This is a genomic window from Streptomyces sp. 796.1, assembly GCF_047525675.1.
Classification (GTDB): Bacteria; Actinomycetota; Actinomycetes; order Streptomycetales; family Streptomycetaceae; genus Streptomyces.
In genome coordinates this window covers 1-57,671 of the sequence record NZ_JBLIWA010000009.1, presented here as the reverse complement: position 1 = coordinate 57,671, position 57,671 = coordinate 1, and the positions used below count along the sequence as shown (strand labels likewise).

Here is a 57,671-nt window from a genome sequence, read left to right as displayed (position 1 = left end):
GCGCGAACTCGTCCTCACCCGCATCCAGGCCATCCCCGAAGTCCTCAGCACCCGCACCCTGCTGGTCTTCGAGGAAACGGACCTCGACCTGGAGCCGTAGCGCCCGGCGATGAGCCCCCGGGGAACCGACCCCGGGGGGCGATGAGCCGGGGGCGGGCGGCTGGCGCCTGGTGACGGGATGGGGCGGCCAGTGACGAGGCGAGGCGGGGCTGAGTGGCCGGCGAACGGCCGGCGACGGGGTGAGGCGGCCGGCGCCGAGGCGGGGCTGCGTGGCGTCGGGCGGGGCGAGGGTGTGGAGAGCGGGGCGCGGCGGCCGGGCCGTACCCCCGCCCACCCCGCACCGCACCACCCGCCACCCTCACCTGGCCCACCCCGCCCGACCGCCTCATCCACGAAAGGCCAGGTCACCCACGGCCCTGTCGCGGGGCCAGGCCAGCCCGGCCCCGCGGGGGCCGCCCCGGACAGCGCTACGTACGCAAGCCCGCGAAGGCCGTCCGCACCACCGCTTCGGCCACCTCTTCGCTGGTCGCGGCCCCGCCACGGGCCGGCCGGTACCACTCCACGATCGAGTTGATCATCCCGAAGAGCAGCCGGGTGGCGAGCCGTACGTCCACATCGGGGCGCAGGTCGCCGTCGGCCGCCGCCTGCTTGAGCAGCTCGGCCACCTCGTGGTCGAACTCGCGCCGCCGCTCCATCGCCCACCGCTCGGTGTCGGTGTTGCCGCGCACCCGCAGCAGCAGCGTCACGTACGGCAACTCGGCCATCAGCACCTCGGCCGTGCGCCGGACCACGTACTGCAACCGGTCGATGGCCGGACCCTGCCGCGCCTCGGGCTCCTGGAGGATGCCGAACAGTCCGTCGAGCGCCCGGTTTATGGCACGCCGCAGCAGCTCTTCCTTGCCCTTGACGTGGTGGTAGATCGAGGACTTGGAAATGCCGGCAGCCTGGGACAGGTGCTCCATGGAGGTGCCGTCGTAGCCGCGCTCGTTGAACACCCCAACGGCGACCGCGAGCAGCGACTCGGGCGTGTAGGTGTCGCGCTTGGCCATGGTCATGATTACAGCAGGTTCCGGCGCGCCGCCGCACGGCGGACCAGCAGCGGAGCCGGTGCGTAGCGCCCGGAGGGGTAGGCGGCGTGCAGGTTCCCGAGGACGCTGAGCACCCAGTCGGCGCCCAGTTCGTCGCCCCACTCCAGCGGGCCGCGCGGGTAGTTCACCCCCTTCCACATCGCCGTGTCGATGTCGTGCGCGCCGGCGACTTCGCGCCCCAGCGCGTCGGCCGCGAAGTCGACGAGCATCGCCACCGTGCGGGCCACGACCAGGCCCGGTATGTCGTCGATGACGCTGACGTCCTTGCCCAGCGCCTGGAAGAGGCCGACCGCACGGTCGAGCGAGCCCGGCGCGGCGCGATCGGCCGCGGCCAGGGCGATGCGGGTCGCGGTGCGGTAGTCCAGCGCCAGGTCGAAGCGGAGGGCGTCGGCGAACGGGTCGGCCGATGCCGCCGAGCCGTCGGTGAGCGCAAGCCGGGCACCGCCCGGCAACTCGATGAAGCCCGCCCGGCCCTCCGGCCCCGCCTGCCGGGTGACTTCGATCCCGGCCTCGGCCATCAGCTCCGGCAGCGCCGCGGCCGGCCCGAGGTCGCCGTGCACGACCACCGACGCGGGCGGCAGTTGCGGCACGGCCGTCCGCGGCTCCGGTGCCGCACCGCCCTCGCCGCCCTCCCCGTAGTCGAACCAGCCGCGCCCCGTCTTGCGGCCGTGCAGCCCGGACTCGACCAGCCGCCGCTGGGCCAGCGACGGCGTGAACTTGGGGTCCTGGAAGAAGGACTGCCACACGGAGTGGGTGACGGCCTCGTTCACGTCCTGGCCGATCAGGTCCGTCAGCGCGAACGGCCCCATCCGGAAGCCGCCGGACTCCCGCAGCACCGCGTCGATGGTGGCGGGGTCGGCCGCCCCCTCCTCGTAGCAGCGCAGCGCCTCCGCGTAGAAGGGGCGGGCGATCCGGTTGACGATGAACCCCGGGGTGTCGGCGCAGCGCACCGGGGTCTTGCCCCAGCGGGCCACCGTGGCGTGGGCGAGGTCGACCGCGCCGGGGTCGGTGGCGAAGCCGCGCACCACCTCGACCAGCGGCAGCAGCGGCGCCGGGTTGAAGAAGTGCAGGCCGAGCACGCGACCGGGCCGGTCGAGCGCACCCCCCACGGCGGTCACCGACAGCGAGGAGGTGTTGGTGGCGAGCAGGCAGTCGGCGCCGACGATCCGTTCGAGCTCGGTGAACAGCTCCTGCTTGACGGCGAGCTGCTCGACGACGGCCTCGATGACCAGGGCGGCGTCGGCCAGTTCGGACAGGTCGGCGGCGGGCAGCAGCCTGGCACCTGCGTCGGCCCGCCGGTCGGCGGTGAGCTTGCCCTTGGCCACCAGCCGGTCGAGCCGGGCCCCGATGGCCTCGGCCGCCTGCGCCGCCCGGCCCGGCAGCGCGTCGTACAACCGCACCGGATGCCCGGCGACCAGCGCGACCTGCGCGATCCCCTGCCCCATGGTGCCGGTGCCGACGACGGCCACGGCCCGGTCCTGACCGATGCCCGGCGCGGCCCCGGACCCGGCGGCGGCGTCCGGTCCCAAGGCGGCTCGGGCCGTGCTCGTGGCGGCTCCGACTGCGGTGGTCATGTCGTTGATCCTCCCCGAAAATGGGTCCACGCGGTGGTTATCCACAGGCTCGATCCGGCCTCTCTCGATGTTTGTCCACAGGTTCGCGAAGCCCCCTTGTCCCGACCGATCGTTCGGTTAATCTAGCCCTGTTCCCCCGTCCCGCCCAGCTCGACGAGGAGTTGGTCCTTGATGACCACCGAGCTCACCGCAGCCCTGTTGATCGAGAAGCACCGCCCCACGCTCGACCAGGCGCTGGAGGCGATCGGCACCCGTGCGTACTGGTCACCGCACCCCGAGCACCCCAAGGCGTACGGCAGCACGGACGAGTCAGGGCGCAGCACCCTGAGCGCGGGCGAAGGACAGGCGGCCTTCGACGCGCTGCGCGGCACCCGGTTCGAGCTGGACCAGCCGGGGACCGACGACTGGGTCGGCGACGAGGTCTCTCCGTACGGCATCGAGCTCGGCGTGCTCTACCCCCACCCCGACGTCGACGTGCTGCTCCCCGCCATGCGGGCGGCGATGCCGGCCTGGCGTGCGGCCGGGCCGCAGACCCGGGCCGTGGTGTGCCTGGAGATCCTGGACCGGATCAACGCCCGCACGCACGAGTTCGCCCACGCCGTCATGCACACCTCGGGCCAGGCGTTCATGATGGCGCTCCAGGCCGGCGGCCCGCACGCCCAGGACCGCGGCCTGGAAGCGGTCGCGTACGCGTACCGGGAGCAGGTCAGGGTGCCGGAGGCGGCGAGCTGGTCCAAGCCGCAGGGCAAGCGGGACCCGCTGAACCTGAACAAGGAGTTCACGGCCGTCGGGCGCGGCATCGCCCTGGTGATCGGCTGCAACACCTTCCCCACCTGGAACGGCTATCCGGGCCTGTTCGCGTCGCTGGCCACCGGCAACCCGGTGCTGGTCAAGCCGCATCCGCGGGCCGTGCTGCCGCTCGCCCTGACGGTGCAGGTCGCCCGTGAGGTGCTGGCCGAAGCGGGCTTCGACCCCAACCTGGTCGCGCTCGCCGCCGAGCGCACCGACGAGGGGCTGGCCAAGACGCTCGCCGTACGCCCGGAGATCCGCGTGATCGACTACACCGGGTCGACGGCCTTCGGCGACTGGCTTGAGACCCACGCCCGCCAGGCGGTGGTCTTCACCGAGAAGGCCGGTGTCAACACCGTCGTCGTCGACTCGACCGACGACTACAAGGGCATGCTGAGCAACCTCGCGTTCTCGCTCTCCCTCTACAGCGGCCAGATGTGCACCACCCCGCAGAACCTCCTCATCCCCCGGGACGGCATCCAGACCGATGCGGGCCCCAAGTCGTACGACGAGGTGGTCAGCGATCTCGCGGCGGCCGTCGACGGGCTGCTCGGCGATGACGCGCGGGCCAATGCGCTGCTGGGTGCGATCGTCAATCCGCAGGTCAAGGCGCGTATCGAGGCAGCGGGCAGCCTCGGCGAGGTGGCGCTGGCCTCACGTGCGGTGAGCCACCCCGACTTCCCCGGGGCCACGGTGCGCACGCCGACGATCGTCAAGGCCGACGGCGCCCGCAAGACCTGGGACTCCCCGGAGGCCGACGCCGCGTTCCTGAGCGAGTGCTTCGGCCCTGTCTCCTTCGCGGTGGCGGTCGACTCCACGCCGGAGGCCGTGGAATTGCTCCGCCACACGATCCGCACCCAGGGCGCCATGACCGTCGGCGCGTACACCACATCGGCCGAGGTGGAGCAGTTGGCCGAGGAAGCGTGCCTGGAGGAGTGCGCCCAGCTCTCGCTGAACCTCACCGGCGGGGTGTACGTGAACCAGACCGCGGCCTTCTCCGACTTCCACGGCTCGGGCGGCAACCCCGCGGCCAACGCCGCCCTGTGCGACGGCGCCTTCGTGGCCAACCGCTTCCGCATGGTGGAGGTCCGCCGCCAGGCGTAGGGCTCCGCCACGGCGACAGCGACGGCGGGTGCGGGGCGGGTGGGGGTGCGGGTACGACGGCGGGTACGGAGCGCGTCCCCCGCCACTCAGTCCGCAGCGGCCCGGGGCGTCACGGGCTCCTCCGCCACGGCAGCCGTCCCGGCGTCGCGCTGCGCCAGGGCCGTGCGCAGGGCCCGGACGAACACGCCGAGTTCGGGGTCGTCCGCCGCGTCGGCGAGCGCGGCGGACAAGGTGGCCTCGTACGTGCCCCGGGCCTCGGCGTGCCGGGCCCGCCCGGCGTCGGTGATCACGGTGTAGACGCCGCGCTTGTCGTCGTCGCACAGGTCACGGAAGGCGAAACCGGCGCCGAACAGCCGCCCGGCGAGCCGGGTCGTGGAGCTCTGGTTGAGCCCCACCTTGGCGGCGAGTTCCTGCATGCGCAGCCCGCTCGCGGTGGCCAGCGTCAGATGCCCGAGGGCGCGGTACTCGGACAGACCGAGGCCGTGCTGCCGCTGGAGCACGGCCGAAAGCCGCTGTTCCACGCGCGCGTGCAGGGCGATGACGCCACCCCACAACAGCTCGTCGTCCATCGCACTCTCCCCGCCTAGCAGGCCACTTGACACGAGGCTACCGGCCCGGCGAGACTCGGCAAAGAAGTTGCACGTACATGCAACTTGACCCCTTGATCTTGCCGACCCGCCCCTGCCAGCCGGCGCGCCCAGCCGCCAAGCCCTCCCGGGAGCACAGCCGTGGCCTGGATCTACCTGCTCGTCGCCGCCGTCTTCGAAGTGGTCTTCGCCCTCAGCACCAACGCCACCGAGGGCTTCACCCGGCTCTGGCCCTCGCTGCTGACCGTGGCCGCGGCGACCGGCGGCGTGTTCTTCCTGAGCCTGGCGCTGAAGACGCTCGACGTGGGCGTCGGCTACACGATCTGGACCGGCCTCGGCTCACTCGGCACCGTCACCTTCAGCGCGATCCTCTACAAGGAACGCCTCACCACGCCCAAGGTGATCTCCTTCATCGCCATCATCGGCGGCGTGGTCGGCCTCAAGCTCTCGGCCGGGGTCTGACCCGTACGACCACCACCCGGCCAGCCAATCCGCCACCCCGGCTAACCGGCTAACCGGCTAACCGGCTAACCGGCTAACCGGCTAACCGGCTAACCGGCTAACCGGCAATGGTCGCGTGCACGCGCACCCAGGTGTGCATGGCGATCGCCGCCGCCGCACCCGCGTTGATCGACCGCGTCGAGCCGAACTGCGCGATCGAGCACACCATGGCCGCCCGGTCCCGCGCCTCCTGAGTCAGCCCCGGCCCCTCCTGCCCGAAGAGCAGCACACAACGGCGCGGCAACTCCACCCGCTCCAGCGGCACCGCACCCGGCAGGTTGTCGATGCCGATCACGGGCACCTGCTCGGCCGCCGCCCACGCCGTCAGGTCCGCGGTGTCCGGGTGGTGGCGTATGTGCTGGTAGCGGTCGGTGACCATCGCGCCACGGCGGTTCCACCGCCGGTTGCCGACGATGTGGATCTCCTTGGCGAGGAACGCATTGGCCGTACGGACCACGGAGCCGATGTTGAAGTCGTGGCTCCAGTTCTCCACCGCCACGTGGAAGTCGTGCCGCCGCCCATCGAGGTCGGCGACGATCGCCTCGTGCCGCCAGTAGCGGTACTCGTCCACCACGTTGCGCCGGTCGCCGTGGGCCAGCAGCTCGGGGTCGTACTGGTCGCCGGTGGGCCACGGCCGAGGGTGCGGCCCGACCCCGACCTGCTGCTGGAAACCCTCGTCGTACTGGATCGGCTCACCGCCGCCGGCGGGCGAAGCGGGCTGGTCCACGGCGTGCGGGGCGGTCTGGCTGGTCACCCCACGAGGGTACGTTCTGCCGGCGGCGCGACGGAGGCCCCGGCCGGTACGGACGGACGACGCGGCAGCCGCCCGCGGGCCCGCCGCAGCGTGACACCGAGCCAGAGCAGGAAGCCCGTCGGCAGGAACACCGCGTCCGCGGCGATCATCGCCAGCGACAGGAACGGCAGCCCGAGCACGACGGCTATGCCGATGTGCTCCAGCATCATCACCCCGAGCAGGACGTTCTTGGCCCGCCGGTTGAGGAGGGCGAAGGGGAAGGCCACCTGGACGAAGACAGTCCCGTAACTGAGCAGCATGACCACCGTGCCGCTGTTGGCCAGCACGCCGGTCAGCTCCGGCCACGGCGAGAAGTAGTCCAGGTGCAGCGGGTAGTGCACGGCCGTGCCGTCCTGCCAGCGGGTGCCCTGGATCTTGTACCAGCCGGCGGTGGCGTAGATCAGACAGACCTGCCCCATGATCACGACGAGCGCGGCGTTGTGCGCGAGGTTGGCGAGCGCACCCATGACCGCCCGCGCCTCCCCCGGCGCGTACCGGCACACGGCCCACCACGCGCCGTGTATCGCCCACAGGCCCCAGAAGACCAGCGCCCACCCGCTGCTCAACTCGCCCAGCGCGGTGACCACGGCCAGCGAGGTGCCGAGCAACGTCCACAGCACCACCCCCGTGCTGTCGCTGCCGAACAACCCCTCCTGCCCCTCAGCGCCCCCCGCGGCCGTCGCGACCTGGCCCGTCGCGGGCCGGGCCGCCTCGCCCCAGGCCGCCATCGCACCCGGCTGACCAGCGGATTCCTGCGGCGCTTGGCCCTTCCGCAGGGCAGCGGGCCAGCGGTCGAGGTCCACCCGGGCGCCCTGCGGCTGCGCCGACGGAGCGCCAGCCGGCGCAGCCGGATACGGAGCACCGGGCGCCGGCACCGTACCCGGCACGGCCCCTGGCGCCCGCGCGGCCCGCGCCGCCCGGCGGGCGTCCAGCGACCACACCTGGCCGCAGCGGGTCAACACCAGGTAGATCGCCATCAGATGGATGATGTTGTCGCCGCCGTCGCCGACGAACACATTGCGGTTCTGGAGCGAGAGCACACCCACCATGAACAGCACGGACATGGTGCGGGTGCGCCAGCCAAGCAGCAGCAACGCGCTGGAGACCACGGCCAGCAGGTAGACGATCTCGAACCACGCCCGCCCGTCCGACCACATCAGCACCGTGAACGCGCCGCTCTGGTCGATCATTTGGCGCGCCATCTCCGGCGCCCACGGGCTGTCCGGCCCGTACAGCACCCCCCGGTGCGGCCACTCCCGCAGCAGGAACAGCAGCCAGGTGAAGGAGAACCCGATCCGCACGATGGCGGTCTGGTACGGCCCGAGCGCCGTACCAGTGATCTTGGCCTGGCCGCGGGTCACGGCCCGCTCCAACCGGCCCATCAGGAGACGGAAGCTCACTGGTCGTCCCCCTTCACCCGGTCGTTCTCCGGCCGAACCGCAGCCCGGGCCCGATCGTCCGGGTCCGGCCCGTCGTGCCCGGGCAGATCGTCACTGGTGATGGTCCACCACGGCAACACCCGGTGGATCGGCTTCAGATCGATCTTCTCCTCGCTCCACGAGGGCGGCGCCACGGGCTCGGTGACGGCCCGCACCTGCACGCGCTCCACGACGCCCCCCGCATGCTCGGGCCCGAACCGGTGCGCCACCATGCGTCGTACGTACTGCTCGGAGAGCTGGCCGCGGAGGCCGACCGGCTGCTCCTTGGCATCGTGCGAACCGGCGTAGAACTCCCAGGCGCGGCGCAGTTGGTTCTGCTGCGCATGGCTGGGCAGCGGATTGTGGCGCACGGCCGCACCGTCCTGGGCCGTCAGATCGGTCCACCCGGTGACGGCCTTGCCGCCGTCGGGAGTGCGCACCTCAGCGCGCGCCTGCACGGCGATGTTCTGCTGAAGAGGGTTGGGAGCGAAGAGTTTCCAGTTCTGCTCGAACTCCGGGTAGATGTACTCGCCGATGGTCTCGGTGTGCTTCCTGTTGACCGTATTGGACGGCGCCACATGCAGAAATGACATGCCCAGATGGACGGCGACCGCCACCACGGCAACCGCTATCGCCACCCCGAGGACGACCTGCCCGGGCAGCGAGAGCGCACCCGGCGCCGCGCCGGGGGTGCCGCCGGTGGGAGTGCCGCTTGCGGGGCCGCTACCGGTGGGGGCGCTGCCGGTGGCGACACTGCCGGCGGAGTGCCGGGCGGCACCGGCCGGGTCACCGGGGCTGCCGACCGGCGGTGGCCCGGTCCGCGGGCCGGGAATGGACACACCCGCCTCGGCCGGCATGTCCGTAGCACCCGGCGGCACGTCCGTGACACCCGCCGGCACGTCCGTGCCGCCCGTCGTGCCGCGGAAGGCACCCTCCCGCTCGCCGTCGCCATCGGCCGGCCCGGGCTCGGCGGCGCGACCTGACGGCGCTCGCGGCGCATCCTGCGGGTCGGAGCCAGCCGCCCCGCCCGCATCCACCGCACGGCCCACGCCGTCCGTACCGCCGTCCACGCCCTCACCACCCGTTCGTACGGCGTCGTGCTGCCGCGGCGCCGCATCGGCGCCCGAACCGCCCGCACCCGGCCCTTCGCCGTCCGCGCCGGCCCGTCCAGACCGCTCGGCTCGCTCGTCCGGTTGCATACCCGCCCCGTTCCCCTTCTCGGCAGCGCTCGGCGCCGCTCTCCTCCGCCCGGAGACGGTACCTACGGTGCCTCATCCAGGACAGCTCCCCCGAGTTATCCACAGGCCAGTTATCCACAGCCTTGACACCGCTTGAGGCACCAGAGACCATCGAACCGAACGATCGGTCGGTCGGCTGCTGGGTTCGCGACACGGCTCGCGACGCCCAGCAGCCCGACAAGGTCTCGACGACCTGCGGGTCGGTGGCGAGGAGACATGACATGACGACGATGGCGCCGGACGCCGGCACACAAGACGACGCGGCCCACGAAGCGCGCTTCAACGAGGCAGTCGCCGCCGAGGAGCGCATCGAGCCGCGCGACTGGATGCCGGACGCCTACCGCGCCTCACTGGTGCGGCAGATCGCCCAGCACGCCCACTCCGAGATCATCGGCATGCAGCCCGAGGCGAACTGGATCACCCGCGCGCCCTCACTCCGCCGCAAGGCCATCCTGATGGCCAAGGTCCAGGACGAAGCAGGCCACGGCCTCTATCTCTACAGCGCCGCAGAAACCCTGGGCACCGGCCGCGACGAACTCCTCGACCGCCTCCACACCGGCCGCCAGAAGTACTCGTCGATCTTCAACTACCCCACCCTGACCTGGGCCGACGTCGGCGCGATCGGCTGGCTCGTGGACGGCGCCGCCATCACCAACCAGGTGCCACTGTGCCGCTGCTCCTACGGCCCCTACGCGCGCGCGATGGTCCGCATCTGCAAGGAGGAGTCCTTCCACCAGCGCCAGGGGTACGAACTCCTCCTCGCCCTCAGCCAGGGCACCAAGGCCCAGCACGCCATGGCCCAGGACGCCGTCAACCGCTGGTGGTGGCCGTCCCTGATGATGTTCGGACCACCGGACGGCGAGTCGGCGCACTCCGCCCAGTCCATGGCCTGGCGCATCAAACGCCACTCCAACGACGAACTGCGGCAGCGCTTCGTCGACATCTGCGTCCCACAAGCCGAATCGCTCGGTCTCACCCTGCCCGACCCCGACCTGACCTGGGACGAAGAGCGCGGACACTACGCCTTCGGCGCCATCGACTGGGACGAGTTCCGCGAGGTCCTGCGCGGCAACGGCCCGTGCAACGCCCAGCGGGTCAACCAACGCCGCACGGCCCACGAAGAAGGCGCCTGGGTGCGCGAAGCCGCCGCCGCCTACGCCACCAAGCACCAGCCCACCACGGCCGGCGCCCCGGGCGCGGCGCACGCACCGGACGTACGAGAAGAGGACATCGCATGAGCACGGCGGACTGGCCCCTGTGGGAGGTCTTCGTACGCAGCAGGCGCGGGCTCAGCCACACCCACGCCGGCAGCCTGCACGCACCGGACGCCGCCATGGCCCTGCGCAACGCCCGCGACCTGTACACCCGCCGCTCGGAAGGGGTGTCCATCTGGGTCGTGCCCTCCGCCGAGATCACCGCGTCGTCCCCGGACGAGAAGGACCCCTTCTTCGAGCCGGCGGCCGACAAGCCGTACCGCCACCCCACGTTCTACGACATCCCCGAGGGGGTGCGGCACCTGTGAACCCCGTACCCACCAGCGCGGCCCTGGCCCTCGGAGACGACGCCCTGGTCCTCTCGCACCGGCTGGGAGAGTGGGCCGGCCACGCCCCCGTGCTCGAAGAGGAACTGGCCCTCGCCAACATCGCACTCGACCTGCTCGGCCAGGCCCGCGTCCTCCTCTCCCTCGTCGGCGACGAGGACGAACTGGCCTACCTGCGTGAAGAGCGCGCGTTCCGCAACCTCCAGCTCGTGGAACAACCCCGCGGCGACTTCGCCCACACCATCGCCCGCCAGCTCTACTTCTCCGGCTACCAACGACTGCTCTACGAGGAACTCACACAGGGCGCCGGCCCGTTCGCCGAACTCGCGGCCAAGGCGGTCAAGGAAGTCGACTACCACCGCGACCACGCCGAACAGTGGACCCTGCGCCTCGGCGACGGAACGGCCGAGAGCCACCAGCGGATGCAACAGGCCCTGGACGAGCTGTGGCGCCACACCGGAGAGGCATTCGAGCCGGTCGAGGGCCTCGACGTGGACTGGGCCACCCTGCGCGAGCGCTGGACGGAGCGCATCACCAGCGTCGTACGACGGGCCACGCTCACCCTGCCGACCGGCCCCCAACAGGGATCGTGGGCCGCAGGAGCCGGCCGCCAGGGCGTCCACACCGAACCCTTCGGCCGCATGCTCGCCGAGATGCAGCACCTGCACCGCAGCCACCCGGGGGCGACATGGTGACACCGAGCCCCCTTACGGAAACCCCACTGGAACGCGAGCTGCGCCAGGCCGCCGGCTCCGTCCCCGACCCTGAGCTGCCCGTCCTCAGCCTCGCCGAACTCGGCGTACTGCGCTCACTCCGCATGACGGGCCCGGGCAAGGTCGAGGTGGAACTCACACCGACCTACACCGGCTGCCCCGCCATCGAGACCATGGCCGCCGACATCGAACGGGTGCTGCATCAACGCGGCATACCCGAAGTCGCCGTGCACACGGTGCTCTCACCGCCCTGGACCACCGACGCCATCAGCCCCGACGGCCGGCGCAAACTCCAAGAGTTCGGCATCGCCCCACCGCGACCCACCGGCCCGGCAGCAGCCGGCCCGATAGCCGTTGACCTGGCGATCCGCTGCCCGCACTGCGGCTCCACCAGCACCAGCCTGCTCAGCAGGTTCTCCTCCACGGCGTGCAAGGCACTCCGCCGCTGCGAAAGCTGCCTCGAACCCTTCGACCACTTCAAGGAGTTGTCATGAGCTCGGCCCGTCACAGCGCCTTCCACCGGTTGCGCGTGACGGCCACCGACCGGCTCACCGACGACGCCGTGGCCATCACCTTCGCCGTACCGCCCGAACTGCGCGACCACTACCGCTACACCCCCGGCCAGCACATCGCACTGCGCCGCTTCACCCGCAACACCGAGATACGCCGCACCTACTCGATCTGCTCCCCGGTCACAGACCCGGCCGGGCCGACCAGCCTGCGCATCGGCGTACGGCTGGTCGAGGGCGGCGACTTCTCCACGTACGCGCTCAAGGAGCTCGCCGTGGGCGACGAGGTGGAGGTGATGGCCCCGACCGGCCGCTTCGTGCTCGACGTCGCCCCCACGACCGAGCCCGGAAGCGACAGCGAGCGCGCCCACGGAGAAGCAGCCGAAGCAGCCGCTGGTCAAACGGCTGAAGAGGCTGGAAAAGCTGAAGAAACGGTGCGGCACCCGCAGCGCGGCGGGCACTACGCGGCCGTCGTCGGTGGCAGCGGCATCACCCCGGTGCTCTCCATCGCCGCCACCCTGCTGGCGAACCGGCCGGACGCCCGCTTCTGCCTGCTGCGCAGCGACCGCACCGCCGCCTCCACGATGTTCCTCGAAGAGGTCGCCGACCTCAAAGACCGCTATCCGGACCGGTTCCAGCTCATCCACGCGCTCTCACGCGAAGAGCAACAGGTCGGCCTGGACTCCGGACGCCTGGACCGGGAACGGCTCACCACCCTGCTGCCGGCGCTGGTCCCGGTGGAAGCCGTCGACGGCTGGTTCCTGTGCGGCCCGTACGGCCTCGTCCGGGCCGCCGACGCCGCACTCCAGGAGCTGAACGTCCCCCGCGCCCGGGTCCACCAGGAAATCTTCCACGTGGCCGACGACTCCGCACCGACGCGCAGCAGCGTCGCGCCCGCACACAGCACGGTCACCATCACCCTCGACGGCCGGTCGGGCAGTTGGCCGGTGCGCGAGACGGAATCACTCCTCGAAACGGTGCTCCGCAACCGCGCCGACGCCCCGTACGCGTGCAAGGGCGGCGTCTGCGGCACCTGCCGCGCCTTCCTGGTCACCGGCGAGGTCCACATGGAGCGCAACTTCGCGCTGGAAGCGGAAGAGTTGGACGCGGGGTACGTACTGGCCTGCCAATCCCACCCCGTCAGCGAACGAGTGGAACTCGACTTCGACCGCTGACCGCTCCGACCTCTGGCTGCTCCGACCGCCGACCGTGCCCTACTCCGGTGCTCGGCTGTGCGCCCCTGGCACGACATAGGAGGCGTACGGGCCAGGTGGGGCGATCGGAGGGAGCAGCGCGGGTCGGATCGAGCATGTGCGGGGCCTGTCCGACAAGTTCAGCGGGAACCGCAACACCACGGCCGGGCCAAGAGCCCGGCCGTTCCCCTTCCGCCGCCCAAGGTCAGAGCACCGAAGCGGGGTGCTCCCCCTCGCTCACCATCGGGCGACCAGCGGCGTGCCAGGCCAGCATCCCGCCGCCCACGTTCACCGCGTCCAGCCCCTGCGCGAGCAGATACTGCGCCACCTGAGCGGACCGGCCACCGACCCGACACACGACATGCACCCGACGGCCGTCGGCGACCGCCTCGGTGAGCTCACCGAACCGGGCCACGAGCTCGCTCATCGGCAGGTGCAACGCGCCATCGGCATGCCCGGCCGCCCATTCGTCGTCCTCACGGACATCCAACAGGAACCCATCGGCCGGCACCGCCGCGGCCTCCACCTCAGGCAGTTGGGCAAATGACATCAAGGCACCTCGTTCTTTTGATTTCCAGGCTTTCTGGGATTTCCCAGCATTCTCATTCGGGGGGGGGCTTCCCCCTCCCCCCTCCCTCCCCACCCTCCCCCTCGCCCCACCCCCACCACCCCACGCCTAACCCCCACACCACGCGCCCCCAGCCCCCACCACCACGCTCAAGCCCAGCCCATGTCACCGCCCACCAGCCACCCACGCCCCACCAGCAGCCAGCCGCCCATCACCAGCCCCGCCCCAACCACCAGCCCTAACCAGCACCCACGAACCACCGCACTCCCCACCAACCACCAACTGCCGCCCCTAATCACAAATCACACGCCCCGGCCCAACCAGCAACCAGCAACCAGCAACCAGCAACCAGCACATACCACCCCACCCAAAGCCCCCGCCCCACCAACCCAGTGCCGCCCCCACCTCCCACTCCGCTAATCCAGCAACCCCGCCAGCCGGGCTTCGCGTTCTGCTACCTGGGCCAGTAGTTGTTCCGCGATTTCGTCGAGCAGGCCGTCCGGGTCGTCCTGGGCCATTTTGATCATGGAGCCGATGGCGCTGGCCTCCAGTTCCTCGGCCATGGTCGCCAGGAGTTCCTTGCGCGCCGCGAGCCACTCCAGCCGGGCGTAGAGCTCTTCGCTGCGGCTTGGCCACTGGGGCTCGGGGGCCGGGCCCGCGTCCCACTCGTCCGCCAGCGCTTGGAGCTCTTCGGCGTTGCCGTCCGCGTAGGCGGCGTTGACCCGTACCAGGAATGCCTCCCGGCGTTCCCGCTCGGCCTCTTCCCGGGCCAGGTCGGGATGGGCCTTGCGAACCAGTTCGCGGAAGATGCGGCGGGCCTCCTCGCCGGGCCGTACCCGGGGCGGCGGTTGGACCGGGCGTTCCGTCAGCATGGCCTGGGCCTCGTCCGAGATGCCGTCGGAGTCCATCCAGCCCTGGAACAGTTCCTCCACCTGCGGCATGGGCAGCACCAGTGCGCGTGCTTCCCGGGCCCGGCGCAGGTCCTCCGCATCACCGGACTTGGCCGCGATCGCTTCCGCGATCAGTGCGTCCAGTTCGTCCAGCCGCGTGTACATGGGGCCGAGCCGTTGGTGGTGCAGGCGGGAGAAGTTCTCGACCTCGACCCGGAAGGTCTCCAACGCGATCTCGAACTCGATCAACGCCTGCTCGGCCGCCCGCACGGCACGCTCCAGCCGTTCCTCGGGGCGTGGCGGGGCTCCCGGCGCGGACTGCGCTGGCTGCTGGCGCGCTTCCTGGTTCGTCTGCGCTTCGGGGTTCGTCACCTGGCCAGCCTACGGGCCGGCCGACGTGGCGAGCGCGCCGCAGCGCGGTTCACACCCCCAGCTCGGCGGGTATCTGCCCGGCCCGTACGGCGGCGACCAGGTGTGCGTGGTCGGCCTCGGTCCGGTCGGCGTAGCCAACCGCGTACTGCGCCACTGCCTCGTCCAGTTCTTCTCCCTTGCCGCAGTAGCCGCCGATGACGCGCGGGTCCGCGCTGTGCGAGTGGGCCCGGGCCAGCAGGGCGCCCGTCATCCGGCCGTAGTCGTCGAGTTGCTCGGCGGCCAGCGCCGCCGGGTCCACGCTTCCCTTGCGGTTGCGGAACTGCCGCACCTGGTAGGGCCGCCCGTCCACCGTCGTCCAGCCCAGTAGTTGGTCGCTGACCACCTGTATCTGCTTCTGGCCGAGGACCACGCGCCGGCCCTCGTGCGACGTGCTCACCAGCGGTTCGCCGGCCGCCGCACCAGCCACGGTGCCCGTCCCAGCGCCGCCCGTCGTGGCGTCGAGCACGGCCTCGGCACGGGCGACGGAGTCGCTGTCGACGGCGGAGACGCTCTCCGCAGCAGTCGGTGCGTACGCGGGGCTCCAGCGCGGGTCCAGGGAGACCTTGCTCACATGCGGGAGCAGCGCGGACGGTCTGGCCTCCTTCACCTGGAGGATCAGCGGCTCTCCGCGGTGGTCGAGCAGCAGCACCACGTACGAGCGGGTGCCGACGCTGCCGGTGCCCACCACACGGAAGGCCACGTCGTGCACGGCGTACCTGGCCAGCAGGGGCAGCCGGTCGGCCGGCAGGGTGTGCAGGTAGTCGCCGAGGGCCAGGGCCACCGTCGCGGCCTCGGCGTCCGTCACCGGGCGCAGGACCGGTGGCGCGGCCACGAAGCGCCGGCCGCCGTCCGGTGTCCGCTCGGTCGCCCGGGCCGCGAACCTGGCGCTGGTGTTGCGCCGTGCCTTGGCCGACACCCGTTCCAGGGTGCCGAGCAGGTCCCGGGCGTCGGTGTGCGAGACGAGTTCCTCGTCGGCGATGGCGTTCCACGCCTCGGCCGTCGGGAGCTTGGCCAGCAGTCGCATCGTGCGGCGGTAGGCGCCCGCCGCGTCCCGGGCCGCCGTACGGCAGGTGTCCTCGTCAGCGCCGGCCTCCCGGCCCGCCAGGACGAGCGAGGTGGCGAGCCGCTTCAGGTCCCACTCCCACGGTCCGTACACGGTCTCGTCGAAGTCGTTGAGGTCGATGACCAGGCGCCCGCGCGCGTCCCCGTACAGCCCGAAGTTCGCCGCGTGCGCGTCGCCGCAGATCTGCGCGCCCACGCCGGTGACCGGTCCGGCCGCGAGGTCGTGGGCCATCAGGCCGGCCGCGCCCCGCAGGAACGCGAAGGGGGAGGCCGCCATGCGGCCGACGCGGATGGGCACCAGGTCCGGTAGCCGGCCGGCGTTGGACTCGCGCACCGCGGTGACCGCGTCGGGCCGCTGGGGGTCGAGGTCGAGCCGGCCGTGCAGCTCGCGCGGTGTCCGCTCGCGGAGCGCCTTCCCCTCGCGCTTGCCGGGCCCCGAGCCGTCGCGTCGGGCGAAGCCCGGCACCTGGGGCACGCGCGCCCGGTCGGCACCGCCCTGGCCGGCCTGCTGCCGTCGGGCCTGGCCGGTCTGCTGCTGTTGGGCTCCTGCCGGCGCCTGGGCGGGGGCTGTGCGCCCTGCGGTCGCCGGCGCGGCAGCCACATCCACCGCGGCCCCGCCCGGCGCGGGAGCGGCCGATGTGACGCCTGTGGCGGCTGCGTCGGCTGCCGGCCGATCCGACCGCCGCCCTCCCCTGCCGTCCGCCGGCTGCTGGCCACCGAGCACCGTCCGTACGGACGCGTCGTTCGCCATCGCAGCGCCCACCGTCTCCCCGGCAGCCGCTTCCAGCGCCACGTCGTTGACCACCTCGGCGGCGGCCTCGCTGTCAGCAGCCATGGTTCGACCTCCCAGCCCCGATCCGCACCGGGCTTCGGTGCGTGTGGATGAACCGTACAGACAAGGGGCCAGATCGGTGTGAGCCTGTGGATAACCTCATGCCGTTGCAACGTGCAACAAGTTTCCAACGGGCTCGACGAACCTCCTCGCTCGCCGCTGACCAGGCCGAACGTCCCGGATGGGCCGTCCTCCACAGGCCACCGCCATAACGGTCAAGCCCCGCCCCCAGCCCGGAGGAAGCGGACGGCTGCCCGCGCCACCGACCACGCGGCGCACTACCTGCCGGACGAGTCGGCCGTCTGCCGACAGGCCCCCGCCCCGGGCCACCCACGGGCCGCCCCGAACGCAGCACCCCCCGCGCCCCGTACCCCTACGCTCCCGCAGTCCCTCACCCCGCGCCCCCGCGCGCCTACGCGCGAAAGCGCTGTGGACACTCGCCGCCGTCGGGAAGGTACGTCTCGGCCCAGCGGCCGAGTTCCCGCAGCGCGGGCTCGATGGCCTCGCCGCCCTCGGTCAGCCGGTAGAAGACGCGCAGCGGCGGGCCCTCGTCCACCTCGCGGGCGACCAGGCCGACCGCGGCCAACTCCGTGAGCCGGTCGGACAGCATGCGTTCGCTGATCCCGGGGATGGCCCGGCGCAGCTCGGCGAAGTGGGCGCCACCGCTCATCAGCGTGGCCACGATCAGACCCGTCCAGCGTTTGCCGAAGAGCTCGAAGACGCGCGTCACGCCGGCGTCCGCCTGCCTACAGCCCACTTCCGCGCCATCCGTCATGTCCACAGCGTACCGCCCGTCCCGTTCGTAGCTGCAAAAAAGTAAGCTGCTGTGTTATTACTAGGTACGTACGGAAGCTTGGTCCGGTCGAGCCGTGCGGCGCCGCCTTTCGCCGCCCCTCCCCGCCCTCGCACCCCGTCCACCCGCATAACTCGCACCACCACCTAAACCACCACTTCTCCATATCGCTGAATCTCCACCCAGCTCCCCACACGGGTGCGTCCCGCACCCCACGCCCATCCCCTGCACCGTCGTGCAGGACGAACCCGGAGGCCGAAATGCCCACCCTGCTGCACCTCGACTCGTCCCTCTTCCCGCTGGAGGGCTCCGCCTCCCGTGACGTGGCCGCCAGCTTCCGCAAGGCGTGGGAGGCCGAGCACCCGGACGGCACCGTCATCTACCGCGACCTGGCCGCCGATCCGCTGCCGCACATCGATGCCGTCGCCGCGTCCGCCGGCTTCTCCGACCCCGCGGACCACAGCCCCGAACAGCAGGCCGCCTTTGCCGTGCGGGTGGCGCTCGCCGAGGAGTTGGAGCAGGCGGACGCGGTGCTCATAGGCGCCCCGATGTACAACTTCACGATCCCCTCCACCCTGAAGACCTGGCTCGACCAGGTGATCATCGTGGGCCGCACGGCGGGCGAAGCGCCCTCCGCCGCCGGCACTCCGGTCACCGTGGTGGCCAGCCGCGGCGGCTCGTACGCACCGGGCACCCCGCGCGAAAGCTTCGAGTTCGTGCAGAACTACCTGGAGAAGGTGCTGACCGGCATGCTCGGCCTTGAGGTCGACTTCATCGTCCCCGAGCTGACCCTCGCCCGCTCCAACCCGGCGATGGCCGACCTCGTGGAGAAGTCCGACGCCTCCCGCGCCAAGGCCCACGAGGACGCCGCCAGCAAGGCCAAGCTCCTGGCCGCCCGCGCCGCCGGCTGAGCAGCCCGCCGGGGATCGCCGACCACCACCCGTCGGGGGCGTACGCGCCGCGCACCACCAGCCGGCAACCCGGGCCGATCACCGGCCCCGTACGCCCCCGGCAACCCAGGCACCCCCGGCCCCCGCCTACGCTGCACCGCTCCGGCCGCTCCGGCCCCCGGTTGCCCCGCCGCAGCCCGCCGGTCTCAGCCCACCCCGGCCGCGGCCCGCCGCTTGCAGCTCACCCCGGCTCACCCCCGCCCAGCCCGCCCGGCCGCCCCCGCTCACCAAGCGCGCGCACCTGCGCCCGCGCGACCGGCCAACTACGCCCGCGTACAGGCCCGTACGCGCCCTTGTCGCCCCCGCGAGCATCCGGCCCCAGCCGGCCCCTGGCCGGCCGGCGGGGCGACGTCGCCGCCTCCGGCCGGTGACACGCTCGTAATTTCGGCCAACGTCCGTCGTCTCTCGGCCTCTACGCGCGCCCTGCGCCCGGCGTCGATCCGCACCGATCCGCACCGCCCGGCCGCGGGAAACCGTCCAACGGTCGGACCGGAGAACAGCCCCCGGCACCTATCGGAACGCGCTGCGCCCGGCTGCCGAACCGCTGCCGATTCCCTTGCGGGAGCGGCGCCGTGGGGCGGACGGCAGCACTGAGCAGCACTGAGCAACGCCGCCGGTTCGACGGCCCCCAGGAACCCTCCGCGGAAACGCACGGCGGCCGGCCGGAAGCCGCGAGAAAGCGCGACAAAAGCAAGAGACCCCCTGATTGACAGGGGGTCTCTTGCTTCTTGTGCGCGAGGGGGGAGTTGAACCCCCACGCCCTTTCGGGCACTGGAACCTGAATCCAGCGCGTCTGCCTATTCCGCCACCCGCGCATGGGTGTCGTCGTGTGACTTCCTCACCTTATGGGGTGCGATCCTTCCGATCAAAATCGACCGGGAGAGATCCATCCGCTTTTCGGTGGGGGCGCCTTCCGACATCCAGAAGATTAGCACGCTGGTCGGGGTGGCCTCACATCCATTGCCGCCGGGCCCGCCGGCCAAGACACCGTCCGACCGGTGAGGGGAGCCCGCCGGTTGCGGGACACTGGTTCTGGAGCACATCTACGATCCCCGAAGACGGGGGACGCTCCGCTGTGAGGGAGTGACACTCCTCGCACCGGACCAGGAAGGGGAACCAGCCGATTTCCCGACGCGTGGATACGATCAGTAAGCAGTATCAAGACGACACGACCGAGGAAGACTGAGGAAGGAGGTGCCCCGTGGGAGTACTGAAGCGCTTCGAGCAGCGTCTCGAAGGTCTCGTGAACGGCACCTTCGCCAAGGTGTTCAAGTCCGAGGTCCAGCCGGTCGAGATCGCGGGCGCGCTCCAGCGCGAGTGCGACAACAACGCCACCATCTGGAACCGCGACCGCACCGTCGTCCCCAATGACTTCATCGTCGAGCTGAGCAAGCCGGACTACGAGCGGCTCAGCCCGTACTCGGGACAGCTCGGCGACGAGCTGTCCGGCATGGTCCGCGACTACGCCAAGCAGCAGCGCTACACCTTCATGGGCACCATCAAGGTGCACCTGGAGCAGGCCGAGGACCTCGACACCGGGCTGTACCGGGTGCGCAGCCGTACCCTCGCCGGGAGCCAGAGCCAGAGCCCGCAGCCGGGAGCGGCTCCGGGCCCGGCCGGTGGCGCGCCGCAGGGCCCGCCGCCCGGGCAGGGTCCAGGGCTGCGCGCGGTGCCGCCGCACGGCGGCCACCCCGGCCCGCCGCCCGGTGCTCCGCCGCCCATGCCCAGCGCCCCGCCGTCCGGTGCACGTGCCGGTCAGCCGGGGGCCGGGCCGCACTCCGGTGCGCAGACGCGGCGCTGGATCGAGATCAACGGCAACCGTCATCAAATTTCTCGGCCCACTCTGGTGCTGGGCCGCAGTACGGACGCTGACGTGCGGATCGATGATCCGGGCGTCTCGCGTCGGCATTGCGAGATCCGGGTCGGCACGCCCTCGACGATCCAGGATCTGGGATCGACCAACGGCATCGTGGTAGACGGGCAGCACACCACGCGCGCTACGCTCCGCGACGGCTCCCGCGTCGTCGTGGGCAGCACCACCATCGTTTACCGGCAAGCCGAAGGGTGAAGCGGGGGCAATGTCAGAGCTGACCCTCACGGTCATGCGGTTGGGTTTCCTCGCCGTACTGTGGCTGTTCGTCATCGTGGCCGTACAGGTCATCCGCAGCGATCTGTTCGGTACGCGGGTGACCCAGCGCGGGTCGCGGCGCGGCAGTGACCGGGCGCCGCGGCAGCAGGCGGCCCCGCCACAGCAGCAGCGGCAACAGCCCAGCGGCCGGGGGGGCGGCCGGCAGCGGCGCGGCGCCCCCACCAAGCTGGTGGTGACCGAGGGCACCCTCACCGGCACCACCGTCGCCCTCCAGGGGCAGACGATCTCCCTCGGTCGGGCCCACGACTCGACGATTGTGCTGGACGACGACTACGCCTCCAGCAGGCATGCCAGGATCTACCCGGACCGTGACGGGCAGTGGATCGTCGAGGATCTCGGATCCACGAACGGGACGTATCTCGACCGGGCCCGGCTCACCACGCCGACGCCGATTCCGCTCGGTGCGCCGATTCGTATCGGCAAGACCGTCATCGAGCTGCGGAAGTAGTAGGAACATGACGACCGGAGGGTGGGCACCGTGCGGATGTACCCGGAGCCGACGGGCGAGGTGCGCATGAGTCTGTCGCTGCGTTTCGCCGCCGGATCGCACAAGGGCATGATCCGGGAGGGGAACGAGGACTCCGGCTATGCCGGGCCCCGGCTGCTTGCGATCGCCGACGGCATGGGCGGGCAGGCGGCCGGCGAGGTCGCCAGCTCGGAAGTGATCTCCACGCTCGTCCAGCTCGACGACGACGTGCCCGGCTCCGACATCCTCACCTCGCTGGGCAACGCCCTCCAGCGGGCCAACGACCAGCTCCGCATGATGGTCGAGGAGGACCCGCAGCTCGAAGGCATGGGCACCACGCTGACGGCGCTGCTGTGGACCGGGCAGCGGCTCGGTCTGGTGCACGTCGGCGACTCCCGCGCGTACCTGTTGCGCGACGGCGTCCTCACCCAGATCACCCAGGACCACACCTGGGTGCAGCGGCTGGTGGACGAGGGGCGGATCACCGAGGAGGAGGCGACCACGCACCCGCAGCGGTCGCTGCTGATGCGGGCCCTGGGCAGCGGTGACCACGTCGAGCCCGACCTGTCGATCCGCGAGGTGCGGGCCGGCGACCGGTACCTGATCTGCTCGGACGGGCTGTCCGGCGTGGTCAGCCACCAGACCCTCGAAGAGACCCTGGCCAGCTACCAGGGGCCGCAGGAGACCGTGCAGGAGCTGATCCAGCTCGCGCTGCGCGGCGGCGGCCCCGACAACATCACCTGCATCGTCGCCGACGTCCTCGACGTGGACGGCGGCGACGGGCTGGCCGCGGCCCAGCTCAACGACACCCCGGTCATCGTCGGCGCGGTCGCCGAGAACCAGGTGCAGTTGGGCGACGGCGGCGCCGCGCAGACCCCTGCGGGGCGCGCCGCCGAACTCGGCCGCAAGCCCGTGCCCTCCCAGGCCACCGGCGACGAGCCCGGTGGCTTCGGCCCGCCGGGCAGTGGCGATCCGGCGATCGGCCGGCCCGTCGACGGCGGTTTCGGCGGTTACGGGGACGACGGCGAGGCCCCGGCCAAGGGCGGTCGCGGCAAGTGGGGCAAGCGTTCGCTGTACATCGCGCTGGCGCTGGCCGTGGTCGGCGGCGGTCTGTACGGCGGTTACCGCTGGACGCAGAACCAGTACTACGTGGGGGCCAACGGCGACCACGTCGCGATCTACCAGGGCATCAGCCAGGACCTGGCCTGGATCAGCCTGAACGAGGTGCACGAGGACTACCGTGACGTCCAGCTCAAGTACCTGCCCATAGACCAGCGCAGCCGGGTCGAGGACACGATCGCGATGAGCGACCTCGGCCAGGCCCGCAAGAAGGCCAGGCAGTTGGGGCTGCTCGCCGGCACCTGCCAGAAGCTCGACCAGCAAAAGCGCGCCGACCAGGAGCGCAAGCGCGCGGAGGACGAGCGCAAGCAGGCCGAGGACAAGCAGCAGGACCCGCTGGGCAAGGACAAGGGCGACGCCGGCAACGGTGCGGGCGCCCAGGCCGACAAGACCGACGGCCAGGAATCGCGCGCCGACAAGACGACACCGTCACCCACCCCGACGCCAGGCCCCTCGCTGTCCGCGGCGGAGCGGGAACTGGCCGACGAGTGCGGCGGCACCCAGCAGTGAAGCGGTAGGGGGCCGCCAGTAATGAGCAGCAGCACCACCAGTACCACCACGATCAGCACGGCCGGGCCGCCGAGCCGCCGCAACACCGAGCTCGCGATGCTCGCCTTCGCGGTGGTCATCCCGGTTTTCGCGTACGCCAACGTGGGTCTCGCGCTGAGCGACGAGATGCCGTCCGGCATGCTCAGTTACGGGCTCGGGCTCGGGCTGCTGGCCGCCGTCGGCCACCTCGTGGTGCGCAAGTTCGCCCCGTACGCCGACCCGCTGCTGCTGCCGCTGGCGACCTTGCTCAACGGGCTCGGTCTGGTGCTGATCTGGCGGCTCGACCAGTCGGAGCGGCTGGCGCGCACCGCCGAGCGGCAGGGCTTCGTGTATCAGGCGTCGGCGCCGAACCAGCTCATGTACTCGGCGATGGGTGTGGCGTTCTTCGTGGCCGTGCTCATGCTGCTCAAGGACCACCGCATCCTCCAGCGGTACACCTACATCTCGATGGCCGGCGCGCTGGTCCTGCTGGTCATGCCGGTGTTCTTCCCGGCGAAGTTCGGTGCCCGGATCTGGGTGACGGTGGCCGGGTTCTCCATCCAGCCGGCCGAGTTCGCCAAGATCGTGATCGCGGTGTTCTTCGCGGGCTATCTGATGGTCAAACGGGATGCGTTGGCGCTGGCCAGCCGCCGTTTCATGGGGCTCTACCTGCCGCGTGGCCGTGACCTCGGGCCGATCCTGGTGGTCTGGGCGATGAGCATCCTGATCCTGGTCTTCGAGACCGACCTCGGTACCTCGCTGCTGTTCTTCGGCATGTTCGTGGTGATGCTGTACGTGGCGACCGAGCGGACGAGTTGGATCGTCTTCGGCCTGTTGATGTCGGCGTTCGGCGCGGTCGGCGTGGCCACCTTCGAGCCGCACGTGCAGCAGCGTGTGGACGCCTGGCTCGACCCGTTCGCGGTGTACGACACCGGTCAGGGCACCGAGCAGATCGCGCAGGCGCTGATGGCGTTCGGTTCCGGCGGCGTGATGGGCACCGGCCTGGGGCAGGGCAATTCCGACCTGATCGGCTTCGCCGCCAACTCCGACTTCATCCTGGCGACCGTCGGCGAGGAGCTCGGGTTGGCCGGCACGATGGGCATCCTGCTGCTGTACGGGTTGATCGTGGAGCGTGGCGTACGTACGGCGCTGGCCGCCCGCGACCCGTTCGGGAAGTTGCTGGCCATCGGCCTGTCGGCGGCCTTCGGCATCCAGATCTTCGTCGTCGCCGGCGGTGTGATGGGGCTCATCCCGCTGACCGGTATGACCATGCCGTTCCTGGCGGCCGGTGGTTCGTCCGTGATGGCCAACTGGGCGCTGATCGCCATTCTGATCAAGATCAGCGACACCGCCCGCCGGCCGGCGCCGGCCCCCGCACCCTCTCCTGACGCCGAGATGACCCAGGTGGTCCGACCGTGAACAAGCCCCTGCGCCGGATCGCGATCTTCTGTGGGCTGCTGGTGCTGGCCCTGCTGGTGCGCGACAACTGGATCCAGTTCGTCCAGGCCGACGAACTCGCCGACCACAAGCACAACCGTCGGGTGGAGATCGCCCGCTACAGCCAGCCGCGCGGCAACATCATCGTGGACGGCAAGGCCATCACCGGTTCCAAGGAGACCAACGGGACCGACTTCAAGTACAAGCGGACGTACACCAACGGCGAGATGTGGGCGCCGGTCACCGGCTACGCCTCGCAGGTCTACGGCTCCACGCAGTTGGAGAACATCCACGACGGCATCCTCACCGGGGACGACGACCGGCTGTTCTTCAACCGCACGCTCGACATGATCACGGGCAAGAGCAAGAAGGGTGGCGATGTGATCACCACCCTGAACACGAAGGCCCAGGAGGCCGCCTTCCGCGGTCTCGGTGACAAGAAGGGCGCGGTCGCCGCGCTCGACCCGCGTACCGGCAAGGTGCTGGCCCTGGCCTCCACGCCGAGCTACGACCCGTCCACCATCGCCGGCGGTTCCAAGGCGGACGAGGAGCAGTGGAAGCGGCTCGGGGACAAGGAGAACAAGAACACCCCGATGCTCAACCGGACGCTGCGCCAGACCTACCCGCCGGGTTCCACCTTCAAGGTCGTCACCGCCGCCGCGGCGCTGGAGAACGGCCTGTACGACAGTGTCGACGAGCCGACGAAGTCGCCGCTGCCGTGGAAGCTGCCGCAGACCACCGGGCAGCCGCTGCGGAACGAGGGGCCCATCCCGTGCAAGGACGCCTCGCTCAAGCTGGCGCTCCAGGTCTCCTGCAACACCGTCTTCGGCAAGATCAGCGATGACCTCGGCAACGAGAAGATGATCGAGCAGGCCGAGAAGTTCGGCTTCAACGAAGAGATCTTCATGCCGGTGCGCGCCGACGCGAGCGTGTACCCGGAGGACAACCGGCCGCAGAACGCGATGGCCGGCATCGGCCAGGCCAGCAACCGTGCCACCCCGCTCCAGATGGCCATGGTCACCGCGGCCATCGCCAACGACGGCAAGCTGATGAAGCCGTACATGGTGGACAAGCTGCGCGCGCCCAACCTGAACGTGGTCGAGCAGACCAAGCCCGAGGAGATGTCGCGCCCCGTCTCCTCGGAGACGGCGCACAAGCTCCAGGAGATCATGGAGAACGTGGTCTCCAAGGGAACGGGAACCAACGCCCGCATCCCCGGCGTCACCGTCGGCGGCAAGACAGGTACCGCCCAGCACGGCGTGTCCAACAGCAAGAACCCGTACGCCTGGTTCATCTCCTACGCCAAGGGCGAGGACGGCTCGCCGGTGGCGGTCGCCGTGGTGGTCGAGGACTCGGAGGCCGCCCGCGACGACATTTCCGGTGGCGGGCTCGCGGCACCGATCGCCAAGGCCGTCATGAAGGCGGTACTCGACAGCGAAAAGTGACCCAGGCCACCTCGATGATCCGGATCTCTGCACAGGGCGATACCGGTCGGATATCAGGTCACGGTGGAGGCCAGGACCCGTGAGACTCGCCGGGTACGGTATGCCGAGCAGCACACCGCCGGGCCCCCACACCGGTGCGGTCGGGAATGACGGAGAGGGCTGGAGAAGCTATGGAAGAGCCGCGTCGCCTCGGCGGCCGGTACGAGCTGGGCTCGGTGCTCGGCCGTGGTGGCATGGCGGAGGTCTACCTCGCCCATGACACGCGCCTGGGCCGCACCGTCGCTGTGAAGACGCTACGGGTCGACCTCGCGCGCGACCCGTCGTTCCAGGCCCGGTTCCGCCGTGAGGCCCAGTCGGCCGCCTCGCTCAACCATCCCGCGATCGTCGCGGTCTATGACACCGGCGAGGACTACGTCGACGGCGTCTCGATCCCGTACATCGTGATGGAGTACGTGGACGGCTCGACCCTCCGCGAACTGCTGCACTCCGGGCGCAAGTTGCTGCCTGAGCGGTCGATGGAGATGACCGTCGGCATCCTCCAGGCGCTGGAGTACTCGCACCGCAACCAGATCGTCCACCGCGACATCAAGCCGGCGAACGTCATGTTGACGCGCACCGGCCAGGTCAAGGTGATGGACTTCGGCATCGCCCGTGCGATGGGCGAGTCCGGCATGACGATGACGCAGACCGCGGCCGTGATCGGCACCGCCCAGTACCTCTCGCCCGAGCAGGCCAAGGGCGAACAGGTGGACGCGCGCAGCGACCTGTACTCCACCGGCTGCCTGTTGTACGAACTCCTCACGGTACGGCCCCCGTTCGTCGGTGACTCGCCGGTGGCCGTCGCCTACCAGCACGTCCGGGAGGAGCCGCAGCCGCCGAGCGCGTACGACCCGGAGATCACGCCCGAGATGGACGCGATCGTGCTGCGGGCGCTGGTGAAGGACCCGGACTACCGCTACCAGTCGGCGGACGAGATGCGGGCCGACATCGAGGCGGCGCTCGACGGGCAGCCGGTCGCCGCGACGGCCGCGCTCGGCGCGGTGGGTTACGGCGACGACCAGCCGACGGCCATGCTCAGGCCGCAGGACGCCGCGGCGCAGACCACGATGCTGCCGCCGGCCAGGGACGACGACGGCGGCTTCGGCTACGACGAGCGGCCCGACCGGCACCGCGGCGAGAAGAAGAACCACACCTCGACGGTCCTGCTGGTGCTCGCGGCGATCCTGGTGCTGGTGGGCGCGATCTTCATCGGCAAGTCGCTGTTCGGCAACGACCGGAACGACGACATGGTCGACGTGCCGAACCTGGTCGGCAAGACCCTCGACGAGGCCAAGCGGACCGCCGAGAACGGCGACTTCCAGATCGAGGAGGGGGACCCGAAGTTCTGCAAGGAACCCAAGGACACGGTGTGCGAGCAGACCCCCGAGTTCGCCCCGGACGCCGAGGTGAAGCGGAACGGCACCGTCACGGTCTTCCTGTCCAAGGGCCTCGCGGTCACCAAGGTCGAGGTGCCCGACGTCACCGAGAAGCAGGTGGACAACGCCAAGAAACTCCTTGAAGAGAAGGAGTTCACGGTCACCGTCCAGGAGTCCGAGTCCGACCAGGAGCCCGGCAAGGTGCTCAGCCAGAGCCCGGACGGCGGCACCAAGGTCCGCAAGGGCAGCGAGGTCACGCTGACCGTGGCCAAGAAGAAGGCACAGGTCACCGTCCTGGACGTGCTCGGCAAGTCCGCCGACGAGGCCAAGCAACTGCTGACCGGCCAGGGGCTCAAGGTCGAGACGCAGGAGCAGGAGGTCGCGGACAAGCCGGTGGGCACGGTCATCAGCCAGACCCCGACCGGCGGCACCCCGGTGGTCCCGGAGTCCGTGGTCACGCTGACCATCGCCAAGGCGCCCGCGGACGACGGCGGCGACGAGGGTGACGGCGGCGACGACGGCGGCGACCAGGAGACCGACAAGCCGGTGCAGGTGCCCGCCCTCAGCCAGCAGAAGCTGAGCGCGGCCCGCGCCACGCTGGCCGGCCTTGGCCTGCGCGTCGGCAGCATCACCGGACCGCAGAACGACGACGCCATCGTCGTCTTCAGCGACCCCGGGGCCGGCAGCCAGGTGCCGAAGGACACCGCGATCAACCTGACCACCTTCGGCGGTGGCGGCAACCCCGGCGGGGGCAACGGCCCCGGGGGCGGCGGCCCTGGTGGCGGCGGTGACGGCGGTGACGGGGGTTGGTTCGGCTGATGGCCGACTGAGCCCCGGCCGACCACTCGGCTGACCCCCGTGGCTCGGCGCCCCGGCGCCGCACGACAGGTGAACACGGCAGATGAACACGGCAGACGGACGGCCCGTCGTACGCGCAGCACAGCGCGTACGGCGGGCCGTTCGCCGTGTCTCGGGGCCGTGCGGCCCGGATGCAGGTTGTATACGAGTCGCATACGGTCCGTACACGACGGTTACGTGGTCCGCGTACGGCATACCCGAAGGTGTGCGGGTTGTATGCAAGCCGCACACGTCGCTGCGCGGGGTGCCGGGCAGTCGGGGAGTGGGTGAGCAGATGAGTGACTGAGTGGATGAGGGCCGGCGGGCGGCGAAGGTGGAGCGGGGCAGGTGGGGCGGGGCAGGTGGAGCGGGGGGCAGCCGGGGTGAGGTAGTCGGGGGTGAGGTAGTCGGGGGTGAGGTAGTCGGGGGAGAGCCGGCCGGGGTCGGTTCTGCGGGCCCTGTGGCGGCGTAGCTGGGCTTCGGCGGGCCTCCGGGCCCCCTTGGGCGTTACGGAGCCCGCCGGGGCGCAGAGGGGCGCTGACGGCGCGTTCAGCGGCGCGGCGCGGGGTTACGGGGCGAGCAACCCCGGAGCGCGGGCGCTCAGCGCAGTTCCTTGGGCTTGGTGCGGTCCGCGTCGACCTTCTCGGTGCGCTCCAGCTCTGCCCAGACGATGTAGCGGTGGCGGGAGGTGTAGACGGGAGTGCAGGTCGAGAGGGTGATGTAGCGCCCGGGCCGCTTCTTGCCCGACTCCTTGGGGATCGCGTCGAGCACGTCCACGTTGAACTTGGAGGTCTCCGGCAGTTTGGCGTAGACCCGGTAGACGTACCAGACGTCACGGGTCTCGAAGACGACCGGATCGCCCTCGTCCAGCTTGTCGATGTTGTGGAACTTCGCACCGTGCCCGTCACGGTGCGCCGCGAGCGAGAAGTTGCCCCGCTTGTCCCACGGCATCGCGGACTTCACGGGCTTGGTGTAGTAGCCGGCGACCCCGTCGTTGAGGGTCTTGGTCGCGGTGCCCTCCTTGACCAGTATTTCGCCCTCCTTGAGGGCCGGTGCGTGCAGGAAGCCGATGCCGTCCTTGGTGTCGAGCCGGCCGGGGCCGGTGGCCCAGTTCTCGCGCACCTTGTTGCTCTGCTTCTTCGCCTCCCGGTCGGCGATGATGTTGGTCCACCACAGCGAGTAGACGACGAACAGCGCCATCAGCACGCCCACCGTGATCAGCAGTTCGCCGAAGACGCCGACGGCGGTCGCGATCCGGCTCCGGGTACGGTTCACCCGCGGCGGCGCGACGGCCGTGGCGCCCGGTTCGCTCCGCTCGTCATCGTCGGTCCGTACCACCGCGTCGTACCTCGTTCCCTGTGGTTTAGCCGCCTGGTGTCCGCACACCTCGGCCCGGCCCGCGCCGCACGGCGGGCCCGCGGCCTGTCATTGCACCAGCGGGTCCGGTTTGCCCTGGGAGCGGGGGCGTTCTTCAACCATCTTGCCCCACACGATCATTCGATACTTACTGGTGAATTCCGGCGTGCAGGTCGTCATCGTCAGATATCGCCCCGGCCCGGCGAATCCGGAGCCGGTCGGCACGGGACCGATGACCCCCGTGTTCGACGGCGAGGTCTGCGGGAGAATCCCGGTCATTTCGTACGTGTAGTACGCGTCCTGCGTCTCGACCACGATCGGGTCGCCCGGGCGCAGTTGGTTGATGTAGCGGAACGGCTCGCCGTGGGTGTTGCGGTGACCGGCGACCGCGAAGTTGCCCTTCTTGTCCGACGGCATGGCGGTCTTGAGGGAGCCGGTGCCGTAGTGGCCGACCATGCCGCGGTCCAGTACCCGGTGCTTGTCGATGCCCTCGGCCACCGGCACCACCACGTCCAACTTGGGGATGTACATGATCGCGAAGCCCTTGCCCGGCTCGAAGTCGCCGGGCGCCCGGGAGTCGCCCTGGGCCCACTGCTTCTGTAATTTCTCGCGCTCCTCGTTGGCCAGTTGGTGCGCGATGATGTTGGTCCACCAGAGCTGATACGCCACGAACAGCAGCATCAGCACGCCGATGGTGATGAACAGCTCCCCCAGCCCCCGGCTGACCCGGGTGCCGATGCTGGGCCGGCGCGCCCGCTCGGCCCGCCGCGCCGCCACCCTGCTGAGCGGGGCGCCGGGCCGGTCGACGGCGGCGCCCGCCGCGGGCTGCGCGGACGTGGTGCGCTGGCTCGGCGCGGCCCTTCGACCACCACGACCGGCCCCCTTGCGCGCGGCCCGACGGCGCTCCGCCCGCCCGCCGGGCGCCGGCCCGGCACCCGCCGCGTGCGGTGCGCTGCTGTTGTCGGCCCGGGCGGACGGGGCGTCGGCGTCGGTTGTGGGTGGATGGTTGCTGTTGGGCGGGTACGGGCCGCTGCCGCCGGGCGCGTGCGGGCGGTCGCTGACCGGTGGGTGAGCGCCGCCGCCCTCGGGCGCGTGGGTGCGGATGCTGTCGGTCGGGTGGGGGCGGTCGCCGCCGGGCGCGTGCGCACTGCCGGGCGCGTACGGGCTCTCGCCGCCCGTCGTACGGGTCCCCGTGGCCCGGCCGACTGCGGGTGGGGCCGGCTGCTCGGGCGGCAGCGATAAGTCGAGGGGGGCATCCCGGGCCGGGGGGTCTGACCTCGCCGGCTGGCCCGGCTGCGGCGATGAGCCTGGCCGGGGGGATGGCGCTGGCTGGGGCGAGGGGCCCGGCTGGGGCGTCCGGGCCGGGCCGGTTGGCGGCGTACCCACGCCCGTGTGCAGGCCCGATCCGCCGGCCGGCTGTTCGCCCGTACGCCGGCTTGGCCGCCGGCCGGGCCGCCCCGGCCCTCCCGGCCGCGGGAGCGGCTCCACGACCTGCGGGAGGGCCATCGTCTCCACGTCGGCCAGCGGCGGCATCGGCCCGGGGCCGGGGGCACCGCGGCGCTCCAGGTCGGCGATGCGGAGCCCCACCGTCTCGTCGTTGGGCGGCTGGGCTGCCGGCTGCTCCCCGACGCCGGGGGCGACGCCCGGTGTGCCGCCCGCGCGCTCGGGGCGCGGTGGGGTCACGCCCCGGCCTTGCCGACCACCGGTGCCAGGCCCGTCGCTCGGGCCACCGCGCCGGCGTCGCCGCACCGGGTCAGCCAGTTCGCCAGCATCAGGTGCCCCCACTCCGTGAGCACCGACTCGGGGTGGAACTGCACCCCTTCGACGGGCAGTTCCCGGTGCCGCAGCCCCATCACGATGCGCCCCGTCGGCGCTTCCGGGGCCTCGGTCCACGCAGTGACCTCAAGCTCGGCGGGGACCGTGTCGTTCGCGACGGACAGCGAGTGGTAGCGGGTCGCGGTGAACGGCGACGGCAGGTCACTGAAGACACCGACGCCGAGGTGGTGCACCGGCGACGTCTTGCCGTGCAGCAGTTCGGGGGCGCGCCCGACGACCCCGCCGTACGCGACGGCCATCGACTGCATGCCCAGGCAGACGCCGAACACCGGGGTGCCCGCGCTCGCGCAGTGCCGCACCATGTCCACGCAGACACCGGCCTGCTCCGGCGTACCGGGCCCGGGCGAGAGCAGGACCCCGTCGAAGCCGTCGTCGGCGTGGGCCGGGGCCACCTCGTCGTTGCGCAGCACCTCGCAGGTGGCGTCGAGTTGGTAGAGGTACTGAACGATGTTGAACACGAAGCTGTCGTAGTTGTCCACGACGAGAATGCGCGCGGTCATCGGTTGCCTGCCGTTCCTGCCGTATCGATGCCTGCCGTCAGCGCGGTCACTCGTTGACCGTCACGTCGTTGAACGGCAGCAGTGGCTCCGCCCACGGAAAGATGTACTGAAAGAGCAGGTAGACGACGCCGAGCACGAGCAGCAGTGAGATCAGTGCCCGCACCCACGCATTGCCCGGCAGATGCCGCCAGATCCAGCCGTACATGCTGTCCCTACTTGCCGATGAGCCGATGGACGAGTCCGTTTGCGGAACCAGGGTACGGGGCCGAGCCCAGCGGCCGGGGCGAGTCACACCACAGGACGACATGCCGCCCCATCCCACCACGGCCCCGCCGCCACGGCTTGTATGCGACTTATATGCGCCCGCGGTCGGGTTGTATGCATCCTGGCCCGGGTTGCATACAAGGCGAGGGCGGGTTGTATGCGCAACGGAGCGTTGTATACGGGCGGGCCGTCTGTCGTATGCAACGCCCAGCGACTTGTATGCAAGTGGACGGCGCCTCGCATACAACCGGGAGGCACGCCCGACGGAGCCCCGATCGCAGGCAGTCGCCCGCCGGTCGTGCCGGTCGTCGCCCGTCGCCTGCTGCTCGTCGGTCGTCGCTATCGCCCGTCGCCCGTCGCCCGCCGGTCGTCGCGTCAGTCGACGGGCCGGGCGTGGTGCAGGTCGATCGTGCCGGAGTAGCCGGGCAGCGTGGTCGAGTCGTGCTCGTCGACCTTCCAGCCGAGGCCGTACGCCTTCACGTACTCCTGGTAGTTCTGGATCGCCGGGGACTCCTTGAGCGCGTCGCGCAGCGCGTCGACGTCGCCGACCGCGGTCACCTTGTACGGCGGGGAGTAGACACGGCCCTGGAGGATGAGCGTGTTGCCGACGCAGCGCACGGCGCTGGTGGAGATCAGCCGCTGGTCCATCACCTTGATGCCGCGGGCCCCGCCCTGCCACAGGGCGTTGACCACGGCCTGGAGGTCCTGTTGGTGGATGACCAGGTCGTTGGGTTGCGGGTCGGGGACGCCGGAGACCAGCGGGGTGGCGTTGGGCGGGGCGTCGGTGAGGGTGACGGTGACCCCGCTACCGGTCAGCTTCTGGGTGCCGGCCGAACGCTCCAGGGTGCGCAGCCGGCGTTCGTCGGCCGCGCTGCGGTCGTCGTCCCGGTGCAGCAGCGCGTCCACCTCCGAGCGCATGTCCGCGGTCTTCTCGTCCAACCCGGCGTTCTTGTCACTGCGCGCCTGGATGAGGTCGGAGAGCCGCAACATGGATTCGTCGCTGCGGATGTTGGTGCCCTTGGCGGTGTTGAAGCTGATCCAGAAGATGAGCCCGGCGAGCGCGAAGATGGCGATCGTCAGCAACCGAATCGGGCGAAAGGCGATGCGCCGAGGGGTCGGCCCAGAGGAGTCGGCTGAATTACTCAACGTACCCTTATCTCTCTCGACGCCGCGGAAGCACTACGCTAACGGACGCCCGGGAGAAAGGAAGTGCTCCCTGCTCAGTGCTCCCGGGGGCCCGTCACATTGGTTTCCGCGCGGTCACGCAGCGCATCGACAGGAGAGTTCCTCGTGCCGAAGTCACGTATCCGCAAGAAGGACGATTACACGCCGCAGTCGGCGAAGCAGCAGACCACGGCCATAAAGTTGAACAGCGGGCGTAGTTGGATCGCACCGCTGATGCTGGCGATGTTCCTCATCGGTCTGGCCTGGATCGTGCTCTTCTACGTGACCTCAGGCGACATGCCCATCGCATCGATCGACAACTGGAACATCGTCGTCGGCTTCGGCTTCATCGCCGCGGGGTTCGTCGTCTCCACCCAGTGGAAGTAGCCGCACGCGCGAGCCGACCCTGACCCGGCCGCGGGCCGCGGCGCCTCCGCGGTCACATCTGCCGCCGCGGCCGTCCGGCCGACCGGCGCGGTTTCGTGGTGCCCCCGCGCCCCGCGCCCTGTTGTCCTCGCGCCGGATCGGGACGGGGCGGTGCCGTGTCGGGGGTTGCTCCGACAGGAGGGGTACGGCTCGTACGGACGCATCGCCGGAAGTGGTCGGCGTAGCGTTCGTACGCCCGCGGGCCGTACGGCTCCCGGGTGAGGGCGCGGGCGGGTGGCAGCGGTAGGGCAGTGCGGCAGAATCTCGGTGCGGGACCGGGCGGACGCGCCGCGGTGAGGTGTCCGGCAGGCGGCATCGGTGCGGCTTCCAGGCAGCGGCGAATCAGCGCTGACCTGGCCGTACGGCCTGACGGGAGCCAGTGGAGCGGGGGCGCCGACGGTGCTGCCGGTAGCGTCTCGGCCGAGGCTCGGCAAGCTCTGACCTGAGTTATCCACAGAGCGATCCACAGTGGGGAAAACTTACGAAGATCTGTGGATAACCTCCGCCAGGTTGACGCCGGTGTTACTGGTTTCACTCCCTGCCATCACCCGCTGGCACCGCTCCTGCCTGCGGAAACGCCCTACCACATGGACGAGGGCCGATGTTCCCACAGGGCCCGCACACCGCTGTGGACAACTATTACGTTCAGGTCACTCTTCGACCCTCCCGGCCCTGCCGGACGGCCGTGCGTGCTGGCCCTGTGCATGGCGCCCAGCACCGTCCACTGGGCTCCGGCCCGGGACGCCAGCGCCGGCGCTGGCGCTGGCGCTGGCCGTCCACGGCAAAGCTGTACGTGAGTGCGCGTGTGCATGTGCGCGTGTGCATGTCCGCGGGCGGGGGTGGCGGCGGGGGCTCCGCACAAAACCACCCGGGCAACACGCCCGCCAGGGCCATCACCCACCCGACCCCGCGACGGATGGCCGGCCAGCCAGACGCACGACCGGGCCCACCCGGTCACCGACCCACACCTACGGCACAGGTTGCCGAACCACCCCCGGCCAAGCCGGTCGAACCAGCCGCCGGCCGCGCCGAGGCACCAGCGCTCGCGCCGACCAGGTGGTGCGGCCCGTATGCCTTCGCCCGTTCAGCCCGTCAGTTGCGCCGTACGCACCAGCACCGTGCCCAGGATCACCAGGAACATCGCCACACACGTTCCCGCCTGCACCAGGTCGCGGCGCTCGCGCGGCGCGTGCACTATCCCGTACGCCACCACAGTGCCCACGATCAGTCCGCCGATGTGCGCCTGCCAGGCGATGTCGCTCCAGGCGAAGGTGAAGACCAGGTTCAGCGCGAGCAGTGCGATGACCGGGCGCATGTCGTAGTTGAGCCGGCGCATCAGCACGGCCGTGGCACCCAGCAGGCCGAAGATCGCGCCGGACGCGCCGAGGGACGCCTGGTCCGGGTCGGCGAGCAGATAGCTGAGCGCGCTGCCGCCGAGCGCGGAGAGCAGGTAGAGCGCGAGGAAGCGCACTCGGCCGAGGGCTGCTTCCAGGGGGGCGCCGAGCCACCAGAGCGAGAGCATGTTGAACGCGATGTGCAACGGCTGTTCGTGCAGGAACGTTGCGGTCAGCAGGCGGTACCACTCGCCCTCGGCCACGCCCTGCATCGGCGTGAACCCGGAGTCGGCCGGCGGCCACTGGCCCACCATCGCCCAGTCGTCGATCATCGCGTCGCCGACGGAGAGCACCATGATCCACACCAGCACGTTGATCGCCAGCAGGATCTTGGTGATCAACCGGGGGTCGGCCGCGAGCTGACCGCCCGCGATCGTACGAGGCTGGCCGGCCCCGGCGGGTCGGCGCACCCCGTTGCCTGACGCGCCACCGCCACCGCTGGCGTGGGCGCCGCCCACGCAGTCCGGGCACTGAAAGCCGACCGAGGCACTGACCATGCACTCGGGGCAGATCGGCCGGTCACAGCGGGTGCAACTGATGCCCGTCTCGCGCTCCGGGTGCCGGTAGCAGCAGACCGCCTGGTCTTCCATGGTCTCCCCTAACCTCTCCCCCTGGCCCGTGCGTCGGGCAGTGTACGGCCACCGCCCCACCCTCCTTGTACGGATGGGTGGGGCGGGTTGGTTCCTGGCGCGCTGGACCGGTCCGTGGCCGATCGGCGCGGGTGCCGGCCCCCGCACGGCGCCGCCCCGGCGGGACCGGGGCGGCGCGGCGGAAGGTCCGGTGGATCAGCCCTCGCGGGTCTCGATCACCACGGACTCGATGACCACGTCGTTGACCGGGCGGTCGGTGCGCGGGTTGGTCTCCACGTTGATGATGGCGTCCACGACCTTCTGGCTGGCCTCGTTGGAGACCTCGCCGAAGATGGTGTGCTTGCCGGTGAGCCACGTGGTGGGCGAGACCGTGATGAAGAACTGCGAGCCGTTGGTGCCCGGGCCCGCGTTGGCCATGGCCAGCAGGTACGGCTTGTTGAACGAGAGGTCGGGGTGGAACTCGTCCCCGAACTTGTACCCCGGGCCGCCGGTGCCGTTGCCCAGCGGGTCACCGCCCTGGATCATGAAGCCGCTGATCACCCGGTGGAAGATCGTACCGTCGTACAGCTTCTCCCGCGACGGCTGACCGGTCTTGGGGTCCGTCCACTCCCGAGTACCCTCGGCGAGCTCGACGAAGTTCTTGACCGTCTTGGGCGCGTGGTTCGGCAGCAACCGGACCTCGATGTCCCCGTGATTGGTCTTCAGGGTGGCGTAGAGCTGCTCAGCCACGATCTACCTTCCCTAGTTTTCACTGACGGCTCCCGATCCTCGCATGGACGCACGCAAGACGAGTAGCCGCCGCTTTCGCCGCGCGGCACGCCACCCGGTAGTAGGCGCTCCCGTCGGACGGCGATGACCCGGATGCCCGGCCGCAGGTGCCTGACGATCAACGGACAGGCATGATCTGCAAATAGGCGGAAAGGCGACACTACGCGTCGAGGGGGAGCCTCTGCCCCCCGGAAGTACCACCGAGGAGGAGGAATTCCGTGACCCGCAAGGACAGCGTGCGCGCCACGATCGGCCCGGCCAAGGAGGGCGTCCGACACGCGGTGGAGGTGGTGGGCCCGCACGCCAGCCAGGCCAAGGACACCGCCGTGCACTATGCACAGGAGGCCCGGACCAAGATCGCACCGAAAGTCTCGTACGCAGCCCACCAGGCCCGTACGACCGCCGGTGACCAGTACCGGAACCACCTCGCCCCCCGCATCGAACACGCGCGCGGCGCCGTCCCGCCCGCCGTGGACCAAGCCGCCCACCGTGCCGCCGAGCGCACCCGCCGGGCCGCACGGCACGCCGCGGACTACGCGTCCCCGCGCGTGGAGAGCGCGCTGGCCGACGCCCGCGCCGCCGCCGGCCCCGTACGGGACGAGGCCGCAGCCCGTGGCGGTGCCGCACTGGCGGCGCTGCGCGGCCAGATCACCGCGGCCGACGTCGAACACCTGCACCGCACCCAGCGCCGCCGAGCCAGGCGCGGCAAGGTCGCCAAGCGCATCGTCGTACTGGGCCTGCTGACCGGTGGTGCGTATGCGGCCTGGAAGTGGTGGGACAAGCAGGCCAACCCTGACTGGCTGGTCGAACCTCCGGCCGCAGCCGACGCCGACGACCGCCCGCCGCTGATGGCCGTGGACGGCGATGCCCAGGACGACCTTGCACCTGACGTCAAGGCGAAGCAGGCAGATGCCAACGACAAGAAGGACGACAAGGCGTAGCCCAAGCCCCCAACCACCCCACGTGCCTCGCGCGCCCTGGCCCGCGTGCACGTGCCCCCGCCGACCCGGAGCTCCCCACGGCGAGCGACCCCCTCTTTCTGAAGGACCTCCGCGCGCGGGGTGGCACCGGTCGCCGGGCCGCCCGCGCCCAGCACCCGTGGCAGGGCCGCCCCCGAACTGCCTCGGGGTGAGCGTCTCCGAGCTGGCGGAATGTGGGCCGGAGGGGTTCACGCCGAGATGGGCACCGGGCGGGGCAGCGCTGTCTGCCGGGCAGGCGGTGACGGGCCTCCCGGCCCGCCGGGCACCGATTCCGGAGCCGGTGGCCGCGCTCACCTCCGTGGGGTAGCGGGTTCCACACCGGCGGGCCGGCCGCCTGGCGGAAGGCCACCGGCCGCCGCCGCGCCCTGCTGCCAACCGCGCGGACCGAGTGAGCCGCGCAGGCAGGCGAAGCAGAGCGGGCAGGATGTCCGTGCGGCGCGCCGGGCAGATGGCGGCGTACGGGGCGCTGCCCAACCCCGTACCGTGTGCTGCCCTCCGCGCGGCCCCCACCATCCATCTACTGCCCGGGTCACATGCCGTCCGTCGCACTCTCCTCGTCCCTCCAACCCTGCTTGCTGGCCCATTCCTTGGGCTCTCGGTTACCGTTTGGGGTACGCACCCCGACATGCGACACCGTCGGGCACTGTCTCACTGGGGGGAGAAAGGTGCGTGCCCGATGCTGGTCGGGCTCCTGTCGGCTATAGGCGTCGCCTCGTACGGAGGGACCATCTCCGTCTTAGCTCTCACAGCCACCTTCGCTCGGACCGAATCTCTGCGCCGTGAGGCCCGCAGCACCCTGGCCGTCATCACACCGGCGCCGCCCCGACCGCGCTGCCGGCCCCGGGCCTGGCCTCGACACCGCCCTCACCATCCGCGGCGCCCGGGAGTGACACCAGCGGCTGACGTTCACCGGCCCGGACGCCTCGGCTAGGTGAGCGGGAAGTCGAAATAGGTATCCGGGTACGGTTCGTCTTTGAGTGTGTAATGCCACCACTCGCAGTCGTACGCCCCGAAGCCACAGTCCTCCATGACGGAACGAAGATGCCGACGATTCCGCGCCTCGGCTTGGGTGATCCCAGAAGCGCCGTGATGGGATATGACATCCATGAGGTCATGACCACCGCCCATGGGCACGAGTTCGCCCGTGGCGAGGTCGAAAAGGGTGAGGTCAACCGTACTGCCCCGGCTATGGCCCGACTTCGCGGCCACGTAACCCTTTTCGAACATTTCAGCCCGGTCGATATTCGGATAGTTCCGTGACTTGGTCCGCCCGTCCTCGGGCTGCTGCGACCAGCGCATAAAGCAGTCGACCGCGCGCTGCGGGCGGTATCCGTCCCACAGCAGGAGCCCGAAGCCAAGGGATTCAGCCTTCGCCCGTGCGCTTTGCAGGGCAGAGCACAGGGCCTTCGTACCGACCACGCGATTCACCAGATAGCCGTCCACCGGTTTCCCGGTGAAGTTATCCCAGGTGGCGTACTTGGCATCCCAGCGTATGCCGTGTACGAGGTCGTCCACGTAGACGAAGTCGTCCCTCATCGGCCTTCTCCCGCCAAAGCCAGTGTCACTGCCCGGTCAATCACTTCGGTCATGGACCAGCCGGCGGCGGCCATCATCCTCGGGTACCGGCTGTACGAGGTGAGGCCGGGCAGCGTGTTGACCTCGTTGAGCACCACGTCGCCGTCTTCCTTGAGGAACATGTCCACTCGCGAAAGGCCCTTGCATCCCAGGGCGTGGTAAACGGCCTTCGCGGCTTCCTCGACGCGTCGTCGCGATGCGTCTGGTATGTCGGCGGGGACGACGGCCATCGAATTTTCAGAACCGGTCTCCGGCTGGTCCTCCTGGTGAATCCTGAAGAACCCGTGCGAGAGCGCAATCCGATCCAGTTCACCCGCGATCAGATCCGGTCCTTCGCCGAGGATGGCGCATCCGATCTCGCTGCCCACGACGGCCTCTTCGACGAGGATCTTCGTGTCGTACTGCCCGGCGGATTCCACCGCATCCAGCAGTTCTTCCTTTCGGGAGACCTTGGTGACCCCGAAGGCCGATCCCGAACGCGCCGGCTTCACGAAGACCGGGTAGGTGAACTCGTCGGGGTCGATCTTATCGCCCGCCAGGAAGGTCCAGAAGTTCGGCGTTGCGATGCCCGCGCTTCTGGCAACGAGATAGGAGAGGGATTTATCCATGCACAGGACGGAACTCTGGACGTCGCAGCCGACGTAGGGAATCCCGGAGAGCTCCAGCAGGCCCTGCATCGCACCGTCTTCGCCGAGCGTGCCGTGGAGTACGGGCAGCACGACGTCCAGTCGGACCGTTTCGTATCGTCCCTGCTCCTGAACGAGCAGCCCGTGCACACTGCTGTCCGGCACCAGCACGGCCGGGCGGCAGTTGCCACTCTCCCAGTCCCCTTCGGGTCCCTCGCAGAGCTGCCAGGCGCCGGTCTTCGTGATACCGAGGTAGAAGGGTTCGTATTTCTCGGCGTCGAGACTCCGTGCGACCTCACGCGCCGACTTCACCGAGACGAAATGCTCTTCGGAACGACCTCCGAAGATAATCCCGATCTTCACCTTATCCATGCTGGTTCCTGCTTTCGAAGTTTACGCAGTTGATGAGAGAGTTCTCCACGGTGTCGCGCAGGGCGTGATCCGTGTAGTAGGCGGTGTGGGGGCTGATGAGCACATGGGGGAACTCTTGTAGTCGCGCAAGCGACTTGTTTCCCATGGGCCGGCCCCGGAAGTCGGCGTAGAAAATGCCTTCTTCCCCTTCTAGGACGTCCAGGGCCGCACCGCCCAACCTGCCGTCTTCGAGTGCCTGCACCAGGGCTTCGGTATCGATCAGCGCACCACGCCCGGTGTTGACGATCAGCGCGCCGTGCTTCATCCGTTCCAGGCGCTGCCGATTCAGCAGATGGTGTGTTTCGGTATGGAGCGGCGTATGGAGCGTCACGATGTCGCTCTGCCGGAGGAGTTCATCGAGAGGGACATAGTGAGCCGCGGTCTTGGGGCGGTTGTCGTGGGCCAGGATGCGACAGCCGAATCCCCTCAATCTGTCCATGACCGCTATGCCGATGCGCCCCACTCCGACCACGCCGACGGTCAGGTCACGCAGCTCCTTCCCCCGCACATCACCCAGTCGGTAATCGTGCTCGTCCGTCCGCCGGATGATGGCTTTCGCCTGACGCACTGCCATCAACATCAGCATCAGCGTGTAATCGGCCACGCTGTCCGGCGAGTAGGCGATATTGCCTACGGTGATGCCTACTTCCTTCGCGTACTCGACATCGATGTGGTTACAGCCGACGCTCCGCGTGGAGACGTACTCCACGCCAACCTGGCCCAGCGCCAGCAGGGTTTCGTTACTGATGCGGGTCTTGTGGCCGACGCTGATGCAGCGGCTTTCGGCTGCCAGCTCGATCGTGGCTTCGGATACCGGTACTTCGGTGATGATCGGCATCACGTCGAAACGAGGTGCCATCGCTCGGAACAAAGCGGCCTCATCAGGGCCGCACCCGTAGATGGTGATGGGAGCCGGTTTGCTGTGGGTCATGCCTCCATTGAAGGCAGCGCGATGTTGCCGGAGCGTATGGTGTTTTCGATACGTCGGCGATATACCAGGCCGTCTTCACTGGAGCCATGACCTTCAGCAGAGAAGCCTCCGCCCTCACCGTCAGCCACTGCCCCGCCGGCCCGCTCCCGCGCTGCGATTCCTGCGCCGCCCTGTCATGATCCCGCTCAGCCTCGGCGAGATATCCGAGATCGTCGGCGGCGAGGTCGTGGGCGACGGTTCCGTGACGGTGACCGCGCCGGCCGTGCTCGACGGCCGGCAGGCCGAGCCGGGCGGCCTCTTCGTCGCCTTCGCCGGTGAGCGCGTCGACGGCCATGACTTCGCGGAGCAGGCAGGTCGGTCCGGCGCGGTGGCCGTGCTCGGCTCGCGGCCGACCGCCCTGCCCACCGTCGTCGTCGCCGATACCAGGGCCGCACTACAGGCGCTCGCCGTGCACGTCGTTGGCCACCTGCGGGACGGTCTGACCGTGGTGGCGGTGACCGGGTCCCAGGGCAAGACCGGCACCAAGGACCTGTTGGCCGCCGTGTTGGCGAGCACCGAGCCGACGGTCGCGACGCTCGGCACGCTCAACAACGGGCTCGGGGTGCCGCTCACCCTGTTGCGGGCCAGCGCCACCACCCGGTTCCTCGTCGTGGAAATGGGGGCCCGCAACGTCGGCGACATAGCCGAGCTCACCGGCCTGGTCGCGCCCGACATCGCCGTGGTGACCAACGTCGGCCAGGCCCACATCGGTGAGTTCGGGTCGCGCGCGGCCATTGCCAAGACCAAGGGCGAGTTGGTGCAGGGGCTGGCTCCTGGCGGCATCGCCGTGCTCAACGCTGACGATCCGCGGGTAGCTGCGATGCGTTCCCTCACCGAGGGCCCCGTGTTGACCTTCGGCCGGGCGGCCCACGCCGATGTGCGCGCGGCTGACCTGACGCTCGATCCGCTCGGCCGGCCGTCGTTCACGCTGCGCACGACCGCCGGCTCGGCTCGGCTCACCCTTCCGGTCGTCGGCGCCCATCAGGCACTCAACGCATCGGCCGCCACCGCGGCCGGATTGGTGGCCGGCGTCCCCCTGGACCGGGCCGCGGCTGCGTTACCGACGGCTTCACTGTCGAAGTGGCGGCTGGAGCTACGCGACCTGGCCGGTGGCGCGACCTTGGTCAACGACTCCTACAACGCCAACCCCGACTCGACCCGCGCCGCCCTGGACACGCTGGCGGCAATCGCTGGCGGACGCCGTATCGCCGTCCTGGGCGAGATGCTTGAGCTCGGTGACGACAGCGAGGCCGAACACCGGGCCATCGGTGCGTACGCAGCTGCGCGGGCCGATGTGGTGGCCACCGTCGGTGAGACCGCCCGGGCGATAGCTGAGGGTGCGGGCGCGCGGGCGGTGGTCCTGCCCGACAACGACGCTACCGTCGACTGGCTGCGCGGCCACCTCACCGCCGGTGACGTCGTACTCGTCAAGGCGTCCCGCGGAGCCGGCCTGGACACCGTCGCCTCAGCGCTCGGATGAGTCGCCGATCCGGGGCCCGTGGGCATCGGCCGGATACCGGGCCGTAGCCGTAGCCATTGATCGCGCCGCGCGGCCCCGCCCCGGCGCCTGGTGGTGGGCCGTACCCGCGCAACTGCGGCCCACCCTGATCGACGGTCTGCACCTGCCCACCGATTCCTCTCTTCGGGCGGCAGGCCGGGGCGCCGGATCAGGAAGCGGCCGACCGGGCACGTCGTTGCATATAGAGGTCGAAGGCCCGGTAGACCATCGGCCGCAGCGGAAGGTCCCACTCGCCCACATACCGCACCGCCTGGCCGCCCGTGCCGACCTTGAACTGGATCAGTCCCACGTGCGCGTCGTCGGCATCGAGGGTGGGGGTGATGCCGCGCAGGTCGTAGACATCGCAGCCGGCCGCCAGCGAGTCGCTGATCATCGCCCACTGACAGGCGTTGGAGCCGCGCACCTCACGCTTCTCGGTGGAGGAGGCGCCATAGGAATACCAGGCATGGGCACCCACCCGGACCAGGATGGTGGCGGCGACCAAGTCCCCTTGGTGATGGGCGAGATAGAGCTTGATCCGCTCGGGTGCCTCTGCGCTCAGCGCGGCGAACATGGTCTCGAAGTAGGGCAGCGGTCGCGGTGTGAAGTGATCGCGCTCGGCTGTGTGGACGTAGAGATCATGGAAGGCCCGCAGGTCGTCGCCGACCGTGACTTCGACGCCTTCCTTGGCCGCCTTCTTGATGTTGCGGCGCCACTGTTGGTTCATGGCCTTGAGCACGTCGTCTTCGGTGCGGTCGGCTAGCGGGACCTCGTACCTGAACTGCGGGTGTCCGACCCCGAAGCCGTCCTGGGGGCTCTGGGGCCGCCAGCCCGTGCCCCTGAGCCAACTGGTCACCCGGGCGCCCACCGGGTCGGACCAGTCGCTCCGCAGCCCGGTCAGCCGCTGAACTCTCGGATCGGCTATGCCCTCCTTGACTTGGGCGGCGGTCCAGGTGTCCGTGGACACCGGCGGGCCAATCCTGATCGCAAAGGCGCCATGTGCCTTCAGATAGGCGGCCAGCGGGTTGAGCCACGCACCGAGCTCTCCGGTCCAGTCGATGACCGGGCCATCGGGCAGATAGGCCAGCGTGAAGCGGTCGAGCCGCGGCACCGGGCGGTGCAGGACGAGCCCGGCGCCCACCAGTTGCCCTCCGGCGAACCAGCCGAGGGACTCGCTGCGCCACTCCACCTTCACACGGGCCCACGCCGGCGTTTGGAGGAAGCTGACCGACCGCTGGGCCCGCACGAACGCGAGGTGCTCGGCAGCACTGATCGGCTGGACGGTCAGCCGCGCCCCCACCCCCCTGCCGACCGCGGGGGGCAGGGGCATCGATGGCTGTGCCGACGGCAGCGGGACGGATTCGCGTGCTCGTTCGCTGTGGGACATGGCTTCAGTCAATACGGCGCGGTGTTGCCGGCGCGTATCTGCTTTTCGATACGTCCACGATATGTTCGGCCCCGAGGCTCACGGACTGCTCACCAGACCCGATGTCGGGCAACGCAGCAGCCTCTGACGGCCCCACTGGTGCCTTCGGACCTCGACCGCTGCCCGGTCCAGCTCCTGGCACGTTGCTGGTTCTTGAGTGTGAGCCGTAGTCGCGGCCCGGCACCGCGCCGCTGCCGGCCGCTTTCGCCCCTCTCGCCAGCAGTGGGGCGGCAGCGACGACAAGCCTGGTCGACTTCTCCATGGGGGGTACTACGGGGCGGAGGTCTCCGGTCGCTCAAAGACCGAGGGCCTGCCGAGACCCGTACCACCGGCTATCGACGCCTTTCGCCGGTCGGCCGAACCCGAGGCCGTACCCCGATCACCGTGCGAGGCGAGCGTGGGCGGCCGGCCACCGCCGCGTACTTGAAGCTGGGCCACCGGCTCCGTACGACCGCGGATCGCGGCGGCCGAGAGCTCTGAGGCACCGGGCGTGCTGAGGAGGGGGCGCATCATGCCACAAGTCAAGGCGAGGCGACGTTCCCACCACGTATGAGGATTTCGATACGCCAACGATATGCGCCGCCTCCTAGCCTTATCACCATGCGTGTTTTAGTCGTCGAGGACGAGCCCTACATGGCCGAGGCCATCCGCGATGGTCTGCGTCTGGAAGCAATCGCTGCGGACACCGCCGGGGACGGTAACACCGCTCTGGAACTCCTCAGCATCAACAGCTACGACATAGCGGTGCTGGACCGAGACATCCCCGGCCCCTCAGGTGACGAGATCGCCAAGCGCGTCGTCGCCTCGGGCAGCGGCATGCCCATCCTGATGCTGACCGCAGCGGACCGTCTCGACGACAAGGCGTCCGGGTTCGGGCTCGGTGCGGACGACTACCTCACCAAGCCGTTCGAGATGCAGGAACTGGTGCTCAGGCTCAGGGCCCTGGACCGCCGGCGCGCCCATGTCAGGCCGCCTGTAAGGGAGATCGCTGGCCTGCGGCTCGACCCGTTCCGTCGCGAGGTCTACCGGGACGGTCGCTACGTCGCACTCACCCGTAAGCAGTTCGCCGTGCTCGAAGTCCTCATCGCCGCCGAAGGAGGTGTCGTCAGTGCCGAAGAACTCCTGGAGCGTGCCTGGGATGAGAACGCTAACCAGTTCACCAACGCGGTGCGCATCACGGTCTCCGCGCTGCGCAAACGCCTCGGCGAACCCTGGGTTATCGCCACCGTCCCGGGCGTCGGATACCGCATCGACACCGCGCCCGACCCAGGCAACAGCGGAGAGAGAACCCGTGTCTAGGAAGCCCGGGCTGAGCGTCCGCCTCAAACTCACCCTCAGCTACACCGGGTTCCTCATGGTCGCGGGCTTCCTTCTGCTCGCGGTGATGTGGGTCTTCGTCCTCCGCCATCTGCCCGCCTATACGAGCGTTGACGGAGGGGTGCTGGTCCGCTCGTTCCTGCTGCGCGACTTCGCGTCAGCCGCGGCTGCGGTCCTGGGCTTCCTGCTGGTGTTCGGCCTGGTGGGGGGATGGCTCCTCGCCGGGCGCATGCTCGCCCCGCTGACCCGCATCACCCATGCCACGCGCATGGCCACGAACGGCTCACTCGACCACCGGATCAGGCTCCCGGGCCGCGAGGACGAGTTCCGCGAACTCGCCGACGCCTTCGACGGAATGCTCACCCGGCTTGAAGCACACGTCGCCGAGCAGCGGAGATTCGCCGCCAATGCCTCGCATGAGTTGCGCACCCCGCTGGCGATCTCCAAGGCGCTGCTCGATGTGGCCCGCACCGACCCGCACCTGGACGTCTCCGCGCTCGTCGACCGCCTCCACACGGTGAACACCCGAGCCATCGACCTCACTGAAGCCCTGCTCCTACTCAGCCGTGCTGACCGTCGGTCCTTCACCCGCGAACGCGTCGACCTATCGCTCCTCACGGAGGAAGCCACCGAAACCCTGCTGCCGCTCGCCGAAAAGCACGGTGTCGCTCTGATCACCAGCGGAGACATCGCCCATCTGGCCGGATCACCGCCACTCCTCCTGCAACTGACCACGAACCTCATACAGAACGCGATCGTCCACAACCTCCCGGAGCACGGCTATGTACGGGTCCACACCGGCCTGCGGAGCAAGAGCGTGGTGCTCACGGTCGAAAACACCGGCGAGCAACTCAGCCCAGAACTGGTCTCGTCCCTCACCGAGCCCTTCCGGCGCGGCACCGAGCGCATCCACAGCGATCAGGCAGGCGTCGGTCTGGGGCTGGCCATCGTGAAGACCATCACCCGGGCGCACGACGGAAAACTCGTCCTCACTCCGCGCCCCACCGGTGGGCTCCGTGTCTCGGTGGAGATACCCGCAATATCCCGGCACGCCGCCCGGTGACAGTGCCGCCATCGACGGGGCCCTACGGAAAACGCAGTCCGTACGAGAAGGGCGCCCGGGCGGTCGTCCGCTCCCGTCGCCGATCCGGGGTCGATGATCAGTGGAGCCGCCCGCTCGGGCCGGGGCCCACTCGGCGCTGCACTCGGCCACACAACGAGCCCCCTGATCCACGTTTCCGCAGTTCAGAGGGCTTTCTTCGAGTGGAGCCTAGGAGAGTCGAACTCCTGACATCCGCCATGCAAAGACGGCGCTCTACCAACTGAGCTAAGGCCCCTTCGAGATCAGGATACCTGTTACCCGATAGCTTTCCCGACCGGGTATCGCTCGTACGTACCGGTCTCCGTAGGATGCCACGCAAGATTCGCGGCAGCGAAGGGGAGAGCGAGATGGACGCAGCACAGCAGGACGCCACCGCCCGCGCACGAGAGCTGCAACGGAGTTGGTATGGGGAACCGCTGGGCGCACTCTTCCGTCGGCTGATCGACGATCTTGGGTTGAACCAGGCCCGCCTAGCCTCCGTCCTCGGGCTCTCGGCTCCGATGTTGTCGCAGCTCATGAGCGGGCAACGGGCCAAGATCGGTAACCCGGCCGTGGTGCAGCGGGTGCAGGCCCTGCAGGAGCTCTCCAGCCAGGTCGCGGACGGACGGGTCAGCGCGGGCGAGGCCGCCGAGCGAATGGAGGAGATCAAGAAGTCGGCCGGAGGTTCGGTGTTGAACAACACGGCGCAGACCACGACCAGCAGCGGCGCCCCCACCGTGCGGCGCGTCGTGCGGGAGATCCAGTCGCTGTTGCGATCGGTGGCGGCGGCCGGTGACATCATCGATGCGGCGGACTCGCTCACCTCGACCCACCCCGAACTGGCAGAGTTTCTCCGGGTGTACGGCGCGGGCCGTACCGCGGACGCCGTCGCGCACTACGAGTCGCACCAGGGCTGAGACCGCGCCCCAGCGGTCGGACGGCCGCTACGTCGAGCCGGACCGTGCCGTGCCTCGTGGCTGCGGGCCGCGCCGGTGGGCGGGACCGGGCGGGCTCGGTGGGGTGGCGGCGGTCGGCTCGGGCGGTCGTGATCGGGTCGGCGGTGAGTTGGGCCCGGGCGTGGTGGGGCAGGTGTGGGGGCGCGGCGGAGCGAGCAGGTTCCGGTGCGGGCGGGCCCGTTCCCGGGGCGGCGGGCCGGTGGGCGGCGGGCAGGTCGCAGTGTCGGGTCGAAGTGGCGGTTCGAGAAGTCGGTTCGAGGTAGTCGAGTCGATGGGCGAGTGGACGGTCGGGGCACGATGGGTGAGATCTTCGCTGGTCGGTACGAGTTGGTCGATCCGATCGGCCGCGGCGGGGTCGGCGCGGTCTGGCGCGCCTGGGACCACCGTAGGTCGCGTTACGTCGCGGCCAAGGTGCTCCAACAGAGCGATGCCCACACCTTGTTGAGATTCGTTCGCGAGCAGGCCCTGCGGATCGACCACCCGCATGTGTTGGCTCCGGCGAGTTGGGCGGCGGACGACGACAAGGTGCTGTTCACCATGGACCTGGTGGGCGGGGGTTCGCTCGCGCACCTCATCGGGGACTACGGGCCGCTGCCGGCGTCGTACGTCTGCGTCCTGCTCGACCAGTTGCTCTCCGGTGTCGCGGCCGTGCACGCGGAGGGGGTGGTGCACCGCGACATCAAGCCCGCGAACGTACTGTTGGAAGCGACGGGTACGGGTCGGCCGCACGTACGTCTTTCGGATTTCGGCATCGCCATGACCAAGGGCGAACCACGGCTGACGGACACCAACTTCGTGGTGGGCACGCCCGGTTATTTCGCGCCGGAGCAAATCCTCGGTGCCGAACCTGATTTTCCCGCCGATCTGTTCACGGTGGGGCTGGTGGCGCTCTATCTCCTCAGCGGCCACAAGCCGGATGCGGAAGCGCTCATCGAACGCTTTACGGCACATGGTGTTCCGAATGCGCCCGACGGCATTCCGGAACCGCTCTGGCAGGTGATAGCCAATCTTCTACACCCCGACCCCGAGGCCCGGTTCCGCAGCGCCAACGGAGCACGGAAGGCTCTTCTCTCCGCGGCCGAGCTGCTGCCGGAGCCGGGTATCGACGACGAGGTGGTCGAGGTCTTTGACCACCTCGGCCCGCTGCCACCGGGGTTCGGGCCGACCGGGCCGACCGCCCCCGCCCCGCGGCCCCGCGCGGCCCGGCTGGCCCAGCGCACGGACCCGCTCGCGCTGGCGGAGGCGTACGACGCGTACGGGGCCTACGACCGGCCGGCCCCACCGGACGCGACCGAGACGTATGCGACCGGCCCGTACGCCACGGGGCCCTACCCGGCCGGCGCCTACCCGGGCGGCGCCCGGCACGACAGCGGCGGTCCCGGCGGTGCGGCACCGCAGACGCCGCAGACGCCCCGGCCGGACGACGCGACGCCGAGCGCGACCGAGCCGGCCGGCGGGCCGACGGCGGCCGGGGCCGGCAGTACGGCGCGGGAAGACGGCCCGGCCGGCGGGAGTGCGGCGGCTGGCCCGCCGGCTGGACCACCAGCCGGACCGGAAACGGGTCCGGAAGGCGGCCCGGAGAGCGGTGGCGCTCGGGCCGCGGTGACTGGCCGGAGTGGAGAGGGAAATGCGGCGGACGGCCCGGGGCCCGCTGGCGGCAGTGGGCCGGGCGCCAGCCCCGGAGCGCCCGTGCAGGGCGCGGAGTCGGCCGCCGGGCCGCTGCCGGAGCCGGGCCGGGGCTCGGCGCCCGGGCCCGGTCGTGCCCCGGCGACGGGGGCCGTGCCCGGCGGACGGCCGGCGACGCCCGGCCACACCGGGCAGCCGTCCCCGCTTCCGACCGCCCCGTTCCCGACCGCCCCGGTCGAGCACGTGCCGGGCCGAGCCGAGCACCCCTCGGGCGCGCGTCCCGGTGACCCACAGGCACCCGGTACGCAGGCGTCCGGCGCGTACGAGATCGATCCGTACGCCCCGGGCTCATACGCGCGAGCCCCCTACGCCAGCGGCTCCGGTGCCGATGACGCGCGCCTCACGGGGGCGGACCCGACGGGTACGCAGACGAGGACCGATTCTTGGTACGGGCTCCCGCAGGGCTCCTGGCAGGGCCCGGCACGGCCGGCCGGCGCGGCGCCCGGGACCCCGCCGCGGGGCGTACAGCAGCAGCCCGACGCGCAACCAGCGGGCGCACCACCGGCCGGCACGCAGCAACCGGTGGGTGCGGACCCCTCCGGCACGCCATCGGTTCACCCACGGCAGCCACCGGGGCCGCACCAGTCACCCGCAGGACCGCCGACCGGCACCAGCGCTAGCACCGGCACCGGCACCGGCACCGGCACCGGCGGTCAGCCGCCCGTCACGGCCACACCGCACGCTGCGCGGTCCGAGCCCGGCATCGGGGGCATCGGCGGCATCAGCGGCGTCGGCGGTGTTGTCGGGGCGCCGGGGGGCGGGGCGTCCGGGCCGTACGCCGGGGCGGGGCCCGTGACCGGGCTGGGAGCGGGCGCGGCAGCAGGTACGGGCGGGGCTGTGTCGGCGGCTGACGCTGGTACGCAGGGGCCGGGTGCTGCGCAGGGGGCTGGGGCGGTGTACGGGGCTGTGCCCGACGCTGGGGCGATATCCAGCGCTGGGGCGGCCTCCGGCGTTGGCGCGGCTCCGGCTCCGGGGGCGAACGATGGTTGGTCACCGGCCGGGCCGGCCGGCGCGGCTGGGTACGGGCCGGCCGGGCCCGAGGTGGACACCGGGTCCCTGCCTGGCCCACCGACGGCGACCGGAGCCGAGCCGGCCATGTCACAGACGGGCAGCTTCCCCCTCGCCCCACCCCAACCCGCACCTGACCTCACCACTCCGCCCCGCCCTGCCGAACCACAGCCCGCCTCGCCCCACCAAGCGCCCCCGCACCACCCCTCCGCATCACAGCCCAGCCCCATCCACCCAGCACCCCCAACCACCTGGCCGCACCCCACCCCACCCAGCCCCATCCCACGAGCGGGCCAACTCCCACACCCGGCCCACCAGTCCCCCCCTCAGCCCCAATCCCAGCCCCAGCCCCAGCCGGGTGGAAACCCGCAGCCCACACCCGACCCCACGCCGCCGCGCGCCACCCCACAGCCCTGGGCACTCGACCCCACGCCCACACCCACCCCACTCGCCCCACCAGCACACCCGGCGCCGACCTCACCCCCCGCCACCCTGCAAAACGTGGCCACCCCCTGGGCACCCGACGCCCCCACACCCACCCCACCTGCCCCAGCAGCGATGCCCGCGTCACCCGCGGTGCCGACGTCGGCCGGTGCCTCGCCGTTCGAGGCGACGCCGACGGCCAGCCCCGTCGCGCCACCGACCACGCCGGGCGGGGCCACGCCCGTACCCCGACCGCCAGGTGCCACGGCCCCGCAACCGCCGTACCAAGGGGGCGCATACGGCTATCCGCCCGGCCCGCACACCACTCCGACACCGCCCACCAGGCCGTATCCGACCGCGCAGTTGTACGGCAACCAGAACGGTGCCACGCCGGGCCACGCACCGGGTTCGCCGCTCCCGCCGTACGGGCCGCACACCCCGACGCCGACCCCAACGCCCGCCCCGCCCACGGCCGCACCACCGTCCGCGCCGCAGGCATCCCCACCCACGACCACCGCCCCCACCACAGCCACCACAGCCACCACAGCCACCAACGGCACCTCAACCACCCGCGTCGCTCCCGGCGTACCCGTACCGCCCCCCACCTCCGCAGGCACCCCTGACGCCCAGTCCCCACAGCCGCCAACCACCCCCTCACCAGCGGAAACAGGGACGGCAGAGGCAACAGGAGGGCACCCCACTGGTGATGCGTCGGCAGCCGCGGAGGCGCCCGGGGTCATACCCGCTCAGCCCGAGGCGGGTGCCGTGGCCGGGCCGTTGCCGCCCGCTGTCGGGAGCGATGCGACCACCGCGGTGTTCGCCGTGGCGACGCCCGCCGCCCCGGCCCCCGCCACCCCCGCCACCCCCGCCCCGTCGCGCCACACCGGCCCCTCGCGCACCGTCACGCTCGCCATCCTGGTTGCCGCTGCGGTCTGCTACGCCGTCGGTGTCTGGGCGTTCCTCACCGGCTGACACCACCCGCTCCGCCCGCGCCCAAGCCGTACGCCACTACGCTCAGCTCGGCTCGGCCCAGCCCAACGCGACTCAGCTCAACCCGGCTCAGCTCAGCGGAACGCGAACCCCCGCCGTACGGGCCGACGCCCGGCGACACCCCGCAGCACTCACGCAACCCCGCGACGCCCCCGTCCCCGGCAACCAACCGCACCCCAACCGCACCCCAACCGCAAAAAGTCCAACCCCACCCGCTCACGACGTCGCACGGCGGCGAGCAGCCAGTTTCCACGTGCCGAGCCAGACCAACAGCGCGGTGCCGAGCCCGAATCCGCCGTAGGCGACCGGACGCAGCCCCGTGCCGTCGCCACCCGCTCCGGTCGCCGCGGGCCCGGGCACGACGTCCGACGGCCGGCCTTCGATGCCGAAGCCGCCCGGGCCCGGCCTGCCCTCGTACTGCGGCCCCGCCCCGCGCTCGCCCGCCAGCCGTACCCGCACGGTCACCGGCGCCCCGTCCTTGAAGTAGCGCTCCATGGCGGGGTTGAGCGAGACCGCGACGTAGTACCAGCCGGCGATGCTCGCCGCGCGCACCGCGGCCTGCGAGCGTTCCTTGCGGTTGCCGTACGCGATGGGGGCGGTGGAGATCTGGGACGACGTCGGGTGGCCCTTGTACGGGACGAAGTGGTTCGTGGCCAGCAGCGCGTGGCCGGGGTTGTAGACGGACATGCCGAGCGCGTCGCGGAGGAAGCCTTCGCTGCCGGTCGAGCGGCCCGACGAGCCCGCGGGGGCCGGTACCTCGACGCTGGTCAGCAGTTGTTGGCCCCAGCTCACCGGCACCTTGAAGAACCGCGTCTGACCTGGGGCGATGGTGTCCTGCCAGGCACCCGGGGCCAGCTCCGCGGCGTCGTTGAACCCGGTTCCGCCGCTGCGCGGGCGGGGCCGGTCGGAGCGCGGAATGGGTTCGTCCGTGCTCCAACTCCCCTTGTCCGGCGGCTCGGTCGGGCCGGCGACGACCTTCGGTTCGCGCAGGTGGCTCAGTTCGATCGACCAGCGCTTGGCCCCGGATGCGGTGCCCTTCGGCCGGGCAACCGAGACCAGGTGCCGGCCCGCCGCGCCGCACCGGGACGAGGCCCCGGGTCCCGGCTGCCGCAGCACCGCGGTGCCGAACGGGTGGGCCGCGTCCGTCGCGTCGGCCCCCGCGATCGCCGCATCGCAGCGCCCCCCGTCGAGCCGGGTCAGCGTCACGCGTATTTCGTCCTGGTAGGCGTCGAGTTCCGCCCCGCGCGGCGGGATGGCGATCGCCGATACGTAGTGGGTGGACGTGCTGTCGAGTTCGACCGCGTAGTAGCGGGTCTCACCGGCGCCGATGGTGTCGACGCGGGGCTGCCCGATGGCGAGGCGCGGGGCATCGCCACTGGTCAGACCGCCCTTGATGGCCGGTCCCGAGGTGCGGTACGCGTCCTGGTCGGCGCGCGAAGCGGCCCCGGCCGGCCCCGGGGTCAGCCCGCTGACGAGGCCCGTCGCACCCAGCGTCGCCGCCGCGACGAGACCGATGCGGTGCCAGCGGCGGCGGTCGTTCATCGGACGTCACTCCTCGCATAGCGGTGACCCGCACTGTTTTTGCTCGTGCAAGCCAAATCTTTGCTGTTGTGAACACATGGGGTGAAAGAACACCGCCCGGCCGCCGCCCCCACCCGGAGCTCCCGCCCCACGACGCCCGTGACCTGCACCACTGCCCAATCCGAACCGACCCGGCGGCCCGATCCGACCGGCGGCCACCGTACTCGGCGCGCCGACCAGCACCGCGTCTCCGGCCAGCACCGCGTCTACGACCGACGCCACGGAGCCGACCAATCCCGTCTCCGGCCGACACCGCCGTCACTGCCCGATCGGTACGGCAGGTCCGCCGGTACGGACCGGACGGCTGGTACGGACCGGACGGCCGAGGTGGCCCACGGTGGCCGGGGTGCGGCCGGAGCAGCCCAGGCGGTGGGGGCGCGACCGGGGCAGCCGGGGTGCGACCGAGGCGGCCAGGCCGCCGGGACAGCCGGCCGGCACCGACCGTACCCGCCCGGGGGCCCGCGCACTGCCCGAAACCGTCATCCCGCCGGGCCGCTCCCAGTGCGGGGCCGGAACCCGTATTCCGGATACGACAAATACGGGGCTCCGACCGCCGCTAGCGATCGAAGCCCCGTATGAGGACTAGTGCGACTCACACACCCGAACCTGCGGGTACGGAGTCGGTCGCCTCCGTCCACAGATCCTGCTCGGCGCGATCCGCCTGGATCTGGCGGTACACGAGGAGCCCGCCGATTGCGGCCAGTGCGACCAGGAGAAGCTTCTTCACCGCGCGACCTCGTCTTTCCTTGACGTAGGAGACCTTCTGGCGCCCGACTATACACACCGACCGATACCGATCAGTGACCTAGGCCCGGGCCCAACTCAGTGGGTGGACAAAAGAATCGGCCCGAATGGAGAATCTCCATCCGGGCCGATCGCATCGGTGGGGCTAACAGGACTTGAACCTGTGGCCTCTTCCTTATCAGGGAAGCGCTCTAACCGTCTGAGCTATAGCCCCGCGCTGCACCGAAAGATTAGCGCACCGATGGCCCTGGCCCAAAATCGGTATCGAGGGCGGGGTGCGCGACCCCTGCGGTACGCACGGCTCCGCCGGAATTCCCCGACCACCGAACCCGGCCCCACCGCCAAGCACGGCCTCCACCCTGCTCCACGCCTCGCCCCACACCCACGGCCCACCCAGCCCGACACCCCAGGCCACCCCGCGCCGCCCCGGGACCACCAGCCGCCAACACCACCGCAGCAAGCTCCCGCCCCACACCGCGCAAGCCCCCACCCCGCCCCACCAAGTACGCCTCATACTCCAACCCACCCGTACGCCAGAGCCCCGAGCCCACTCACCCACGTAACCCACCCACGTACACCCACCCACCCCACAGCTCACCCACCCCACAGCCCATACACACCACCGGCCGGCGCCCCGCCCCCCACCAGGGAAGTCGCAGCGCCGGCCGGTGTCAGCCAGTGTCAGCCGGATGTCAGGCGGGCAGCCGCCCGGCACCCGTGTCCTACTCGTCCTCGGCCAACGTCAGCTCGATCCCGCCGACGAACCCCGCCGACAGGTTGTAGATGAACGCGCCCAGCGTCGCCAGGGCCGTCGCGAGCACCACGTCGATGACCGCGATGACCGAGGTGAAGATCAGCACCCGCGGCAGCGAGAGGAACGACTCCAGGTCGAAGCCGCCGCCCTCGTTGGACTCGGTGGCGTCGCTGATCGTGCCGCCGACGGTGGAGAAGACGCCCATCGCGTCCATCGTCATCCACAGCACGCAGGCCGCGATGATCGTGCAGATCCCCAGCGCGATGGAGAGCAGGAAGCTGACCTTCATCACGGACCAGGGGTCGACCTTCGCCACCCGCAGCCGCGCCTTGCGGGTGCGGGGGACGGTGCGCGCGCCGGCCGGCGTGCGCGGGCGGCGTACCGCCTGCTGCGGCGGCTGCCCCGCCCCGCCGCCACCGGCGGGCGCCGCGCCGCTCTCGCCCGCGGGGGGCGCGTACGCGTGCGGCGGATGGTAGGGCTGCGACTGCTGCTGCCCCGCCGGCCGCTCGTTGGGCAGTGGGCTCGCCGAAAACGACTCGTAGCCCTGCTTGGCACCTCGGGTGTCCGTCACAGTTCCCCTCTGGGAGTCAGCCGATCCCCTGTGGGAGTCAGCAACCGGGCCACGGGCGCCGTCCGAAACGGTGGTGGGTGCTGTGGGCCGCTGGCCCAGGCACCCGCGGCGCCCGTGGCTCCAGTCACGACTTACTCCTCATCGCTCCCGGCCGGGGACGCCTCGCCCTCGGCTGATTCCGGGCCCGCCTCGTCGGCCGCCTCGGCCAGGTCGTCGACCTCTTCGGCCTCGCGACCCGCCTCGGCGTTGCGCGCGATGCCCACCACGGCATCCCGCTTGCCCAGATTGATCAGTTGAACGCCCATGGTGTCACGGCCCGTCTCCCTGACCTCGTTGACCCGCGTACGGATCACACCGCCACTGAGCGTGATCGCCAGGATCTCGTCGCTCTCCTCGACCACCAGCGCGCCGACGAGCGAACCACGATCCTCCACGATCTTGGCCGCCTTGATGCCGAGACCGCCACGCCCCTGCACCCGGTATTCATCCACATCCGTCCGCTTGGCGTACCCGCCGTCCGTGGCGGTGAACACGAACGTACCGGCCCGGACGACATTCATCGAGAGGAGCTCGTCCCCTTCGCGGAAGCTCATGCCCTTCACGCCGGATGTCGCCCGGCCCATCGGGCGCAGCGCCTCGTCCGTCGCGGTGAACCGGATCGACTGCGCCTTCTTGCTGACCAGCAGCAGATCGTCCGCGGCCGAGACCAGCTCGGCGCCGATCAGCTCGTCCTCGCCGCCCTCGTCGGTCTCCCGCAGGTTGATGGCGATCACGCCGCCGGAGCGCGGGGAGTCGTAGTCCTTGAGCGCGGTCTTCTTCACCAGGCCGGCCTTGGTGGCCAGCACCAGGTACGGCGCCGCCTCGTAGTCCCGGATGGCCAGGATGCGGGCGATCTGCTCGTCCGGCTGGAAGGCCAGCAGGTTGGCGACGTGCTGGCCGCGCGCCTCCCGCCCGGCGTCCGGCAGCTCGTACGCCTTGGCCCGGTAGACCCGGCCCTTGTTGGTGAAGAAGAGCAGCCAGTGGTGGGTGGTGGAGACGAAGAAGTGCGAGACGATGTCGTCCTGCTTGAGCTTGGTGCCCCGCACGCCCTTGCCGCCGCGCTTCTGCGAGCGGTAGTCCTCGGTCTTGGTCCGCTTGACGTAGCCGCCGCGGGTGATCGTGACGACGATGTCCTCCTCGGCGATCAGGTCCTCGATGGACATGTCACCGTCGAAGGGCACCAGCTTGCTGCGCCGGTCGTCGCCGAACTTCTCCACCAGCGCGGTCAGTTCCTCGCTGATGATCTGCCGCTGGCGCTCCGGCGAGGCCAGGATCGCGTTGTACTCGTCGATCTTCGCCTGGAGCTCGTCGTGCTCGGCGACGATCTTCTGCCGCTCCAGCGCGGCCAGCCGGCGGAGCTGCATCTCCAGGATCGCGTTGGCCTGGATCTCGTCGATGGTGAGCAGCCCCATCAGGCCCTCGCGCGCCACCTCGACCGTGTCGCTGCGCCGGATCAGCGCGATGACCTCGTCGATCGCGTCCAGCGCCTTGAGTAGACCGCGCAGGATGTGGGCCCGCTCCTCGGCCTTGCGCAGCCGGTAGCGGGTGCGCCGGACGATGACCTCGACCTGGTGGGCGACCCAGTGCCGGATGAACGCGTCCAGCGAGAGGGTCCGCGGCACGCCGTCGACCAGGGCCAGCATGTTGGCGCCGAAGTTGGTCTGGAGGTCGGTGTGCTTGTAGAGGTTGTTGAGGACGACCTTGGCGACCGCGTCCCGCTTGAGCACGATGACCAGCCGCTGGCCGGTGCGCGAGGAGGTCTCGTCCCGTACGTCGGCGATGCCGCCGATCTTGCCGTCCTTCACCAGGTCGGCGATCTTCTGCGCCAGGTTGTCCGGGTTGACCTGGTACGGCAGCTCGGTGACGACCAGGCACTGCCGGTTCTGGATCTCCTCGACCTCGACCACCGCGCGCATGGTGATCGAGCCGCGCCCGGTGCGGTACGCCTCCTCGATGCCCTTGCGGCCCACCACCAGGGCGCCGGTCGGGAAGTCCGGGCCCTTGATGCGGTCGATGAGCGCGTCGAGCAGCTCCTCGGGGGTGGCGTCGGGGTTGGCCAGGCACCACTGGGCGCCCTCGGCGACCTCGCGCAGGTTGTGCGGCGGAATGTTGGTCGCCATGCCGACCGCGATCCCCGCCGAGCCGTTGACCAGCAGGTTCGGGAACCGCGCCGGCAGCACCGTGGGCTCTTGGTTACGGCCGTCGTAGTTGTCCTGGAAGTCGACGGTCTCCTCGTCGATGTCCCGGAGCATCTCCATGGCCAGCGGCGCCATCTTGCACTCGGTGTACCGCATGGCCGCGGCCGGGTCGTTGCCCGGCGAGCCGAAGTTGCCGTTGGAGTCCACCAGCGGCAGCCGCATCGACCATGACTGGGCCAGCCGCACCAGCGCGTCGTAGATGGAGGCGTCGCCGTGCGGGTGGTACGTACCCATGACGTCGCCGACGACGCGGGCGCACTTGTAGAAGCCCTTCTCGGGCCGGTACCCGCCGTCGTACATCGCGTACAGCACGCGCCGGTGCACCGGCTTGAGGCCGTCGCGCACGTCGGGCAGCGCGCGGGAGACGATCACGCTCATCGCGTAGTCGAGGTACGAGCGCTGCATCTCGGTTTCGAGCCCGACGGGCTCGATGCGCATCGCGGCGCCCTCGGCCACGGGGGTGAGCTCGGGGTTCTCGGTGGTGGGGGAGTTCTCGTCGGCCATTGCTGGTCAAGATCCTTTCAGGCGGCGGCGGGGAGCCCCGGCGCGCGGCCGGGGAGGGGCCGACTCAGATGTCGAGGAAGCGGACG

General features: G+C 70.7%; 46 protein-coding genes, 3 tRNA genes and 1 pseudogene (1 of these 50 running past the window's edge). 22 read left to right on the top strand and 28 right to left on the bottom strand.

The window, feature by feature from the left end; all coding sequences use genetic code 11:
* Window positions 1-100 carry the 3' end of an Lrp/AsnC family transcriptional regulator gene (locus ACMA1D_RS08550; protein WP_414723250.1) on the top strand. 410 nt of this gene lie to the left of the window's left edge, so only the last 100 of its 510 coding nucleotides appear in the window; its start codon lies beyond the left edge, outside the window; it ends in the stop codon at window positions 98-100.
* A 367-nt stretch (window positions 101-467) separates the two neighbouring features.
* On the opposite strand, the gene ACMA1D_RS08545 is transcribed toward ACMA1D_RS08550, so the two are convergent.
* Both ACMA1D_RS08545 and ACMA1D_RS08540 read right to left on the bottom strand, forming a co-directional pair.
* Complete coding sequence (locus tag ACMA1D_RS08545) at window positions 468-1,055, bottom strand: TetR/AcrR family transcriptional regulator (RefSeq protein ID WP_349994580.1); 588 nt, start codon at window positions 1,053-1,055, stop codon at window positions 468-470.
* A gap of 2 nt (window positions 1,056-1,057) precedes the next feature.
* Window positions 1,058-2,662, bottom strand: coding sequence for a 3-hydroxyacyl-CoA dehydrogenase (locus ACMA1D_RS08540; protein ID WP_414723249.1), 1,605 nt, complete (start codon window positions 2,660-2,662; stop codon window positions 1,058-1,060).
* Window positions 2,663-2,833: 171 nt separating this feature from the next.
* Here ACMA1D_RS08540 and paaN point away from each other — a divergent pair, with 171 nt between their 5' ends.
* Complete coding sequence (gene paaN, locus ACMA1D_RS08535) at window positions 2,834-4,555, top strand: phenylacetic acid degradation protein PaaN (RefSeq protein WP_414723248.1); 1,722 nt, start codon at window positions 2,834-2,836, stop codon at window positions 4,553-4,555.
* Window positions 4,556-4,641: 86 nt separating this feature from the next.
* Here the strand turns inward: paaN and ACMA1D_RS08530 are convergent, their stop codons facing one another.
* On the bottom strand, window positions 4,642-5,124 hold the full coding sequence (locus ACMA1D_RS08530; RefSeq protein WP_414723247.1) for a MarR family winged helix-turn-helix transcriptional regulator: 483 nt from the start codon (window positions 5,122-5,124) through the stop codon (window positions 4,642-4,644).
* A 159-nt stretch (window positions 5,125-5,283) separates the two neighbouring features.
* Between ACMA1D_RS08530 and ACMA1D_RS08525 the strand changes: the two genes are divergently transcribed.
* Entirely contained in the window at window positions 5,284-5,604 is a 321-nt protein-coding gene (locus ACMA1D_RS08525; protein WP_414723246.1) for a DMT family transporter, read from the top strand.
* A 97-nt stretch (window positions 5,605-5,701) separates the two neighbouring features.
* Here ACMA1D_RS08525 and ACMA1D_RS08520 read toward each other — a convergent pair whose 3' ends face one another.
* From ACMA1D_RS08520 to ACMA1D_RS08510, 3 genes are read right to left on the bottom strand one after another with little or no spacing between them, the layout of a single operon-like run.
* Window positions 5,702-6,397 (bottom strand): TrmH family RNA methyltransferase, encoded by a 696-nt coding sequence (locus ACMA1D_RS08520; RefSeq protein WP_414723245.1) that lies wholly within the window; start codon window positions 6,395-6,397, stop codon window positions 5,702-5,704.
* Entirely contained in the window at window positions 6,394-7,818 is a 1,425-nt protein-coding gene (locus ACMA1D_RS08515) for an HTTM domain-containing protein (protein WP_414723327.1), read from the bottom strand. Before ACMA1D_RS08515 ends, ACMA1D_RS08520 begins: the two co-directional genes overlap by 4 nt.
* Window positions 7,819-7,832: 14 nt before the next feature.
* Complete coding sequence (locus tag ACMA1D_RS08510; RefSeq protein ID WP_414723244.1) at window positions 7,833-9,053, bottom strand: DUF5819 family protein; 1,221 nt, start codon at window positions 9,051-9,053, stop codon at window positions 7,833-7,835.
* Between the two features lie 260 nt (window positions 9,054-9,313).
* On the opposite strand from ACMA1D_RS08510, the gene paaA reads away from it, so the two are divergent.
* Genes paaA through ACMA1D_RS08485 form a run of 5 tightly spaced genes read left to right on the top strand, consistent with a single transcriptional unit; the run spans window position 9,314 to window position 13,029 of the window.
* A complete protein-coding gene (gene paaA / locus ACMA1D_RS08505) occupies window positions 9,314-10,330 on the top strand; it encodes a 1,2-phenylacetyl-CoA epoxidase subunit PaaA (protein ID WP_414723243.1) in 1,017 nt (338 codons plus the stop codon).
* Entirely contained in the window at window positions 10,327-10,614 is a 288-nt protein-coding gene (paaB, locus tag ACMA1D_RS08500; RefSeq protein ID WP_349992180.1) for a 1,2-phenylacetyl-CoA epoxidase subunit PaaB, read from the top strand. The genes paaA and paaB overlap by 4 nt, the downstream gene beginning before the upstream one ends.
* Window positions 10,611-11,327 carry a 1,2-phenylacetyl-CoA epoxidase subunit PaaC gene (paaC, locus tag ACMA1D_RS08495; protein WP_414723242.1) on the top strand — a complete coding sequence of 239 codons (717 nt, stop codon included), beginning with the start codon at window positions 10,611-10,613 and terminating at the stop codon, window positions 11,325-11,327. The genes paaB and paaC overlap by 4 nt, the downstream gene beginning before the upstream one ends.
* Window positions 11,321-11,839, top strand: coding sequence for a 1,2-phenylacetyl-CoA epoxidase subunit PaaD (gene paaD / locus ACMA1D_RS08490; RefSeq protein ID WP_414723241.1), 519 nt, complete (start codon window positions 11,321-11,323; stop codon window positions 11,837-11,839). Before paaC ends, paaD begins: the two co-directional genes overlap by 7 nt.
* Window positions 11,836-13,029: a 2Fe-2S iron-sulfur cluster-binding protein gene (locus ACMA1D_RS08485; protein ID WP_414723240.1), complete on the top strand. Its 1,194-nt coding sequence runs from the start codon at window positions 11,836-11,838 to the stop codon at window positions 13,027-13,029. The genes paaD and ACMA1D_RS08485 overlap by 4 nt, the downstream gene beginning before the upstream one ends.
* A gap of 223 nt (window positions 13,030-13,252) precedes the next feature.
* Here ACMA1D_RS08485 and ACMA1D_RS08480 read toward each other — a convergent pair whose 3' ends face one another.
* The 4 genes from ACMA1D_RS08480 to ACMA1D_RS08465 form a co-directional block, all read right to left on the bottom strand.
* On the bottom strand, window positions 13,253-13,597 hold the full coding sequence (locus ACMA1D_RS08480) for a rhodanese-like domain-containing protein (RefSeq protein ID WP_414723239.1): 345 nt from the start codon (window positions 13,595-13,597) through the stop codon (window positions 13,253-13,255).
* Between the two features lie 434 nt (window positions 13,598-14,031).
* Window positions 14,032-14,877: a hypothetical protein gene (locus ACMA1D_RS08475; RefSeq protein WP_414723238.1), complete on the bottom strand. Its 846-nt coding sequence runs from the start codon at window positions 14,875-14,877 to the stop codon at window positions 14,032-14,034.
* 49 nt (window positions 14,878-14,926) lie between these two features.
* Window positions 14,927-16,813, bottom strand: a complete 1,887-nt coding sequence (locus ACMA1D_RS08470; RefSeq protein WP_414723237.1) for a DUF2252 domain-containing protein — start codon at window positions 16,811-16,813, stop codon at window positions 14,927-14,929.
* 409 nt (window positions 16,814-17,222) lie between these two features.
* Window positions 17,223-17,585 carry a winged helix-turn-helix transcriptional regulator gene (locus ACMA1D_RS08465; protein ID WP_414723236.1) on the bottom strand — a complete coding sequence of 121 codons (363 nt, stop codon included), beginning with the start codon at window positions 17,583-17,585 and terminating at the stop codon, window positions 17,223-17,225.
* 278 nt (window positions 17,586-17,863) lie between these two features.
* Here ACMA1D_RS08465 and ACMA1D_RS08460 point away from each other — a divergent pair, with 278 nt between their 5' ends.
* Complete coding sequence (locus ACMA1D_RS08460) at window positions 17,864-18,514, top strand: FMN-dependent NADH-azoreductase (RefSeq protein WP_414723235.1); 651 nt, start codon at window positions 17,864-17,866, stop codon at window positions 18,512-18,514.
* A 770-nt stretch (window positions 18,515-19,284) separates the two neighbouring features.
* Here the strand turns inward: ACMA1D_RS08460 and ACMA1D_RS08455 are convergent.
* Window positions 19,285-19,368: transfer RNA gene (locus ACMA1D_RS08455), tRNA-Leu, on the bottom strand.
* Window positions 19,369-19,754: 386 nt separating this feature from the next.
* Between ACMA1D_RS08455 and ACMA1D_RS08450 the strand changes: the two genes are divergently transcribed.
* From ACMA1D_RS08450 to pknB, 6 genes are all read left to right on the top strand, one after another.
* On the top strand, window positions 19,755-20,621 hold the full coding sequence (locus ACMA1D_RS08450; RefSeq protein ID WP_414723234.1) for an FhaA domain-containing protein: 867 nt from the start codon (window positions 19,755-19,757) through the stop codon (window positions 20,619-20,621).
* Between the two features lie 10 nt (window positions 20,622-20,631).
* The gene (locus ACMA1D_RS08445) at window positions 20,632-21,150 is read left to right on the top strand and encodes an FHA domain-containing protein (RefSeq protein WP_414723233.1); all 519 of its coding nucleotides are present in this window, start codon (window positions 20,632-20,634) and stop codon (window positions 21,148-21,150) included.
* Between the two features lie 66 nt (window positions 21,151-21,216).
* The gene (locus ACMA1D_RS08440; RefSeq protein WP_414723326.1) at window positions 21,217-22,797 is read left to right on the top strand and encodes a Stp1/IreP family PP2C-type Ser/Thr phosphatase; all 1,581 of its coding nucleotides are present in this window, start codon (window positions 21,217-21,219) and stop codon (window positions 22,795-22,797) included.
* 21 nt (window positions 22,798-22,818) lie between these two features.
* Window positions 22,819-24,234: an FtsW/RodA/SpoVE family cell cycle protein gene (locus ACMA1D_RS08435; RefSeq protein ID WP_414723232.1), complete on the top strand. Its 1,416-nt coding sequence runs from the start codon at window positions 22,819-22,821 to the stop codon at window positions 24,232-24,234.
* Window positions 24,231-25,697 carry a peptidoglycan D,D-transpeptidase FtsI family protein gene (locus ACMA1D_RS08430; RefSeq protein ID WP_414723231.1) on the top strand — a complete coding sequence of 489 codons (1,467 nt, stop codon included), beginning with the start codon at window positions 24,231-24,233 and terminating at the stop codon, window positions 25,695-25,697. The genes ACMA1D_RS08435 and ACMA1D_RS08430 overlap by 4 nt, the downstream gene beginning before the upstream one ends.
* A gap of 170 nt (window positions 25,698-25,867) precedes the next feature.
* Complete coding sequence (pknB, locus tag ACMA1D_RS08425) at window positions 25,868-27,931, top strand: Stk1 family PASTA domain-containing Ser/Thr kinase (protein WP_414723230.1); 2,064 nt, start codon at window positions 25,868-25,870, stop codon at window positions 27,929-27,931.
* A 618-nt stretch (window positions 27,932-28,549) separates the two neighbouring features.
* Here pknB and ACMA1D_RS08420 read toward each other — a convergent pair.
* From ACMA1D_RS08420 to ACMA1D_RS08400, 5 genes are all read right to left on the bottom strand, one after another.
* Window positions 28,550-29,287 (bottom strand): class E sortase, encoded by a 738-nt coding sequence (locus ACMA1D_RS08420; protein WP_414723229.1) that lies wholly within the window; start codon window positions 29,285-29,287, stop codon window positions 28,550-28,552.
* Window positions 29,288-29,374: 87 nt separating this feature from the next.
* Window positions 29,375-30,988, bottom strand: a complete 1,614-nt coding sequence (locus tag ACMA1D_RS08415; RefSeq protein ID WP_414723228.1) for a class E sortase — start codon at window positions 30,986-30,988, stop codon at window positions 29,375-29,377.
* Window positions 30,985-31,641: an aminodeoxychorismate/anthranilate synthase component II gene (locus ACMA1D_RS08410; protein WP_414723227.1), complete on the bottom strand. Its 657-nt coding sequence runs from the start codon at window positions 31,639-31,641 to the stop codon at window positions 30,985-30,987. The genes ACMA1D_RS08415 and ACMA1D_RS08410 overlap by 4 nt, the downstream gene beginning before the upstream one ends.
* Window positions 31,642-31,687: 46 nt before the next feature.
* A complete protein-coding gene (locus ACMA1D_RS08405) occupies window positions 31,688-31,846 on the bottom strand; it encodes a hypothetical protein (RefSeq protein ID WP_414723226.1) in 159 nt (52 codons plus the stop codon).
* Between the two features lie 434 nt (window positions 31,847-32,280).
* Entirely contained in the window at window positions 32,281-33,051 is a 771-nt protein-coding gene (locus tag ACMA1D_RS08400) for a DUF881 domain-containing protein (protein WP_414723225.1), read from the bottom strand.
* Between the two features lie 144 nt (window positions 33,052-33,195).
* Between ACMA1D_RS08400 and crgA the strand changes: the two genes are divergently transcribed.
* Window positions 33,196-33,456, top strand: coding sequence for a cell division protein CrgA (gene crgA, locus ACMA1D_RS08395; RefSeq protein ID WP_414723224.1), 261 nt, complete (start codon window positions 33,196-33,198; stop codon window positions 33,454-33,456).
* A 1,123-nt stretch (window positions 33,457-34,579) separates the two neighbouring features.
* On the opposite strand, the gene ACMA1D_RS08390 is transcribed toward crgA, so the two are convergent.
* Both ACMA1D_RS08390 and ACMA1D_RS08385 read right to left on the bottom strand, forming a co-directional pair.
* Entirely contained in the window at window positions 34,580-35,479 is a 900-nt protein-coding gene (locus tag ACMA1D_RS08390) for a rhomboid family intramembrane serine protease (RefSeq protein WP_414723223.1), read from the bottom strand.
* Between the two features lie 195 nt (window positions 35,480-35,674).
* On the bottom strand, window positions 35,675-36,208 hold the full coding sequence (locus ACMA1D_RS08385; protein WP_414723222.1) for a peptidylprolyl isomerase: 534 nt from the start codon (window positions 36,206-36,208) through the stop codon (window positions 35,675-35,677).
* Window positions 36,209-36,465: 257 nt separating this feature from the next.
* Here ACMA1D_RS08385 and ACMA1D_RS08380 point away from each other — a divergent pair, with 257 nt between their 5' ends.
* Window positions 36,466-37,188, top strand: coding sequence for a DUF5324 family protein (locus ACMA1D_RS08380; protein ID WP_414723221.1), 723 nt, complete (start codon window positions 36,466-36,468; stop codon window positions 37,186-37,188).
* 966 nt (window positions 37,189-38,154) lie between these two features.
* On the opposite strand, the gene vanX is transcribed toward ACMA1D_RS08380, so the two are convergent.
* Genes vanX through ACMA1D_RS08365 form a run of 3 tightly spaced genes read right to left on the bottom strand, consistent with a single transcriptional unit; the run spans window position 38,155 to window position 40,770 of the window.
* Window positions 38,155-38,763 carry a D-Ala-D-Ala dipeptidase VanX gene (vanX, locus tag ACMA1D_RS08375; RefSeq protein WP_414723220.1) on the bottom strand — a complete coding sequence of 203 codons (609 nt, stop codon included), beginning with the start codon at window positions 38,761-38,763 and terminating at the stop codon, window positions 38,155-38,157.
* The gene (gene vanA / locus ACMA1D_RS08370) at window positions 38,760-39,800 is read right to left on the bottom strand and encodes a D-alanine--(R)-lactate ligase (RefSeq protein WP_414723219.1); all 1,041 of its coding nucleotides are present in this window, start codon (window positions 39,798-39,800) and stop codon (window positions 38,760-38,762) included. Before vanA ends, vanX begins: the two co-directional genes overlap by 4 nt.
* Window positions 39,793-40,770, bottom strand: coding sequence for a D-isomer specific 2-hydroxyacid dehydrogenase family protein (locus ACMA1D_RS08365; RefSeq protein ID WP_414723218.1), 978 nt, complete (start codon window positions 40,768-40,770; stop codon window positions 39,793-39,795). Before ACMA1D_RS08365 ends, vanA begins: the two co-directional genes overlap by 8 nt.
* Window positions 40,771-40,945: 175 nt before the next feature.
* On the opposite strand from ACMA1D_RS08365, the gene ACMA1D_RS08360 reads away from it, so the two are divergent.
* Window positions 40,946-42,289 (top strand): UDP-N-acetylmuramoyl-tripeptide--D-alanyl-D-alanine ligase, encoded by a 1,344-nt coding sequence (locus ACMA1D_RS08360; RefSeq protein WP_414723217.1) that lies wholly within the window; start codon window positions 40,946-40,948, stop codon window positions 42,287-42,289.
* 187 nt (window positions 42,290-42,476) lie between these two features.
* Here the strand turns inward: ACMA1D_RS08360 and ACMA1D_RS08355 are convergent, their stop codons facing one another.
* On the bottom strand, window positions 42,477-43,637 hold the full coding sequence (locus tag ACMA1D_RS08355) for a lipid II:glycine glycyltransferase FemX (protein ID WP_414723325.1): 1,161 nt from the start codon (window positions 43,635-43,637) through the stop codon (window positions 42,477-42,479).
* Between the two features lie 696 nt (window positions 43,638-44,333).
* On the opposite strand from ACMA1D_RS08355, the gene ACMA1D_RS08350 reads away from it, so the two are divergent.
* Together ACMA1D_RS08350 and ACMA1D_RS08345 are read left to right on the top strand one after the other, a co-directional pair.
* Window positions 44,334-45,032 (top strand): response regulator transcription factor, encoded by a 699-nt coding sequence (locus ACMA1D_RS08350; protein ID WP_414723216.1) that lies wholly within the window; start codon window positions 44,334-44,336, stop codon window positions 45,030-45,032.
* Window positions 45,025-46,113: a sensor histidine kinase gene (locus tag ACMA1D_RS08345; RefSeq protein ID WP_414723215.1), complete on the top strand. Its 1,089-nt coding sequence runs from the start codon at window positions 45,025-45,027 to the stop codon at window positions 46,111-46,113. Before ACMA1D_RS08350 ends, ACMA1D_RS08345 begins: the two co-directional genes overlap by 8 nt.
* 201 nt (window positions 46,114-46,314) lie before the next feature.
* Here the strand turns inward: ACMA1D_RS08345 and ACMA1D_RS08340 are convergent.
* Window positions 46,315-46,387 (bottom strand) — tRNA-Ala (locus tag ACMA1D_RS08340).
* A gap of 112 nt (window positions 46,388-46,499) precedes the next feature.
* On the opposite strand from ACMA1D_RS08340, the gene ACMA1D_RS08335 reads away from it, so the two are divergent.
* Window positions 46,500-47,048: a DNA-binding protein gene (locus ACMA1D_RS08335; protein WP_349989832.1), complete on the top strand. Its 549-nt coding sequence runs from the start codon at window positions 46,500-46,502 to the stop codon at window positions 47,046-47,048.
* 336 nt (window positions 47,049-47,384) lie between these two features.
* A pseudogene (locus tag ACMA1D_RS08330) lies at window positions 47,385-48,261 on the top strand (serine/threonine-protein kinase); the annotation flags it as partial.
* 3,149 nt (window positions 48,262-51,410) lie between these two features.
* Here the strand turns inward: ACMA1D_RS08330 and ACMA1D_RS08325 are convergent.
* The 5 genes from ACMA1D_RS08325 to gyrA form a co-directional block, all read right to left on the bottom strand.
* Window positions 51,411-52,736, bottom strand: coding sequence for a hypothetical protein (locus ACMA1D_RS08325; protein ID WP_414723214.1), 1,326 nt, complete (start codon window positions 52,734-52,736; stop codon window positions 51,411-51,413).
* A 631-nt stretch (window positions 52,737-53,367) separates the two neighbouring features.
* Window positions 53,368-53,502 (bottom strand): DLW-39 family protein, encoded by a 135-nt coding sequence (locus tag ACMA1D_RS08320; protein ID WP_003958712.1) that lies wholly within the window; start codon window positions 53,500-53,502, stop codon window positions 53,368-53,370.
* Between the two features lie 157 nt (window positions 53,503-53,659).
* Window positions 53,660-53,733, bottom strand: a tRNA-Ile gene (locus tag ACMA1D_RS08315).
* A gap of 508 nt (window positions 53,734-54,241) precedes the next feature.
* Window positions 54,242-54,844, bottom strand: a complete 603-nt coding sequence (locus tag ACMA1D_RS08310; RefSeq protein ID WP_414723213.1) for a DUF3566 domain-containing protein — start codon at window positions 54,842-54,844, stop codon at window positions 54,242-54,244.
* 131 nt (window positions 54,845-54,975) lie between these two features.
* Complete coding sequence (gene gyrA / locus ACMA1D_RS08305) at window positions 54,976-57,585, bottom strand: DNA gyrase subunit A (RefSeq protein ID WP_414723212.1); 2,610 nt, start codon at window positions 57,583-57,585, stop codon at window positions 54,976-54,978.
* Window positions 57,586-57,671 lie beyond the last annotated feature (86 nt).

Excerpts from the sequence above, each read along its gene's own strand:
- ACMA1D_RS08405 (WP_414723226.1), bottom strand. The coding sequence starts at position 31,846 with ATGTACGGCTGGATCTGGCGGCATCTGCCGGGCAATGCGTGGGTGCGG.
- paaN (WP_414723248.1), top strand. The coding sequence starts at position 2,834 with ATGACCACCGAGCTCACCGCAGCCCTGTTGATCGAGAAGCACCGCCCC.
- ACMA1D_RS08325 (WP_414723214.1), bottom strand. The coding sequence starts at position 52,736 with ATGAACGACCGCCGCCGCTGGCACCGCATCGGTCTCGTCGCGGCGGCG.
- paaD (WP_414723241.1), top strand. The coding sequence starts at position 11,321 with ATGGTGACACCGAGCCCCCTTACGGAAACCCCACTGGAACGCGAGCTG.
- paaB (WP_349992180.1), top strand. The coding sequence starts at position 10,327 with ATGAGCACGGCGGACTGGCCCCTGTGGGAGGTCTTCGTACGCAGCAGG.
- vanX (WP_414723220.1), bottom strand. The coding sequence starts at position 38,763 with ATGAGGGACGACTTCGTCTACGTGGACGACCTCGTACACGGCATACGC.
- ACMA1D_RS08410 (WP_414723227.1), bottom strand. The coding sequence starts at position 31,641 with ATGACCGCGCGCATTCTCGTCGTGGACAACTACGACAGCTTCGTGTTC.
- ACMA1D_RS08355 (WP_414723325.1), bottom strand. The coding sequence starts at position 43,637 with ATGCCCCTGCCCCCCGCGGTCGGCAGGGGGGTGGGGGCGCGGCTGACC.
- ACMA1D_RS08515 (WP_414723327.1), bottom strand. The coding sequence starts at position 7,818 with ATGGGCCGGTTGGAGCGGGCCGTGACCCGCGGCCAGGCCAAGATCACT.
- ACMA1D_RS08460 (WP_414723235.1), top strand. The coding sequence starts at position 17,864 with ATGCCCACCCTGCTGCACCTCGACTCGTCCCTCTTCCCGCTGGAGGGC.
- ACMA1D_RS08350 (WP_414723216.1), top strand. The coding sequence starts at position 44,334 with ATGCGTGTTTTAGTCGTCGAGGACGAGCCCTACATGGCCGAGGCCATC.
- ACMA1D_RS08335 (WP_349989832.1), top strand. The coding sequence starts at position 46,500 with ATGGACGCAGCACAGCAGGACGCCACCGCCCGCGCACGAGAGCTGCAA.
- ACMA1D_RS08545 (WP_349994580.1), bottom strand. The coding sequence starts at position 1,055 with ATGACCATGGCCAAGCGCGACACCTACACGCCCGAGTCGCTGCTCGCG.
- ACMA1D_RS08440 (WP_414723326.1), top strand. The coding sequence starts at position 21,217 with ATGAGTCTGTCGCTGCGTTTCGCCGCCGGATCGCACAAGGGCATGATC.
- ACMA1D_RS08510 (WP_414723244.1), bottom strand. The coding sequence starts at position 9,053 with ATGCAACCGGACGAGCGAGCCGAGCGGTCTGGACGGGCCGGCGCGGAC.
- pknB (WP_414723230.1), top strand. The coding sequence starts at position 25,868 with ATGGAAGAGCCGCGTCGCCTCGGCGGCCGGTACGAGCTGGGCTCGGTG.
- ACMA1D_RS08480 (WP_414723239.1), bottom strand. The coding sequence starts at position 13,597 with ATGTCATTTGCCCAACTGCCTGAGGTGGAGGCCGCGGCGGTGCCGGCC.
- paaA (WP_414723243.1), top strand. The coding sequence starts at position 9,314 with ATGACGACGATGGCGCCGGACGCCGGCACACAAGACGACGCGGCCCAC.
- ACMA1D_RS08390 (WP_414723223.1), bottom strand. The coding sequence starts at position 35,479 with ATGGAAGACCAGGCGGTCTGCTGCTACCGGCACCCGGAGCGCGAGACG.
- ACMA1D_RS08530 (WP_414723247.1), bottom strand. The coding sequence starts at position 5,124 with ATGGACGACGAGCTGTTGTGGGGTGGCGTCATCGCCCTGCACGCGCGC.
- gyrA (WP_414723212.1), bottom strand. The coding sequence starts at position 57,585 with ATGGCCGACGAGAACTCCCCCACCACCGAGAACCCCGAGCTCACCCCC.
- ACMA1D_RS08445 (WP_414723233.1), top strand. The coding sequence starts at position 20,632 with ATGTCAGAGCTGACCCTCACGGTCATGCGGTTGGGTTTCCTCGCCGTA.
- ACMA1D_RS08365 (WP_414723218.1), bottom strand. The coding sequence starts at position 40,770 with ATGACCCACAGCAAACCGGCTCCCATCACCATCTACGGGTGCGGCCCT.
- vanA (WP_414723219.1), bottom strand. The coding sequence starts at position 39,800 with ATGGATAAGGTGAAGATCGGGATTATCTTCGGAGGTCGTTCCGAAGAG.
- ACMA1D_RS08435 (WP_414723232.1), top strand. The coding sequence starts at position 22,819 with ATGAGCAGCAGCACCACCAGTACCACCACGATCAGCACGGCCGGGCCG.
- ACMA1D_RS08485 (WP_414723240.1), top strand. The coding sequence starts at position 11,836 with ATGAGCTCGGCCCGTCACAGCGCCTTCCACCGGTTGCGCGTGACGGCC.
- ACMA1D_RS08540 (WP_414723249.1), bottom strand. The coding sequence starts at position 2,662 with ATGACCACCGCAGTCGGAGCCGCCACGAGCACGGCCCGAGCCGCCTTG.
- ACMA1D_RS08470 (WP_414723237.1), bottom strand. The coding sequence starts at position 16,813 with ATGGCTGCTGACAGCGAGGCCGCCGCCGAGGTGGTCAACGACGTGGCG.
- ACMA1D_RS08360 (WP_414723217.1), top strand. The coding sequence starts at position 40,946 with ATGATCCCGCTCAGCCTCGGCGAGATATCCGAGATCGTCGGCGGCGAG.
- ACMA1D_RS08465 (WP_414723236.1), bottom strand. The coding sequence starts at position 17,585 with ATGACGGATGGCGCGGAAGTGGGCTGTAGGCAGGCGGACGCCGGCGTG.